We start from the raw sequence: 57,671 nt of genomic DNA, 5'->3' as shown, positions 1-57,671 counted from the left end.
GAAATAAATGCCTGTTTTGTTTTCTCTTCCTGCTTCCAATACCCTCGGGCCAATCCTAAACTTTCAATATATAATTCACCCATGCTCCCTACCGGACAATGTTGCATATATGAATTCAATATATGAACCTTTGTATTAGAAATTGGAATACCAATCGGTATGCTTTCTAAAAGATTATTTTCGCCTTCTAATACTGGTATGAAATAATACATTGCTGAGACAGTTGCTTCAGTAGGGCCATACTCATTTACCAACTGTACTTGGTTTTTAAAAGTACTTTGCCAACTTCTAATAGCATTTGTTGATGCAGCTTCCCCTCCCATTATTATAAATCTTAAAGAACGTATCTTTTCGCTATCCAGTTTAGTTAATGAAGTCGATAATTCATTGAAAAATACTGTTGGTAAGTCAGAAATAGTTGCTCGTGTTTCTTGAATGACTTGAGTATATGCGACAGTTGAATAGCGCTGTTCATCACTTAATACATATAGTTCTGCCCCATTTAGCAAGGTAGAAAAAATTTCCGATACAGAAGAATCAAAACTATGGGAATAAAACTGTGTTACTTTATCATTTGGAGAAATCCGAAATACTTCATTTCTCCATTCAACTAAATTTAATACTCCTTTATGCGTTAATAATGTACCTTTTGGTTTTCCTGTTGATCCTGAAGTATAAATTACATATGCCAAGTCATCTGGTTTATTTAAAATTTTCACATCATCATTTATAGTCGTACGATATATATCCTCTATTATTGAAACCTTATAATCACTTACATTCAAATGACTTTTGTATTTGTTACTCGTTATAATTCTACATGCCTCACTGTCACGAACTATATAATTTATTCTATCCTCAGGGTATTTTACATCGATTGGTATATAGGCAGCACCGGCTTTTAATATTCCAATCATAGAAACGATACTATTCATACTTCTATCTAAAAATATGGCTACCTTGTCACCTTTTTTAATACCTTTATCAAGCAAATGTTGAGCTACTTGATTAGAACTCCTATTTAATTGCCTATATGTTAAAGACTCTGTTTCAGTCGCTATAGCAATCCGATTTGATTGTCTTTCTACTTGCTTATAGAATTGCTCCTGTATATTTTGAAAATAAGGATACGGTCTCTCTGTATGATTTACCTTTCTATATAGAGATTCCTCTTCCAGTGATAGGAATGAAAGATTCTCATATGCCACTGTTCTTTGATGAATAAATGCGTCCAGTATAGTAAGTAAATTTTGAGTAAACCTATTAATTGACTCTTCCTTGAAAAGATTAATATTATACTCAAATGAAATCTCTACATAATCCGATCCTTCTTCAACAGCTAACGAAATGTCAAACTTACTAACATCTTGTTTATTAGGTAACAATTGAAGCTTGTACGCATCATGTTGTTGCAAAATATCTTTCTGGTAACTAAACATAGTAGAAAAGATCGGGTTATTTCCAAAGCTTCTATCAGGATTTATTTGCTCAATTACTTTATCAAATGGGTATGATTGGTTTTGGAAAGAATTCAAACATTTTTCTCTCACTACTTGTAATAGCTGTTTTAAATTTTTTACATCATTTAATTGTGTTCTAATAGCTAAAGTATTTACAAAAAATCCTTGTATTTGTTCAAATTCTTGATAATTCCTTCCAACAACCGGTGTACCTATAATAATATCTTTTTGATCCGTTAGATAATGTAACAATTGAATATACGCTGCCAAAAATAGCATATACATAGAAACATTCTCTTGTTCACATACTTGTTTCAAAGACTCTTTCATTTCATTATCTAACTTCATTTCAAATACTGTACCCTTATTTGTACTTTGACGATTCCCACTAAAATCTAAAGGAAGGTTTAATATAGGAAGAGGTGCTGCAAGTTCGGCCATCCAATAAGATTTTTCCGTATCCCACCGACCTAAATTTAACTGCTCCTGTTCCCACTCAGCATAATCTACATATCGATTAGAGATAGTTGGCAACTCAGGATTTCTACGTTTTGCAAAGGCACTATACACCTTCATTAATTCATCTAATAAATTCCTTACACTCCACCCATCTGTAATAATGTGATGTAAATTGATATATAAATAAGACTTTTTCTTATTCAGATTAAAAATTCTAATCCTAAAAAGAGGGCCCTTTTCTAAATCAAATGGTGTATGATCCGTTTGATTTATTGTTGTACGTATATATTCTTGTTGTTCTTTTTTAGACATGTGTTCAATCTCATCGTGAATCAGGTCAATCGCTATTGAGTTTAAAATGACTTGTCTAGGCTCCCCATTTCTTTCAATAAACACTGTTCGTAGCATCTCATGTCGTTCAACTAAAAATCTTATGGTGTCTTGTAAAATATCCTTTTTTAAACTCGGCTCAATATATATGTGTAGTGGTGTATCATATACTCTATTAATGGCGTTATACTTATTTAAAAACCAGATTCTTTTTTGAGCACTTGATAACTGATAACTTTCCTTATCTGCAACTTTTAATACTTGCATCTCCTGTTCTTCCCTATCATGATTTACTGCCATTAATTTATCGATGTAAGCAGATAGACTAGCAATAGTTGTATGCTCAAAAATATCTCTAATTTCAATTTTCAAATGAAACTCTTTTTGAATTTGATTTAACACTTGCACAGCAATTAATGAATGTCCCCCAAGTTTAAAAAAGTCATCCTCTCTGCTGATTCTATATTTCCCTAAATTTAAAATCTCTGCCCATGTTTTTGCCAACCTTTTTTCCGTTTCACTTATCGTTGGTGCATATTGCTTCTGCATGTTTTCAAGTAAAGATGGGATTTGTAATTCTAATTTTTTTCTATCAACCTTACCACTTGGTGATAAAGGAAAACTTTTAAGATGAAATATATAATTGGGCATCATAAAATCTGGTAAACTTTCACTTAAGAATGTTTTTAATTCCTCTTGTTTTAGTTCTCTATTGTCTTTTGATAAATAAAAACTAACGATTTTATCGTTTTGGTAAGTGAATACTACAGTATCTCTTACTTCTGAATGTTTAAATAATGTTCCTTCGATTTCATCAAGCTCAATTCGATACCCACGTAGTTTTACTTGATTATCTTTCCTTCCGATAAATTCTAAGTTTCCATTTGGTAAAAGACGTACTAAGTCCCCAGTACGATATATTTCTTTATTGCTATTATATGATTTTACGAAAGAAATAAATGCCTCTTCTGTTTTTTTCTTTTGATTTATATATCCTTTAGCAACCCCATCACCACCAATGAATAATTCACCTACTACTCCTGACGGACATAACGTGTTGAACGGACTGACCACGAAAACTTTACTATTAGCAATTGGTTTACCTATTGGGATATTAGAAGTTTCTTCTTTTATTTCATGATTTACTTCATAAATGGTTGTACATACAGTAGCTTCAGTAGGACCATATGCGTTAAGAATTGGAATCTTTAACCCTACTTTACTTTGCCATTTACGAACTGATTCAGCAGGTATGGTTTCCCCTCCTACAAATACACATTTTAAGGAATTTAATTTAAGCAACATTTCTTTTGGCATATCAGCTATTAATTTAAAAAATGCAGTTGGTAAAAGAACAAATGTAATACCATTCTTGTTAATTACATTTATAAATTCTTCTGCAGAACGTTTTTCCATTTCAGAAATTAAATGCATTCTTCCTCCGCATAACAAAATCGGAAACATTTCCATAATGGAGGCATCAAAAATCATTGTTGCAAATTGTAAAAATACATCATTTTTGTCTAAATTAAATTGATTCATTAATGAATATGATAAATTAATTACTCCTCTATGTGGTACAACTACTCCTTTTGGTAAACCGGTTGAACCTGACGTGTAGATAATATACGCAGCATCTTCTATGTTATGTGTAGACGCAATATTTTCTATAGAATTAGTGTAATGAAAATCCTCTAGAAAAATTGTATGAATCGCAAAACTTTCAATTAATCCCCTAAATTCTTTCTTTGTAATAATCATTTGACTTTCACTATCTTTTAATATAAATTCTATTCTTTTTTCAGGAAACTTTGGATCGATTGGTACATAAACTCCACCTGATTTTAGTATACCTAGAATGCATACAATTGTATCGATCTCTCTCACCATAGTAATACTTACACGCTGTCCCTTTTTTATATCATTTTCACGTAAATAATTCGCAATTTGATTTGACCTTTGCTGCAAGTCATAATAGGTAATCGATTTATCCCCCATTGAAATCGCTATTTGATTTGGCGATTTTAATGCTTGTAGATCAATTAATTGATCTAATGTTTTTGAATTAGGATATGCAAGAGTATTTGAGTTTATATCTTTGTATAAACGATGATCCTTTTTTAAAAGTAAATCCAATGAATGGATAGGTTCGTTCACATTCTTCATTAGTTTTTGTAACAAATATATATATCTTTCAACTAAATCATTCATACTATCTGGTTTATATAATGCTGAATTATAGTCAATCTCAATTTTATTCTCTGTTTCCCCTTCATATCTCATTATTCTCCAGGTCATGTTAAAAGGATTTACTCTTTTACAATCTGTTAAAACTGTGGACTCAATATCAGGAATTTTCAATTGAGGTATCCTTACCGTATTAAATGCTGTTGAATAAATCATATTATGATGTGTATTATTATTTAGATTTAAATCTCTTACTATATGTGAATATGGATTATGTTTATACTTAATAGCTAAATGAACAGATTTATTCACCTTGTTAAGTATTCCCTTAAATGTATCACCTTTTTCTATTGTTATACGTATAGGTAATGTATTAATAAAATAACCAAAAGCATTCCCTTCTTCCGTTTGTGGTCTAGTATTAATTGGAATACCTACAATAATTTCTTCAGCATTTGTCATTTGATGAAGTAAGGCACAATAAGTACTTAACATAACCCGATAGACACTTATGTTATTTCTTTTAGCAAAACATTGTATTTGATAAAATAGATCGGCATCAATATTCTTACTTATATTTTTGTTCGTATATATCGGTTCATTCATTTTATTAATAGTAGCAGGAAACTCTGTAGGAGGTAATTCACCTTGTAAATAATCTTTCCAATAGGATGATCCTTCTCTATATATTGCACTGTCAATAAAACCTTCCTCAAATTCTACAAGGCTCTTATAAGGAGATTCTAATACTAAACCCGTATTTTCTTGAAGTAATTCACAATACGTATGAGACAATTGTTGGATAAAAATCCCTAAACTACATCCATCATAAATAATGTGATGAAAAATCATATGTAAAATAAATTCATCTTCACACAATTTAATGATGTGGAATTTAAACAAAGGCCCTTCTTCTAAATTAAATTTCTCATTCACTATAGAGTCTAAGAATTTTTTTAAAATAAATTTTTGTTCTGTGTTTTTAAAAGCAGTTAAATCCTTAATTGGTATATCAAAATCTATACTCTTTTGAATGAATTGTTTAATTTTTTCGTCCCTCTTAATAAATAGTGTACGTAGCGCCGGGTGAGATTGCGCCATTAAAGTAAGCGCTTTCTTAAAGTTATCTATTTGAATATTTCCTTTTAGCTTTATTATGGTAGCTTCATTGTTCATTCCATTTTCTAATTCCATTTGATGAGCTATCCATAATGCTTCTTGCCCTACTGTTGCATCCAATTCTTCTACAATTTCATATTGCTTTTGTATTTCCTTCATATGAATTTCTCCTTTTATAAATATTTCAAAACGGATAATATTTACAATTACAACTATATGTACACATTCTGCGATTTGTAAACGTATATTTTCCGACTAAATTCAACATTTATTTCGCTTATTGCATAGTTATTAAAATGATGAATAAAATTCATATTTATACCGTGAAAGTTCATACTTTTATTCAATTTAAGCATAAAAAACCATTTTACTAATAATTCCAATTAATTTTTATAAAGTAATCTCATATATATTTATTAAAATATATACTCTAATTTACACCCCGAAACCAGATTCAAGAATATTCCAACTGGTCACTATGTATATTTCTAATAATATACACTGAAAAGGAGGAGTCCGTACAAAATGGAATATAGATTATTAGGTAAAACGGGATTAATAGTTTCAGAGATAGGATTCGGCTCTTGGGCGATTGGTGGAGATGAATGGGGAGCAGTAAAAGATAATGAATCCATTGAGGCAATCAATAAAGCAATTGACCTAGGGGTTAATTTTATTGACACAGCTGACGTTTATGGATTAGGTCATAGTGAAAAGTTAGTTGCAAAAGCAATAAATAAACGTAGGCAAGATATTATTCTTTCTACAAAAGGTGGATTAATTGGTCATCATTATGACCCGAATCAACCAGCTGTTTATGGAGATCCTCAAAAGATCATTGATGCGTTTGATGCTAGTTTACTGCGGCTTAAAACGGATTATATAGATGTTTACTTTTGTCATATTTGGTGGGATAAACCTGAAGAAACAGAAGCCTTTCTACAAGCTTTCCAAACCTTAAAAAAATCTGGAAAAGTGAGAGCAGTTGGCGTTTCTACTAATGATTTAGATTATATAAAACATTTTAATCAGAATGATGATTTAGATGTTGTACAATTCGATTATAGTATTCTGAATAAAGAACCTGAAAAAGACATCCTTCCTTATATTGAAAAACATAATTTAGGTGCTGTGATAAGAGGTCCACTTAAGATGGGGATTTTAACAGGGAAATTTAATCATGAAACCCAATTTCCAGACGATGATTTAAGAAAAGATTGGCCCAAAGAAAAATGGTTTAAAGATAGCTTAAACAAATTAGAGAAATTACGATTACTAGTACGATCAAATCGAAGTTTAGCGCAAATCGCCTTACGTTATATTTTAAGCCATCCAGCCGTTTCAGTTGCTATTCCTGGTGCAAAAAATTCTACTCAGGTTGAAGAAAATTCTTCACACTTAACTCGTCCATTATTATTAGATAATGAAATTGAATTCATTAAAAAGCTTTAACTATACTATTATTGTTCCATAAAAATTAAACTAAATTAACTACCAATTCATCCCCTATTCCCTATGTCTATCTACTCTTCATCAAAGAATCTAATATAAAATTTATAATAAAAGTAAATAACCGTTTCATATGAAGATTACTTAGGGAAAATGAGTGTAATTTACTATATTCTCCTTTCTTCTCATTATCTTTAAGGAATTTTTCAAGTCTATTTCTACTACTTTCCTATAAGATAGCATGCCACTAATAAATAACATGTTATATCATTATAGAAAAATTCTATAGAATCATTAAAGGAATCTCCTTTCCCCTATCGAATTATTGTAGAGGAAAGGAGAGGAATACATGGAAATTCTAGGATTAGACCCTCGCGCATTAGCGACTTTAGGTGCACTTGAATACACCAATCGTCGCAATAAATTAATTGAAGACTCGGAGAATAATATATACGAGTGTAAAGAAATAAAAGAAATACTTCAATCACTGCCTAAAGAGAAGCAGATTGAGGTTCTTGAGAATCAAGCTCACTTTGAAGCAGTGGCAAAGATGATTGAACAAAACAATTTAATTCTTTTAGAACAGATGAAAGCTCTACAGCTAATTCAGAAATAACAAACTTATGATTAATGAATTCTACATATGCTTCCATAAATATTGTATCTTTATTTATACCATCAGCCTCTGTTTTTAAAGGGGCTTTTGTTATGCTTTGATTCATATTTTGGATTTGGATGGTTTCTTTCACATGTATGAATAGAACTTCTAGTAAACTTGGTGTAGATTCTAATTCCTGCTTTTCAATTCCCTCTGTTACAGCACTGATAAAATTCCCATAGTACTTTTGCACCTAATAGTTCTGCTAATCGTTTTTCACGCATTTCAAATGTTTTTATATCCATATATAGTATTATTTTTCCACCTCTCCCGATTTATTTATTCTACAAAAATCATAATTAACCTCTTATATAAATAACACAAAAGCCATCACCGAAGTGCAGCTTTAAAATAAAGTTTATGTTTAGCTATCTTTCATTTCCGAATAATATTTTTAACCCTGTTGATACTATTTCTGTAACTTAAAGTTACAAATTATTTCTGTAAGCGTAGCGTTTCTTTTGTACAACGAGCAGTTAGTTTTATTAACTAGCTGCTTTGTTGTGCAAAATGAAGTTTTTGTCCAAGTTTTTCACCATTCGATAAAATAAACATAATAATAGTTAATGAACAGACATTTATAATCAATCTCCTAAGGAGCACTTTAATTAGGTGCTCCTTTCTACATATACAATTTAGATATCGTTGCGATAGGTAAAACTTTGAAGTTATCTCCATCTTTTCCCCGGCTTAACACTGTACGTGCGACTTTCATTGCATACAGCGTCCCATATTATCCTTTTCTACTAAAACAACTAGATTACAAACAATGTTGTACTCACCTATGTATTCATTCCCTTTTCTTACGAAAAGTCCAATTATCTTACTCGATCCTGTGAGTTACATATAGTTGATTTAGTTTTCAACGAACAAGACTAGGGACTATCCCTCCACATTTGTTACATGCTTCGTTGGTACTGTGAAGAATAAAGCAATTTCGGTTCGTTAGAACCTTATATACATCTGTCTGCTAGTAGGCGTTAGTGACAGTTTCTTGCTTAACACGTTCCGATTGACTTAGCTATACATATATCCTTAGGTGCTTACTTTAAGCCTGTTATCTTTACATCCTCATCGTTAGATGTTCCGAAATTCATATCATTTACTCTTACTTTTCGGTAGATAACGTCGTTATTGACGACATACACATTTCTAATGTATTAATAATTTAGACCCGTACGTTCGCAAGTTTGTCAGTCCGTTATTTTGGACATTCTCACCATAAATATTTTGTAGCATCCCGACCTATCCATTACCATACGATTTCTCACTTAGGTTGTGTTCAGCCGACTTCACCTAGATTCATACAATTTTTGACTACTATCACGCCTTGCATGTAGGAGAATCAGATAAGTAGTTTCAGCTCAACCTGACGGCTTTCATTCCTACTTTCAGTCAAACAGTTGTTGTTATCAAAGTGATAACGCTCCTCTTTCGTGTTTACACACTTATAAGGAAACGTGCCGCACAAATAGCGTTTTTGCAAACTTTTCCCGATTGTTCCTTCTTTATTTCTAACGCATGTAGTAATAATTCTATCCCTCTTTAACATCAGCTCATTTATGCAGAACGGATTTTACCATTGTGTACAAACTTTTCTTCTTTTCATTAAATAATATATAAAGACAACTTAAGTAACAGAGCGCTAGATACATGTGACCAATTATTTTTATGAAAAGGAGGTTTTTTTATTAATACAACACTAATTTCTCATTTCTTCAACGAAGAGTATCTGCTTCCATGGTGGTTAATGCACCACACAAAGCTATTTGATCATGGTATCCTTATTAATCGGGGGTCTACTGATCGTTCAGTTGAGATATGTAGATTATTTGCACCTCATTGGGAAATCCGCAATTCAAAAGTATTAGAGTTTGATGCCTTATTAGTTGATCAAGAGGTTATGGAAATCGAAAAAGAAATTACAGGATGGAAAATGGTATTGAATACCACTGAATTTCTTTGCTGTTTTGATAAGGAAGCATTTTTTTCATCTCTTACTTCTTTAAAACAAAACATGTATGCCATTAGAACTATTCTCATGGTCGATGATCCGACTCACGGTTATACTAATCCGAGATACGGAATTCCCCTTGTCAAACAGCGTTATCATGGAATAATAATCCCCCCTACTCCTCCTGCACCTTACTATGGAGGTAGATTGATCCACAATTATTCGCATGGTAACTATACAGCCGGAAGGCATTGGTCAAATCATCCATTTATGGTTTACATGTATCCTGCTTTCGTTTTAAAATTCTTTTACAGTCCATGGAATAAAGCTATGCAAAACCGAAAATTGCAAATTGGTCCTACACTTTCTACACATAGCATCCAGCATGGCTTAGGTACTCATCACCTAGCAACACTAGATACATTAGAAAAAAAATATATAGAATTTGCAACCTCTACTACTGACCTTCGGTTAGTCCCAGAATATCAAGTTATATTTCCAAATTTATGTTTTCCTAACTATTAATACATCTAAAAAAACATTTTGAAACTTTTCATACAGACAAAAGTCAATCCGCCTTTACAAATCATCGTATTACTAGAATTATTCAAATAACAATTTTGTTGTAAAACTGCACATACCTACACAGCATGCATAGACTATCGTGTGGTACTTTTTTCAAAGTTAGTTTTACTTAAGGAGCGCCTTGGAAAGCGCTCTTTAGTTTTCAAATAAAAATTCTGGTCAAATGATTCACATTCTTAGAAAAAGTCATATATATTATCATGTATTCTTTTACAATAAGAGTCTTGGTCTTAAGAACACTTTTAAAGGTGTTCTTTTAATTTATTTAGATTTACATACAGCAAACATCAAATAAACTGACAAGACATAGTTGCTTTATAATCGTGTACATTTTTTGTACACGATTTCTTTTTATTGTGTGTGATAAGTAATGCTTTGATATCATCTCCACCTTTTCCCCCACCTAACACTGTACGTGTCAGTTTTCCGACATACGGCGTCCCATCTTATCCTTTTATACTAAAGCAACTAGATTACAAACAATGTTATACTCACCGATGTATTTATTCCCTTTTCTTACGAAAAGTCCCATCATCTTACTCGATCCTGTGAGTTACATATAGTTGATTTAGTTTTCAACGATCAAGACTAGGGACTATCCCTCCACATTTGTTACATGCTTCATTGATACTGTGTCCCCACCTTCACAAGAATAAAGCAATTTCGGTTCGTTAGAACCGTATTTGCACCTGTCTGCTAGTAGGCTTTGGTGACAGTTTCTTGCTTACCACGTTCCAATTGACTTAGCTATACACATATCCTTAAGTGCTTGCTGTAAGCCTGTTATCTTTACATCCTCATTGTTAGATGTTCCGAATTTTATATCATTTACTCTTACTTTTCGGTAGATAACATCGTCATTAACGACATACACATTTCTAATGGATTAATCCTTTAGACCCGTAATAGCGATAGGTAGCTTACTAAGTGTAAAATCCTCTAGGATTCCATTCTCTTTTCAGATTTCCCCCGCTCCACACCGTGCGTGAGACTTTCACCTCACACGGCGCTCCATCAATAAATATGTTCCTCTTTTCATTCAATCATGAATTTCTTTTTTGTTTTTGCTATTATTTTTCTTTGTGAGAATTGTTCAGGAATTTATTGTACTAATTCATCGTTTCCTACTAGTTTTCTAAGTTTGTTAAGCTTAGTCAGACTTTTTTCGTCGAGTTTCAGATAATCGCACAATCTTGCAATTGTTGCGTGATTTGTTGCATGTATTAGTTTGTGGACTTCTGATTTGATTAGAATCAAGTTCTGATAACTGTCGTCTTTAGTAAGACTCCACAATTTCTTGTGGTGACAATGCATATCTAGTAGGTCTAACTTTTCGCCTGTGATCGCGCATTTCCCATTTTGGGCAACATATAGCGAAATTCGATTGTCATTGAATTCTACTGTCGCTCTTTCGTTTGTGACTGGATGATTTCTGAGCCATTGTAGTTCTGATTCAGAGACCTTCTCTAGCCTTTTATGGATTAGCGCTCGTCCCTCTACGGTGTACTTATTAACTGCGTTACGCTTCAACATTGGATTCCTATGTCTTACATCAGTTAGATGTAGGATTGGTCTTTCCATGAGATACCTCATGTATTTCTTATCCCGTTTGACATATTTGAGAATTCCTTTGTCTTTCCCTTTGTATTCACCATGCCTTGTAAATGCTTTCGACTCAGTTTGGTTGGGTTTAGCTTTTGGAAATCGGTTGTACATTTGTTTTAATAGCTCATATCCTGCTTTATTAAGGTCAAGATTGATATGCGTTGCTATTTCGTAGTAATTATGAATTCCTATGACCATGCTGTTGTACTTATTGATTTCCTTTACACAGTTAAGACTATTTGGCGATTTTTGAATTATTTTGATTTGTTGCGACAACTTAGCTTTAACCTGTTTTATAGCTTTTGCAGACATATGCGTTTCCGCCACGTATTTGGAGCTGCCTGTTCGTGTTTTACCTTTCTTGGTCGCTTTGAGCATGAATCCTAAGAATTCACTTTTAGACTTTTTAAGGTTCGTGACTTTTGATTTTTCTTCGGATATCGGAAGCCGAAGGCGTTCCTTTAACCACATTTGCGTTGCCTTGAATACTTTCTCTGCATTGCTACGTGTGTCCGTGAAAATCTTAAAATCATCAGCATACCGAACGATATACATTGGCTTTAGTTTTGTTTTCTTTAGGGCTCTATTGTCTCTTCCTATTCTTCCTTGCACCGTTTTATATTTAAAGCTATGTCGAGTTTTTGCCGTTTCCCATTGGTCACTTACCCACCAGTCAAACTCATTTAAATTGATGTTTGCTAGTAGAGGACTAAGGACTCCACCTTGCGGTGTTCCTTTGGTTGGGTGGATTATTTCGCCATTTTCTAATTTAATTGGTGCTTTTAGGATTTTTCTTATAATCACGAGTAGTTGTTTGTCACGAATGCCTAACGTCCATAATTGTCGCATTAGTTTTACGTGATTCACTTCATCAAAGAACCCTTGTATATCTACATCTATTAAATAGGTTAAGTTAGTTTGGTTTATCTTGAACACAGCGTCCGCTATCGCTTGTTCTGCACTTTTGTTCGGTCGGAAACCATAACTTCTAGTACAGAATCTTGCCTCACAAATTGGTTCAAGAACTTGCAAAATACTTTGTTGGACTAGCCTATCCCAAAATGATGGGATACCGAGTGGTCTCGTTTTCCCATTGGGCTTAGGAATCTTTTTCCTTCGCACGACATTTGGGCAGTAGTTGCTAAAGCGATTTCGCATTTTTGCAACAAATTGTTCCTGTGTTAATTTCTCAATGTTTTCAATAGTAACCTTATCGACTGACGGAGTGTTACTGCCTTTATTGCGTTTAATATTTCTATACGCGAGTAGGATATTCTCCTCTGAGATTATTATCTTCATAAGATTTTTGAAGTTTTTCATCTCTTTTGACTGTTGGTACAGTTCGTCAAACTCCTCTTGCATTCCGTAATACTCTGCATGTCTCAGTTTGTTGTCTTTAAGGTTTTTACCAATTAGAATTTCATTCATGGTTTATCACCAACCTTCGTGTGAATTTTGATGACCTTTTGAGTCTCACCAGAATCCATGCTAGGACTGAATGATAGAATTATTCCTTCCATATTTATTGACTTGTGGCTGTTCCTCCTCTTCTCATTACAAGAGTTATCAATGGTCATTCCACTAATTTCATCGCTTATTAAAGATAGTTCCCTCGCATTAGCGTTTCCTATCTAACTAAACATGCCTGTTCACGTCTATTACATCGTGGACGTTAACTGCTTCCGACTTTCCTCTTTGATTATCATTGATTAAACTTAGGTGTTCTCTTTGCTCCGTGTCCAGCTCCGTAGCCTGTAACTACGTTAGGATTTAGTCCCCGAATGATAGTTTCAATCCTTTAGACAGCAATTTTTTTCATGCCCGACTCATTTCTGAACCGTACTAGTTGCGGAGCTTACCTTCAAGAATTCGTCAGTTGTTGGTACAACATTCTCACCATATTTAATCGACAGAGAGTATTCACTACAATTCCATCCGATTTATTACTTCGAATGGCTTTCGGTTGTCTTTCCCATTGGAAGGCACTACGGTAGCTTCAACCTTCATTACCCAGCTATGGTTGCCAATGCCGACTGCAATCGACATTAGGTTAGGGTATCTTACTGGAGAAGTTTCAAGGCGTTACCCTATCATTCCTTTCTCTCATCAAAGAAGTTGTATCTTTTGTAATCTTATTTCAGACCACTTCAAGACCAATCTCTCCCCATTGAGTTATTAGCTCAACTTTTGAGATTAACGTCTCGCACCATTCGCAAGTTCGTCAGTCCTTTATCGGACATTCTCACCATAGATATTTTGTAGCATCCCGACCTATCCATTACCATATGAGTTCTCACTTAGGTTTTGTTCAGCCAACTTCACCTAGCTTCATATAGTTTATGACTACTATCATGCCTTGCACGTAGGAGTATTAGATAAGTAGTTTCAGCTCAACCTGACGGTTTTCATTCCTACTTTCAGTCGAACAGTTGTTGTCATCAAATTGATAACCCTCCTATTTCGTGTTTGCACACTTATAAATAAAAATAAATATGAAATCGTACCAATTACGTTAAATGAAAAAATGGATTTAATCGAAAAAGCGAAAGACATTGATTTTGCGCTCCTCGCATTACACGGAAAATACGGGGAAGACGGGACGGTTCAAGGCACGCTTGAAAGTTTAGGTATTCCTTATAGCGGGAGCAATATGTTATCTAGCGGTATATGTATGGACAAAAATATTTCGAAAAAGATTTTACGCTATGAAGGTATAGAAACACCCGATTGGATTGAACTTACAAAAATGGCGGATCTAAATCTTGATGAATTAGATAAGTTAGGATTTCCGTTAGTGGTAAAGCCAAACTCTGGTGGATCAAGTGTTGGGGTAAAGATTGTATATGATAAAGATGAATTAATTTCAATGCTGGAAACTGTGTTTGAATGGGATTCTGAAGTAGTAATAGAGAAGTATATAAAAGGTGATGAGATTACATGTTCAATTTTTGATGGAAAACAGTTACCTATTATTTCAATCCGACATGCAGCGGAGTTCTTTGATTACAATGCAAAATATGATGATGTTAGTACAATTGAAGAAGTTATCGAACTTCCAGCTGAATTGAAGGAACATGTAAACAAAGCGTCACTGGCTTGTTATAAAGCATTGAAATGCAGCGTTTATGCAAGGGTGGATATGATGGTAAAGGACGGAATTCCATATGTAATGGAGGTTAATACATTACCAGGGATGACACAAGCAAGTTTACTACCGAAAAGTGCAGATGCAGCTGGTATTCATTATAGTAAACTATTAGATATGATTATTGAAACTTCATTAAAAGTAAGAAAAGAAGAAGGGTTTTAAGTAGCAGTATCATGAATACTTTTGACAGTAACATGAAGTATGCTATGATGAATACAATACGAAAATTAAATATTTATCCACTAGGGGGGCCTATTATAGGCTGAGATCAAATGAGAATTTGAGACTCTTAGTACCTGATCTGGTTAATACTAGCGTAGGGAAGTGGGAAGACATTACTATTTTATGAATAAATACTGTCAATTTCACTTTCTTTACGTTTGTAAAGAAAGTTTTTTTATTTTACAGATTTAATAACTGTGGGTAAATACTTAAATTTTATACTTTATTGGAGGGATTTAAATGACATTTTCACAATCATTACGTCAAGAAGTAGATTCAATTTGGGAAGCTAGTTTTCATCACCCTTTTGTAAAACAACTTGGTGAAGGAACGTTAGATTTAGCTAGTTTTCGCTATTATGTGCTTCAAGATTCATATTATTTGAGTCATTTCGCTAGAGTACAAACGTTAGGAGCTGCAAAGGCTCTAGAATTAGAAACAACAGCACGTATGGCACACCATGCTCAAAATACATATGAAGCAGAATTATCTTTACATGAGAATTTTGCGAAGAAACTAGGGATAACTCAAGAAGAAAAAGAGAATTTTATCCCTGCTCCAACTGCATACGCTTATACTTCACATATGTATCGTGCTGCGTATGAAGGACATTTAGGTGATATCATTGCAGCAATATTACTTTGCTATTGGTTGTATTATGAAATTGGTGAACGTTTAAAAGAGTGTCAGCCAGAAGAGCCAATTTATAACGAATGGATTTCTGCTTATGGATCTGATTGGTTCCGTACGCTAGTTGAAGAGCAAATTACACGATTAGACACTATCGCTGAAAAAGTAACAGAGGCAGACCGAAATCGAATGAAACAGCACTTTATTATTAGCAGTCAATATGAATATTCATTTTGGGAAATGGCCTATACTTTAGAAAAGTGGCCAGTCAATACAGAAATAAAAGATGTAATTGGATAATGAGTAGAGGTATTGCTATTCACAGGTATGAATAATACTTATGTATATGATTTCACAAAAGAAGTATCGCAAAAAGACGCATCGATCTAAGAGGGCACTGAAAAAGTCCTTATAGTTTAAAAAGCGAAAGCTTCCTCGATGAAATCGAGGAAGCTTTCGCTTTTTTCATGTATAATAATTATACTAATTCTAGGTGGTGTCTCGGATGATTTCTAATCAACAATCTCTTAACCTCAGTCCATTTATGGCGATTTACGATATCGTTGTACCAAAGGATAATATGCTTCGTCAATTTAATGAACTGGTAGACTTTTCTTTTGTTTTAGAAGAACTACAAGATAAATATTGTCTCGATAACGGTCGCAATGCAGTACCGCCTGTTCGTATGTTTAAATATTTATTACTAAAATCTATTTTTGATTTATCAGATGTAGATGTTGTGGAACGCTCAAAATACGATATGTCCTTTAAATATTTCTTAGATATGGCACCAGAAGATATGGTCATTGACCCTAGTTCATTAACGAAGTTCCGCAAGCTTCGTCTGACAGATGTAGGGTTACTTGACATGCTCATTCAAAAAACAGTGGAAATTGCACTCGAAAAAAACTTGATTAAAAATAAATCTATTATTGTTGATGCCACACATACAAAAGCACGCTTCAATCAAAAATCGCCGAAAGAATTTGTAATGGAGAAATCCAAATTACTCCGCAAAGCTGTTTATCAAGTTGACGAAGGAATGAAGGGAAAGTTCCCACCAAAAACAATGACAGATGACTTAAGTGACGAACTTGAATATTGTCAAAAAGTAATTGAAACAGTAGAAAAAGAGGAAATCATTCGTGAATATCCAAATGTGAAAGAGAAACTGAATTATTTAAAAGAAATCGTAGAAGATCACCAAGAACACCTCCAATTTTCGCAAGATCCTGATGCGCGAATTGGACATAAAACAGCGGATTCTTCTTTCTTTGGTTATAAAACACATATTGCGATGAATGAAGAACGCATCATTACAGCTGCGGTGATTACAACGGGTGAAAAAAGCGATGGAAAATACCTTCAAACATTGATTGAAAAAAGTCGTGAAACAGGGATGGAAATTGATACAGTTATTGGAGATACTGCTTATTCTGAGAAAAATAATATTCAATATGCCAACCAAAATCAATTACAATTAGTATCGAAATTAAACCCTATTGTGACACAAGGGCCACGTAAAAAAGAAGATGAATTTGAGTTTAATAAAGATGCGGGTATGTATGTCTGTAAAGCTGGACATATGGCCGTTCGTAGAGCACGTACGGGTAAAAAGGGAACAAACAATAGTCAAAGTCATACCTACTATTTTGATATTGAAAAATGCAAAGTATGTCCATTCAAAAGTGGGTGTTACAAAGAAGGCGCTAAAAGTAAAACATATTCTGTGACAATTAAATCTACTGAACATAAGGAACAACAAGCATTTCAAGAAAGTGCATATTTTAAAGAAAAGGGGAAAGAACGTTATAAAATTGAAGCGAAAAATAGTGAACTTAAGCATAGACATGGGTATGATGTGGCATCTTCCTCGGGTCTGATTGGTATGCAAATGCAAGGTGCAATGGCTATATTCGCTGTCAATTTAAAACGAATCCTAACCTTGATAAAAGAAACAAAGTAAAAAAGAATAAAGGGAAAGGCGACTTTTCATTCAAAATTGAATGAAAAGTCGCCTTTCTTGTTTTGCATCCGGTTTATAAACCGAAAAACGTAAGTTTTTCAGTGCCCTCCGATCTAAGTGCGTCTTTTTTCAATTTATAAAAATGAGCCTATGGGAAAAATAACCTAAAAATAGGTATATGAACAAGGTGCATTATCTAGTGATAGGTCATACTTTGTAGGTGTACGTATTGAACTTAGTTGATAGCGCTATTTCTACTTAGATTTAACGAACAGAAATATAGGAAAGCATTGAAAAGGTTGAAGTTTATAAACGGAGGTCATGAAAATGAATAAGTTTCAACAAGAACTACAAGCGTTAAGCCTTAATGATTACCAGCCTGGAAATATCGTGTATTGGGACCAACAAAACCAATATCCATATTACTATATTGAAGATGCTGTTCGTCGCTGTGGAGGTTGTGGTGGTCGTTGTGGAGGTTGTGCAGGTCGCTGTGGTGGATTTCGTTGTGGTGGATTCCGTTGTATTGGTTGCTTCGGCTGTTTTGGTTGTGGCGGCTGCGGAGGTTGTGGTGGCTGTGGTAGTTGTTCAAATTGTTTTAGTGGTTTTAATGGTACTACTGATACAACTGGTACTATTGTAACATATGAATATTGATAAGAGAAAAAAGGAATCCATTTGTGAAGCATTATACAATTTTTATAAAAAAATTTAATCAAAACACCTTTAGCATCCTTTAATTTAAAGAAACAATTTATCTCACCTTTTTATAAACATTGTGACTTTATTTCAAATCAACAATCGAATATCTTTTTTATGTTCTATACCCTTTATGCGATCTTTGCCTTTCGTAAGTAAATTTATTGCACCAGAACCAAAAAGAAGGGCTTCTATCAGCCCTTCTTTCTTTTTTCATATTTCTCATATAATTAAACTTAATCATAAAAAAATCTTACCACCTTATAAATTTTTACAACCAAGACTAAGAATCCACTTCCAATAAGAACAAAACCAATCCAATGAAAATATTTACGTTTCTGGATTAAACATCTCGATCCAAAAAGAATTTTAAAAAATTCAATACATAATCTTCTCTCCTCGTTATCTTTTCTTTTTCACATTGTAATTCTTATACGCTGTATAATATCTGTCCATAAATGTAGCCATATCACCAAAGACTCCCCATTTACCTACATTTATCCCATCTTTAACAACTGCCGATTTTAATGCTTTTCTCCCCGTATTTTTTACGACCTTTTGTTGTCATATCCGAGTTTTTGCTCATGCTCTTACATTATATGAAGTATGTGAAAGTCAGTATAAATGGTGGAAGTAAGCACAACATTAACAACTATTTATTGGGGTTAGTAAATTTAATAATCTATTTTTATTACTATTGATTAATTTTAAAATGTAACAAAACTATGTAACTATTTTTATTAAATGCACCGCTCTAGTATACAAAATTAAGCACTTGAGATAAGGCGCTTTGTTTCTGTAAGATGTTTTTACTTTACTTTATATTACGATTTATAGACCTGAAACCATTTTATTGTGATATAATTTGTTTTTGTCTTTATGAATATATATATATGTTAGGAGTTTTTTTATGGAAATCGGTTCTGAATTAAAAAATGGTCGCCACTCATTTTTTGATGGTGGATTATTCAGCTTTATTGGTTGAAGTATCCTTGGTGTACTTATTACAGTTTTTACCCTTGGTATTTGTTACCCTTGGGCTTTATGTATGGTTTATGGTTGGAAAATAAATCATACAGTAGTTAACGGGCACCGTATGAAATTCAATGGTTCTGCTGTAGGCTTGTTTGGTAATTGGATAAAATGGTTGCTCTTATCAATTATCACTCTAGGAATCTATTCATTCTGGGTTTTCATTAAACTTGAAGACTGGAAAGTAAAAAATACTACATTTATCAATTAAAAAAACATTAGCTCTATAATACCAGTCTATAACGACTGGTATTTTTATTTATGGTATGAAAAATGAAAATATAGATAAATAGCCCATGCTCATTCAGTTAACAAATATGAATACCCCCAGAACAAAAATTCCATACATTTTGAAAGAAACCTTCTTATTTTTTGCTCTGAAGAATATCCGTTTCTTAAGTTAATGGTTTTGAAGTCATCCTTAAATGAAAATTTTCTGTCTCTACATTTAGTTATTTTGAGACTTTTCTTTTTCTTAAACTGTTGGATATGAGTACCTTCTAGTATAAATTTACCATTTAAAAAAGTGATTTTAACAACATTAGGATTGTATCATATAGCACAATGTAATTTGTGTTACATAGCAAGAAAAATAATCAAAATTTAAAGCTTGAAAAAGAAGCACCAAAGCAAATTACATTGGTGTTTCTTTTTTTGCGCTTTCGGGCACAGTGGTTCCTGCAGCACTATTATAAAAGCAATTTCGGATGTAAGGAATTTGTAAGTAATAGGTAAGGAAAAAGAGATTTTCATTGTATATGATAAAAATATAAAGTGGCGCGAAGAGGGAAAAGGGTACGACTTATATATGAAAAACAAACCAGTAACAAGAGTGTTTTAAAGAAAATAAGTAATTTCTAGAGTTAACATACATGTGGAAAAGAGAGCGAAGGCATTTTATATTGAAGTTTGTTTATAATAGTTTTTTAACCTGTTAGAGGGGATCGTAAAGTAGATTATTAATCGCCTTGAAAATAGCTATGACCTTATAGTACTAGGTTTGCAGTATACGAGAGGTTCACTAAAGCGGCAGATCAAGAAGAAATACAAAGGAAGATTACAGTAACAATGTTATTAAAAAAAGAGGAGCCTTTAATTGGGTTGCTCCTCTTAATACCAATATACAATAACTATTCTATTATAATGTATAAGTGTAAAATATTTAACAATTATCTTTATGGTAAAAATTTCATTTTGTAGAACAGGGGAATGGATATGTGTACTTATTAGGAAAACGCATTTAAAGAGTTCTTTAAGAAGCAAGAACTAGAACGAAATAAAAGAGCAGCTAGTAAAAGCTAACTGCTCCGTGAATAAGAAGAACACAATGGTCATTCGTATTCAACCTTGGTGTATCTATAGTATTAACATGTTTTAGAATTTTTAATAAAAAAGGGAAAAATGAGGGGAGTGTAAGGAAAAAAACCTTTATATAAAGGGTCCTTTTGGTAATTTAATCTATTAATTGCACTCGTGGTAATATTCATCACATGAATCGTTATTATCGTTACAGCAGATACAAAATGTTTTTTGAATAAATAAACTAACTACACTAGTAGGACCTTCCTGCTTTGTAAGAGTAAGACTTTGAAAATCTTCAACTTGAAATATTTTTGTTTGAACGGGCTGTAATGTAGTAGTAATTGGTATGCTAGATCTCCTTGTTAGAATAGTTACTTGAACGGGTGCACTCATACCGACAATGAATAACTGAATTAATGTTTTATTGTGATTGTTGGTGAAATCTTCAAATACTGTTTGTGGAGTGGTATTTAGGAGGTCAATAGATATAGGTATATTTCCATTTAAATTTTCTCCTGAACCACCGATTGTATGAGTCTCAACAAAACAGTTATTTTTTTGATGGTCCGAATGTGATTGGTTTTTATAATACTTTTTACCATCTTTATAAAAGTAATCAGCCATATGAATTTAAAGCTCCTTTCTTTTAGATGTCTATATAGTTTATTTAATAAAGCGAAGTAGTGCTTGTACAACATAATAAAATCCGCTCTCGTAATTGCTTAAAAATGGTATTTGAAAATTAAAGAGCGCCTTTGGAGGAAGGCGCTTTATGACCAAGACTTATTTAGAAAAAAGGTTTCACATCATATTGTATGTATCGTTTTTAGAGAGGTGCAGTTTTATACAAAAATCTGTATTTCATAACAAGAGAAAAAGAATACACATATAAGTATGCTTTTTGACAAGAAAGGTAGATTTTTATGAGCGTATGCCTCCATACAATAAGATATGCTTGTCCAGTTAAAAGGTGAAAAGTTTTAATAAAATAGTTATTTAAAAAAGGTTATTCAGCTATTTGAAATATAGTTTCATTAGGCTTAGAAAATCCATACAATTTCCTTGCGAATTTTAAAATACCTTCTTCGCTCTCTGTTAAAGTTTTAATATCGTTGTCAAAATAGCGTCCAAGCATTTCTAATTCAGATAGTTTTTTCTTTTCGTTGTTAAGTAAAATTTGTTTTTCCTTAATTATTTGCTCTTGCTTATATAGAGAGATTTGGACGGAAATAATCATAGGTAGCATAAAAGCTATTGCTAGTAAAAGACGACGTCTCAGTTTTTTATCCTTTTGTGGATAGTTTTTAGGGTTCAATTGTTGTTTAAGGTTTAATTGTTGTTGTGATAATTTTGCAATACTACCCATTTAAATGCCTCCATTACTGATTGTAGAATTCGATTGTTTAACGGTATTATACATGAGAAATGGGAAATTTTGAATCTATCTTGGTAAAGCTAGGTTCTTAGATGGTTAATAAACCCCTTATTATATTGAAAAAACATGCATGAAAATTGTGCATGTATAATAAAAAGCTATGTCTTGTCTATATAAATATATGCTTAGTTTATATAAATCGTGAGTATGTTTGAACAAAAGGGTTATTTATTACAAATATAAAGAGCGCTTTTTAAGGCGCTCCATAACCAAAACTAATATTGAAAAAGAATACCGCATTATATTTTATGTATGTTCTTACTAAGTGTGCAGTTAAAAATTTTTTTCTTTAGCACAACGAAGCAGCTAGTTAATAAAACTAACTGCTCGTTGTACAAAAGAAACGCTGCGCTTACAGCAATAGTTTGTAACTTTAAGTTACAAAAATAGTATGGACATGGTTAAAAATGTTATTCAGTAATGAAAGGAAACAAAATAAAAAAGAGCACCATATATAAGTGCTCTTTAAGATAGGAGGTAACACTTTGAGCTGGATGTTTAGGTTAAAATTATATGGTGTAGAAGTGAAATGAGACCTAAAATTTATAACTAACCCAATGCAAAAGAGCAGTTAACAATTGTTAACTGCTCGGCCCTCAGAGAAAGGGGAAAAGAACATTACAGAGGTCACTGTGAATTCAAGCTGTATCAGCCCGTTTATAGTATTGGACATAATTTAGAATTTTATTCGAACAAATTCAAAAAAGGCAGCTAGTAAAAGCTAACTGCTTGGTGGAAAAAGGAATCCACTCCAGATTGTTTACTGCCAGAGTTTCGAGAAACAAATGATTAAATTAATCTAACTTTTCAATTATAATTGAAGCATTTACATTTGTTTGTGTTCCACCTGCCAAAGTCTGCAAAGTAATCGCAGCAGCGGAAGTATGATTATTAAGGGTAAGAATATCACCTGCTGCTAAAGTGAGAATTGTTTGCCCATTGTTTTGTTGAGTACCTGCACCTGATCCATAAATGGAGTTGGTAACGGGAGCCCCATACCAAAAAGAGCACCATATATAAGTGCTCTTCTGACCAAGACTTATTGTAAACCTATGACTTGTGAGTGTTCTCGAAATCAAGATATGATTCAAAATTTTTTTAGTGCAGGGGATACTAAAAAAAAGCGCTTCGGAAAGCGACCTTCTGTAACGACTATCCACTCTAAAAAGAAATGATGCAATATATCATATGAAATTATGTGAGTTTAGTTGTGTGTATTTTGTATAAAAATTTCATTTTGTAGAAATAAGGAAACTAAAAAGAGCATCATGCATCAGTGCTCTTTAAGATAGGAGGTAACACTTTGAGCTGGATGGTTAGGTTAAAAATATATGATGTAGAAAAGGAATAAGACCTAAATTTTATTATTAACTCAATATAAAAGAGCAGCTAGCAAAAGCTAACTGCTCGGCTCTCAACCAAGAAAGCTAGAGTGGGAGAAATCGACTTTTTAAAGCCTTATCTGCAGTGTTAGAGCATGTTTAAAATTTTATTCACTTAAAACATAAAAAGAGCAGCCAGCAAAAGCTAACTGCTCACCCAAGAAAAATAGAGGAAAGATAACCATGTGTCTATAGTATTTACGGAATATTGAGTTTTATTCAGGGGGAGAGGGAAATGAGAGCTGAACATGAAAGGTCACAATCCATATACAGGTATCCTGATGGTGGAGTAATAAGGCTGGAATACAAAAAAGAGGTAAAGGTCTAGGTTATGCAAAGCATCCGAGATACAGATTGTATTTTAAAGGGAAAAGAAAAATGATTGGAAGTTCTAGCTTACTTACTATTCAAGATGCAATACGGATTGGTAAAACAAAGAAACATGAAATTAAAAATTCAATTGAAAGTGAGGTTAGGAGAATGGAGGATAACGTAAAGCTTTTAGGTGATAATGGGATGTTAGGGATGGAGTTTAATCAAAGAACGATTCGTGTTTATAACACAGAAGGCAATGTGATGGAATTACTTTCAACAAAAGAACAGGTTCAAGAGGCTATCGATTATTTAAAAGAATGTCAAAAAGAAATGAAGTAACGTCCTAAAGAGTAATCAGATCGAACGGAGGGGAACCGTATCGTATGAATCAATTGACATTTTTTAAAGACATCGATGAAAAGGAGATGCATAGACTTGTGGTGAAGGAGTTGAAAAACTACAAAGCATTGTGCGTCCGGATGAAAAATCAAGAAGAACAGGCTCGAGCGGGGGGGCATCGTTCTTTTTCCTAAAATGAAAGGTGACGAAAAGAATCATGAGATACGTGTTAAACAAATTGAACGGACGTTGTAACATCTCTTGATGAAGGGGAACGTAGGATAATTGAAATGAAGTACTTAGGGAATCGAAAGGTTAAAGATTCGTTTGTGTACAACGAATTAATGATAAAGCGTGATCCGTTTTATCAGAAGGAAAAAAGTGATATTCAGTTGATAGCTACAGCTGTGGGGATTATATAAACTTAGTTTTGAGGTATCGGAAATGGGATTCTAATATTTTGTAATGTTGTATAGATTGGTTAAGATGAGGTTGTTCCGCTTTACATGTTATATTATTTCCCTGCCCTGCCAATTGGTAGGGTTTTTTAATTCTATTAAAAATAATAATAGCTCGTCCAAACCTTTTAAATCTATCTTACATAGTATGTAGTAATAAATTTAAAAGGGGGAAACTAGTATGTCTTATTCCTACTATGATCATTGTAAGGATAACAAAAAGAAATATCATGATTGTCATAAAAGTAGTAAGAGTTATGACAAATGTGATAAAAAACATGATGAAAAGCCTTGGGTTAATGTAAAAGTGAATTGTTGTTCTGATGATAACCAATACAATCTTGTAAGAGCATCTGCTTTTAGAGCTGTGAGCACAGTTAATCAGATTGTGCCAGCAAATACTTTTGTAAAAGTCTTATTCCAAAATGAACAATTTGATTTAGCAAATGAATATAACCCTGCAACATCCATTTTTATACCAAAGACAAGAGGTGTTTATTCTGTTATTGGAACAATTGCGTTCATTCCCAATAATCTAAACGTAAACTATAGAGCGCGGGTAGAAATTCGAGTTAATGGAAATCCAGCAATTGCAATAGATAATGATTTTTTTGGTCCAATAAACTTTGCTAATGTTGTTGCCGTTTCATCAATAATTCAATTGAATGCTGGGGATGTAGTCGAGGTTTTTGCACAAAGTAGCGTAGCTGGAGTTATCTCTACTGTAGAAAATAGTACGCATTTTGAAGCTGCAAGATTTCCGTCTCCAACAGAATAAGTGATATGAAATCCATCAGTAATCTTATCTAAGTAAAGTCACTAATTTATATGTGCCCTGCATAAATGCAGGGCTTTTTTTCGATAAAAAGGGGACGTTTCCGGGGATTTCTCAAAACAGAATCAATATTACTCTATATCTATACAGTTCTTTGAAAGAAGAATAGTATGGGGATAGCGTAGCCCCTTTATCAAAACGTTACCGGAGAACGGGCAAGGGCGGTAAGAATCCGCAAGAAGGACGAAAAGACCAATTGAATTTATATAGTCAGCCACGATGTGTGAGTGTCGTGGCTTTTGTGTTTCTTATTGAGCCTGGTATATTTGCTGGGGTGATTGGTGACATAAACGTTTGATATACAGGAGCTCTCTTTTTATTGAACAAAATGGGGGAGGGTTGTTATAAATGATAGGGCTTAATCCACTCCATGAATGGTGGAAGATGAGTAGTTACACAAAATGGTGTCACTACTTCTGGTTGATGCCATTAATTGTAGTGTTTCTCGGAATAGCTTGGGTAGTTTTAACAATCGTTGATTCTGTTTTATTTAAGAAATAGGAATGATGCCGAATGATAAGACCAATATCAATTATCATAGACGCTGCCATGATCTGGTTGGCGTCTTGTTTGTTGTTAAGGAAAGATAAGGGGTGAGGTAGACTTGCAAATTGGAATATTATTAGTGTAAAACAAAAAAACATAGGCTAGTAAACAAGCTGTTTTCACCTTTTATTCATAGAATATGATGAATTCTATTTTTAGAGGAGGGAATCATATCTATGGGATGTAACAATAATTTTGAACATTCTCGAGATTGTAATAGATTTTGGGATGGTTTAGTATTTTGCGGATGCGGTCGTAGACGCAGAAGAAACGATTTTAACGACTGTCATTGTAGACGTGACTGCGATTGTGATGAGTGTCGTCGCAGACGTAATCATGACCGTGATCGTGATGATCGTCGAGATTGGTAAAGCCCTTTAAAAGAGTGCATATCTTTATAGCACTCTTTTTTATTACGATTTTTAATACTTAATAATTTGAAAGGCGCAGTTGAAATTGATCAGTTAATTAAATATAACCTCATCGATTACGCGCTAGACACAAGAAACGAAGAACTGTTCAGTAAGTTGATTGCGAATTAAGGGGGAGAAGAAGCCATGAAAAACACTGGTATCGTAAGAAAAATAGATGAACTTGGTCGTGTAGTGATTCCAAAAGAATTACGTAGAACATTAGGGCTGCATGAAGGTACGGAATTAGAAATCCATGTAGACGGTAAAAACGTTGTTCTTGCAAAGCATGAGAAGGTTTGTGTAGTAACCGGTGAAGCATCCGATGCAAACATTGAGCTGTTCGATGGACAAGTCGTTGTCAGTCAGAAAGGGGCTAAGTTACTGATTGATTCCATTTTTCGTGAAGGTGAGAAATGGGGGTGGTTGGGTTGAGCTATCTCCTTTACAAATTCAAACTCACCACCATTTTCGCACATTGGCCAAACGAAGAATTTGTAGTAGCGGAAATGGAAAGTAAAGCAAGGTTCCTTTACTGGCAGAAGTTTAGAACAAAGTTTCTAACGATGCCGATGGTTGAATTCATGAAGTTTGTAAAGTGCGAGAACGAAGGTGTTTTTGATATCAAGCGCATGTACAGTGCGGAAAAAGCTTTCAAGAAAATGCAGAATTACCGCAATCTTCATTTTGCTTACATGGGTATGCGAGTAACGTAGCTGGCATGTGGGGTATGATCGTTGGGAACTGGAAAACTCATTTCTTCGTTTTGTTCGATGGAGAAATTGAAAAGCACAACTGTCATCCTTTTCGGGAAATTGCTTACTACGATGATGAGGGTAACGTCGTTCGAAATTATCAAAAAGGAGAGTATGTAGTACAAGAAAAAAAGACTAGCAGTCGTACCTGCTGTCCTTTATAGGAGAAAAATTATTCTGGATTAGAACTACGAATAACCAGAAAACGCGCTTTAAAACAGTGTTGTCAAAGATGTAATAATCTATGCAACAAAAAAGCTTAGTCGGAATTCAAAACACCAAATGGCTTGCATTGGTAACAGGCTCAAAAGTAGTATATGTAAAATGAAAAATTCTATACAAAAAGCAGACAACATTTTCGGTTGTCTGCCAGTTAGTCGAATGAGTTAGCTAATTGTGATAAATTGCATTCCCATTACGAGAAGAGTGAAGCTGCTAGTTCAAACAGCTTGTTGGTATTATTTTCGATATTAAAAAAAATATACAGGAAAAGCAGATAAGTTAAGAACCTACCTGCTTCTGCTGTAATAAAAGAAAGAAGTATTAGCCGTGGATACGGCGGCTTGAAAATAGTATGTATTTTTATTGAAAAAATATTCAAGGGGTGAAGATACTTGGAATGTTTGATAAACGGTGTCTATGAAATTACTGAGTTAATCAGTAAAGCAAAAGAGAAAAACAATGAGTAAATATAACAATAAAAAGGTAAGACTAGACGGCCATGTATTTGATAGTAAAGCAGAAGCGGATTATTACTCCGGGTTAAAAATACGTCAAGCTGCAGGTGAAATTACAAGCTTTGAATTGCAATGAAAAATTAAGTAACTTTAAAAAATGAGATATGTATCGGAGTCTTTTCATGTACAAAAGAATAAGAGATTTCTTCTGAACATTTAAAAGGAATCTCTTATTCGTAATCGGTAAATTAGGTTTTAGAAAAACGAAAAGATTTTGTATGAAAAATAAATAAAAGAATCCGTTCGTTACAAACGGATTCTTCCCACAAGGTCTGCAAGAAATTCAAGGTAACTGGACCAGAGCAACCTGTGAAATTCCTTTTGATAATACTGTATGCAAATGAATCAAAATGGTTAATGGAAACTAAACAAAATCTTATTTTAAAGCTAAAGAATGCCTTGTAGAGCGCTTCTTATAGCTAATTATGAATTTTTATGTTCAATCTTAGATTTCTTGCTTGGAGGAATAAAATGCTCTTAAACAAAGTTTAGATAGACAATCGAGCCCATAATTACAATATAAAATACCGCACAAAAGAAGATTAAAATGTATTTTAATTTCTTGTTCATATTAGTACCGTCCTAAAAGAGGGTTATTTGGATTTTAATATCGTATGTAAAAAAAGGTGCATTTATACAAGGGAAGGGTAGCTAGCAAAAGTAAAACAAAATCTTTATTTAAAAACTAAAGTGCGCTTTTTAAAGCGTTCCTTAAGAAAAATAAAAAAGAATACCTCATGATACTGTATGTATTTTTTTTAGGAATGTGAGGATTTAAAACAAAATCGTTATTTGAGAGAAAGGAGAATGGAAATGTCCTTAGTGGGGAATTTGAAAGAACTCCAAGAAAAAGTCATTGATGAAAAGGTATTGGAATTTGCAGAGGAAATGGAATACGTAATAATCGAAAGTGCTGCAATTGGATATTCAGGTTATAGATATCAAATTCATAAAGAAAATCCAGACAAGCATATTCTGCACTCAAAACCATTCACGGAAAAGTTACAAGAATTAATGGATGGTGTGAAAGTTGAATTTAAGGTAGAAGAAAAGAAAAACATTTTAGGTGGATCTTATTACGAACATTACATCCGTTTTAGTTGGAATGACTAATTTCTTAATAAAAACGCTATTTTAAATAAAAGAACAGCTAGTGAAATCTAACTGCTCAGTTCTTTGAAAAATAAGAATTAGAATTTGTGTTTAAAATGGTTTACATCAATTAACGAAATTGCTGTAGAGAGATTAATAAATCTTTATGAATACGCAATAATGTTTGAACATCATCTTCTTGAAGTTGTTGTAGTGCTAATTCCATTGCCTTGTAGGAAGTAGAGTTTTCAATGGATTTTTTCGATGCTTCTTGTCCTTGGTTTGTTACCTTTAATTTTATTTCTCTACGATCTTCATCTGATTGTTTTCGCTCGATGAGCTGTAGATTAACTAATTCATCTACATTCACACTCACTGTACTTTTAGGAACTGAAAGACGTTCTGAAATCTCTTTAAGAGTAACATTAGGGAGTGCATAAATTGTATTTAAGATACCCATTTGTTGTACTGTTAATCCTAAACTGGAGGCGTTTTGATGTGTGAACTTTATAATTTCTTTGTTTATTGTTACAAATGATTGGACAACTTCTCCTGCTTGTTTGAAACTTTGATTTTTTAAACTCATAATAATCGTCCCTTTTCTTTTTTAATTTAGTTTAACATAGAATAGTTCACCAATGAACTATTTATCTCTAAAGTAATTTAGAAAAGAAATCAATACACGTTATTAATAGAAAACTTAATAAAAATTTCATTTTGTCACAAATAAAAGAGCAGTTAGCCCAGTCTAACTGCTCGATACAAAGGTAATAATCTAGATGCATAGATATTATATGCTGAATTATTGATTTTATTCAAGGAGGAATAAAGTAAAGATTTTTTAGGAAATAGGAGTAGGAACAAAATAGAAGAGCAGCTAGCAAAAGCTAACTGCTTGTTGAAAAAAGAATCCATCCCAGGTTATTTACTGGCAGAGTTTCAAGAAATAAATGATTAAATTAATTTAATTTTTCAATTACAATCGAAGCATTTATATTTGTTTGTGTTCCACCCGCCAAAGTCTGCAAAGTAACCGCAGCAGCGGAAGTATGATTATTAAGGGTAATAATATCACCTGCTGCTAAAGTGAGAATTGTTTGCCCATTGTTTTGTTGAGTACCTGCACCTGATCCATAAATGGAGTTGGTAACGGGAGCCCCATTTAAAAAGAGGGCAAATTGATTAGGTTCAACTCCTGATACAGAAAAAGAAATTTTATAATCTCCAGCATTAATAACTGTCATTTGAGAAGTTCCGAGCGTATGAGTAAAACCGGATGTGATTCTACCGTGTGAATTAAAAAGAATAGGTGCTTCTAAGGCAACAACTTGAGCTGCTGTATTGAAAACATAAGCATACTGGGATAAGCCAGATACTGTAAGACCGGCAGGCCCAGTAGGTCCGGTAGCTCCAGCGGTTCCTGGTAATCCAGTAGGCCCAGGAATGCCTTGGATACCTTGAAGCCCAGTTGGGCCAGTCGGGCCGATAGGTCCAATAAGTCCTGGATTACCTTGAATACCTTGGATACCCTGAATTCCAGTTGCCCCAGTTATTCCAGTGGGTCCAATAGGACCAATAGGCCCTGGATCACCTTGAATCCCCTGAATCCCTTGACTTCCTTGAGGTCCAGTGGGGCCAGGAATGCCTTGGATACCTTGGATACCTTGAAGTCCGGTTGGTCCTGGTGACCCAGTTGGTCCAGTGGGGCCAGTCACTCCGGTTGGTCCTGGTGGTCCCCCGGAAGGTCCAGTCGGGCCCGTTGGTCCTGGCGGTCCCCCGGAAGGGCCGGTAGGTCCAACAGCTCCAGAAGGTCCAGTTGGACCTACAGAACCAGGAATGCCAGGAATCCCTTGAGGTCCGGTCGGGCCAGGAATCCCTTGAATGCCTTGAATGCCAGGAATCCCTTGAATACCAGGGATCCCTTGAATTCCAGTGACCCCCGTTATTCCAGTGGGTCCAATAGGGCCTTGAATGCCAGGAATGCCTTGGATGCCTTGGATACCTTGAATTCCAGAAGGTCCAGTTGGACCAATAGATCCAGAAATCCCAGGAATCCCTTGAGGTCCAGAAATACCTTGAGGTCCAGTAGGTCCCAGGTTACCTTGAATTCCAGTAGGTCCGGTAGGTCCCCGAGGTCCACTTGAAGGTCCGGTAGCTCCAGTAGGTCCCGAAGGTCCAGTAGCACCGGTTAATCCAGTAGGCCCTATTTGAGGTAAAGGAAAGGGTATGTGACAACAATGCTTTTTAAATTTACTCATTTTTACACCTCCCTTATAAATTAACTATCAATTTATATTTATACTTTAACAACTTATGAGTAAACAGACACAGGGGTGTAAGGAAAAAACCTATGAAAAGTACATAATAGGTTTTAAGAGCAAGCCTCTATTTTAAATTCCATACCAAAAAGAGCACCATATATAAGTGCTCTTCTGACCAAGACTTATTGTAAACCTATGACTTGTGAGTATTCTCGAAATTAAGATATAATTCAAAAATTATTTAGTGCAGGGGATATTAAAAAAGAGCGCTTCGGAAAGCGCCCTTCTGTAACGACTATCCATTCTAAAAAGAAATGATGCAATATATCATATGAAATTATGTGAATTTAGTTGTGTGTATTTTGTATAAAAATTTCATTTTGTAGAAATAAGGAAACTAAAAAGAGCACCATGCATCAGTGCTCTTTAAGATAGGAGGTAACACTTTGAGCTGGATGGTTAGGTTAAAAATATATGATGTAGAAAAGGAATAAGACCTAAATTTTATTATTAACTCAATATAAAAGAGCAATTAGCTTTTGCTAATTGCTCGGCCCAAGGTAATAGACATAGAGTAGGTATTAGTAAAATTGGCTATTCACGAGCCTGTTTACAGTGTAACCAAGATTATTAAATGTATTCCCTCTTTAAAAATCTATTCAAACAGTGTTATTTAAAGAGGGAGTGGAGTAATGAAAAAGAATACTTTTCCTTTAAACATGAAATGATTTTTTAATTCTCAGTATTATATGAGTGCTAAGACAAAAATGTGTAATTAAAAGAGCAGCTAGCAAAAGCTAACCGCTCGGCTCTCGACCAAGAAAGCTAGAGTGGGAAGAACTTAAAGCTAACTTTATAAAGTCTTATATAGTATCGGGAAAATTTAGATTTTTATTCGTGTAAAACATAAAAAGAGCCGCTAACAAAAGTTAGCCGCTAAGCCCTCGGGTATGAAGGGAATTTAGAAACTGTATTTTTATTATTAACGGAATGTTGAATTTTATTCGGTTGAGTCTAAAAAAAAGAACTATATATTAGTGTCCTACAGACCTAGTCTCTTATAGTAACAGTTACTGGCGTTATGTGTAAGAACTACACGTTTATCTTGAAAATAATGATTATTATTCACATATAAATTCACAATTAAAGCACAATCGCATCAATACGCTCACAGTTAACTACAGTGATATCTCCGCTTTCATCTATAAATGTAGCAAGGCCGAATCTATTATGGAATCCTACAAATATAGAAGCTTTTAATATTGTGCCGTTAACTAACAGCTGTTTTATTTTTTTTCCTAAGTAAAATGTTTCTAAAAGATAACAAATATTTTTAGAACTCTCTTTTGGGGTTGGGATAAAAGAAATTCGGTTATTTGGAAGAGATGTTAGATTAGGACTGAATACTTTGGGAGTAATAGCATAGTTGATGAAAACTGACATTTTTCCGGCTCCTCTATTTTATAATTTATATTGAAATATGCTGTATGAAATAGGGCTTTTTTCAAAGCCCCATCTTTACTCTACTCAGCTTCAATTCTAAGCGCTTGAATATCACGACAGTCCAAAACAATTATAGAGCCAGGTTCTGTTGTGTTGTCTACAAATGTTACACAAAAATTATCTGGATTAAAGTTAGTAAAAATAAGATCCTCTAGTGTTGTTCCTGTAAGGAAAACATCTACTTCTGTACCTAACTGTAATCTTTCTAATTGTTCACATACACATTTTGTATGCTCAGCCATATAAAAACCTCCTTTCCTCGATTTACTATTAAAATATGTATAAATTAAATAGAATGATTGGAGTAATAGCTTAATAATACTAATTATTTTGCTAGTTAATATGTTTATAAAATAATACTTTGAATAGAAAGCGAGGTTTTGAAAAAGGAAGATAACGTAAAGCTTTTAGGTGATGATGGGATGTTAGGGACGGAGTACAAGGAAAGACAAATTCATGTATTTAACACAGAGGGCAATGTGATGGAATTACTTTCAACAAAGGAACAGGTTCAAGAGGCTATCGATTTTCTTGAAGAATGTAAAAAGGAAATGAAGTAAAAGTTCAATAGAGTAGATCGAACGGAGAGAAACCGTATCGTATAAATCAAGAGGGGATTCCAGATAAGGAAATCAGCATTATGTATGAGTGTAGCTTTACCTATGTTGGAAAACTCAAGAAGAAGTGGGAACGTGAAGGGAAATGGACGGGGTCAACTGATATGAGAAAAAATCAAAAAAGTCTAGTGTTTCTCAAGCACTCAAGCATAAGCCGTATGGAAAGCAAGTATTGCGCAAATCGGGTATTTGCAAGTGCATTATATAACGTTTATCTGGTGGGTAGTTTGGATCGCAGTAATCTTTACGCAGGTTTTACATGATATTGAAGTTTTTGATAAAGACCAAATTTGAATTTTGTATAAAAATTAAAGAAGCCTATACTTAAATATAGTATAGGCTGAGTGATTAAAATTAATCGGTTATTAATTTCGAATAAATATTTAAATCAATAAGCTTTCCAGCTGATTTTTCGCTTTTTCTTAGAGTCCCTTCAAAAGTGAATTGTAATTTTTGTAATACTTTTATAGAGTTCACATTTTTAGGTTCAACTTTTGCTTCGACACGATTTAGTTTCAGATGTGTAAAAGCGTAATCTAATAGAGCAGAAATCGCTTCAGGAGCATAACCTTTGCCCAAAAATGTTTTCGAAATATCATAACCAATCTCTGTTTTTGAGTTTTCGAAATCTAAGAAATTATAGCCACATGAACCGATAATTTGATTAGATTCTTTTTCAATAATAGTAAAACGGAGAGCTTTGTTATTTTGAGCAAGTTCATTGAGAAAATGAATCATATCTTTTGCTTGGTTTTTATCAGTGAAATTGCTTATATTCATGAATTTTGTAACGTCACGATTAGACCATATTTTAAGCATGCTTAATGAATCAGATTCCTTCATTTGTCTTAAATGTAATCTTTGTGCTTGTAATTCTGTAATCAATACTTTTACCTCCATTATGTTGTTGTGATGGGTAGATTAAAAATATTGATATCTGCGCATAATTCAGTCCCTTCTGGATAAATTAACTTCCATTATATAAGAAATTACTAAATTGAACAAAAGTGTTATTTTATAGTAATGCAAAAAGAGTACATATCGAATATGTACTCTTGAAAAAAGGAAGTGTATATAAGTGATGAAACACTATACTATAACATATGCTTGTCTCATTTAAAAGTGCAAGGAATATAATAAAATAGTTATTTGAAATAGAAAGGGGCATGAAAAGAAATGAAAGAGAAATTTGTTGAAGAAATGACACTTGCAGAAATATGGGAATAAATTGAAAAAGATGGTCTAAAAACACAAGTCTTTTGACTTGTGTTTTTTTTATTTCCCATGAAATAGGCTCGGTTCTGTTAGTAAAAAAGACGAAATATAGTAAGGGATTTTTTGAGCAGAAATAGTAAGAAATTGATAAATAAATGGATAATCTTCAGAGCCATAGCTCCCAAGTAAATCATACCACCAATCTGTTTCGTATCTAGAAATCATACTTAAATTGTAGAGCAATAAATAATGAACAAGAAGTTCAGGTAATACTGGTTTAGGATTTCTCGGGTCAATTGGAATTGGTAAGTAATAAGTATCAGCAAGATATTCGTAGTATAAAGGCGTACTATATATAGGGTTCCACGACTGGATAGGAGCTGTAAAAAGCAGATTCGATCCGCTCGTTTTCCCGGAGACATGTTGTATGGATAAATGCTTACAAGTTGATTCAATGTAACGTGAAAATCTTTCTGTAGTCATATGAAGTCGATCTAGTATGTTGGCCGAAAAGGAAAGTTCATTTGTATTTGTTGAATCGATTTTATATAAAGTGGCCCCTCTTTGACTATAGCGAAATAAATTTTGTAATTCAGGAATATTTCCCATTAGATCTAGCATGTTAAACTTCTCTGCTTCTAAGTGTTTCATGTGAAACAGCTGTTCTGCAACATGAGTAAATAATCCGTTTTTTTGTACCTTCACCTCATCTTCTAAAAATTGATACCCCTGTTTTTTTCGTTTGCGAGTTGTAACACCATGAGCTAAAACAGTAGTGGATTCTGGATAGTTAGGATCAATAGTTAGTAAGCAAGCTTTAAAAAGTTGGCTCATTCCATAAAACAATAACATTGGCTGAATCGAAAAGGGGGCTACCTTATATAGTTCATAATAATTTTTCCCGTGTTCTAAGTAATAAATAAAGGGATAACAATTTTCGAAACTTTTTTTTTCAGCATCTTGTATGGAGGATTTTTCATAGCAACGGGCAAGATAACGTTGTACATTTTGAGATGAAAAGAAGAAACTTAATTGCTGCCAAGTACAATTTGTTTGATGCATATATTACGCTCCTTTTATTGTCTAAAAATTCTAACATATATATACGTCCTTGACAGTATTTTAACCAATTGATAAGCTACTAATAATAATTTCTGGTATCATGGGGGGAACAATTATGTGGGAATCTAAATTTGTTAAAGAAGGTTTGACTTTTGATGACGTATTACTTGTACCAGCAAAGTCAGATGTACTACCAAGAGAAGTAAGTGTTAAAACAGTTTTATCTGAAAGCTTACAGTTAAATATCCCGTTAATTAGTGCAGGAATGGATACAGTAACAGAAGCTGATATGGCTATTGCAATGGCTCGTCAAGGCGGTTTAGGAATTATTCATAAAAACATGTCTATTGAACAACAAGCGGAGCAAGTTGATAAAGTAAAACGTTCTGAAAGTGGCGTTATTTCAGATCCTTTCTTTTTAACTCCAGAACATCAAGTGTATGATGCAGAGCATCTTATGGGAAAATACCGTATCTCAGGTGTACCGGTTGTAAATAATTTAGACGAGCGAAAATTAGTTGGTATTATTACAAACCGTGATATGCGTTTTATCCAAGACTACTCAATCAAAATTTCCGACGTAATGACAAAAGAAAAGCTAATTACAGCTCCAGTTGGTACAACGCTGGAAGAAGCTGAAAAGATCCTACAAAAGTACAAAATTGAAAAACTCCCTCTCGTTGATAACAACGGTGTACTACAAGGGCTTATTACAATAAAAGATATTGAAAAAGTAATTGAATTCCCAAATTCTGCGAAGGATAAGCAAGGACGCTTATTAGTCGGAGCAGCGGTTGGTGTAACGGCTGATGCTATGCTTCGTATCGACGCATTAGTAAAAGCTAGCGTAGATGCAATCGTACTTGATACAGCTCATGGACATTCTCAAGGTGTTATTGATAAAGTAAAAGAAGTTCGTGCGAAATATCCATCACTAAATATTATCGCTGGAAATGTTGCTACTGCTGAAGCAACGAAAGCATTAATTGAAGCAGGAGCAAACGTAGTTAAAGTTGGTATTGGACCAGGCTCTATTTGTACGACACGCGTTGTAGCTGGCGTGGGTGTACCACAATTAACAGCAGTTTATGATTGTGCAACAGAAGCTCGTAAACACGGTATTCCAGTTATTGCTGATGGTGGGGTTAAGTACTCTGGTGACATGGTAAAAGCTTTAGCAGCAGGAGCACACGTTGTTATGCTAGGTAGTATGTTTGCTGGTGTTGCTGAAAGCCCTGGAGAAACTGAAATTTATCAAGGTCGTCAATTTAAAGTATATCGTGGTATGGGTTCTGTCGGAGCGATGGAAAAAGGAAGTAAAGACCGTTACTTCCAAGAAGGAAATAAAAAACTTGTTCCAGAAGGTATTGAAGGTCGAGTACCATATAAAGGACCTTTAGCAGATACAGTTCATCAATTAGTTGGTGGATTACGTGCCGGTATGGGATATTGCGGAGCGCAGAATTTAGAATTCTTACGTGAGAATGCACAATTCATTCGTATGTCAGGTGCTGGTTTACGTGAAAGCCACCCTCATCACGTACAAATTACAAAAGAGGCTCCAAACTACTCATTATAATGTCTTATATACAAATAGACGGAGATTTGATATCTCTGTCTATTTTTTTTTGATTATGTTAGAATAACGGTTATGTGAGTACATAGATATTGGGGGTAGCAAAAGTGAAAGGTATGTTTTGCAAAAGATTCATTGCTTTAGTAACAATGCTTACACTAGCTTGTAGTATGTTGTTACCATATAGCAATGCATCAGCAGAAACAGGAGCTGCTTTAAACATTGAAGCAGGTGCAGCAATTTTAGTTGAAGCGAATTCTGGGAAAATTTTATATCAAAAGAATGCAGATGAATTATTATCAATTGCTAGTATGACAAAGATGATGAGTGAATATTTAGTTCATGAAGCAGTGGATAAAGGAAAACTTAAGTGGGATCAAAAAATTAAGGTTTCTGAATATGCGTATAAAGTTTCACAAGATGCTTCTTTATCAAATGTTGCATTAGAAAATGGTGGCATTTATACAGTAAAAGAGTTATATGAAGCAATGGCAATCTTTTCTGCAAATGGTGCAACAATTGCATTGGCAGAAGCAATTGCAGGTAAAGAAGTAGACTTCGTAAAAATGATGAATGATAAATCGAAAGAACTAGGGTTGAAAAATTATAAATTTGTCAATTCTACAGGTTTAACGAATAAAGATTTAAAGGGAATGCATCCTGAAGGAACAACAGCGGATGAAGAAAATAAAATGTCTGCAAAGGATGTTGCAACTTTAGCACAACATTTAATTAAAGATTATCCAAAAGTGTTAGATACAGCAAAAATCCCGAAAAAAGAATTCCGTCCAGAAAAAGAGAAGTTTGCAATGTCGAACTGGAACTGGATGTTAAAGGGCTTAGTGAAAGAATATGATGGCGTAGATGGCCTGAAAACAGGCTCGACTCCAGAAGCAGGGGATTGCTTCACTGGTACGGTTGAAAGAAACGGAATGCGTTTTATTTCTGTAGTTATTAAAACAAGTTCTCATACAGCACGTTTTGATGAAACAAAGAAGCTATATGATTATGGATTTGCTAACTTTGAAATGAAGCAAATGTATAAAAAAGATTCTTCAGTAAAAGGACAAGAAACAGTACGAGTAGAAAATGCTAAAGATAAAGATGTAGCAGTTCAAACAAAACAAGCTGTTTCACTTCCAGTGCCAAAAGGAAGTAAAGATGTTTATAAAACAGAATTAAAAGAAGCAAATAAGGGACAAGAAGCACCTATTAAAAAGGGAGCTGCACTTGGCCAAATGGTAATCACACCAAAAGATGCGAATGATCCTGGATTTTTATCTGGTAAGTCATTACAAATAGATCTTGTAACAACGTCTGCAGTAGAGGAAGCGAATTGGTTTACTCGCTCTATGCGCGGAATTGGTTCTTTCTTTAGTGGTATATGGAATAGTGCTGTTGATACAGTAAAAGGTTGGTTTTAAAAGCTCCTCATTGTAGGGGCTTTTTCTTATTCCTATTTTTCATACCGACTTTATGAAAAAGTAGTAGACAAGCATCTGATAGTTAGTGGTAGAATGTAAGAGTATTCTTAATTTTCGCCTTTAACGGGGAAAAGCAATTCACCTAGGGGGGTTTTTGTAACATGACAAATGTAACAGGGACAGAACGTGTAAAACGTGGAATGGCAGAAATGCAAAAAGGCGGCGTTATTATGGACGTAATTAACGCTGAACAAGCAAAAATTGCAGAAGAGGCAGGCGCAGTTGCTGTTATGGCATTAGAGCGTGTACCAGCAGATATTCGTGCAGCAGGTGGCGTTTCTCGTATGGCAGACCCAACAATCGTTGAAGAAGTTATGGGCGCTGTTTCAATTCCGGTTATGGCAAAATGCCGTATCGGTCATCTTGTAGAAGCACGTGTATTAGAATCATTAGGGGTAGACTATATCGATGAGAGTGAAGTATTAACTCCTGCTGATGAAGTATACCATTTAAATAAACGTGATTACACAGTTCCGTTTGTATGTGGTTGCCGTGATATCGGAGAAGCTGCGCGTCGTATTGCAGAAGGTGCGTCTATGCTTCGTACAAAAGGTGAACCAGGAACAGGAAACATTGTAGAGGCAGTGCGTCATATGCGCCAAGTCAATGCAGAAATCCGTCAAGTTGCAAGTCTACGTGAAGATGAGTTAATGACATATGCAAAAAACACTGGTGCTCCTTATGAAGTACTACTTGAAATTAAACGCCTTGGTCGTTTGCCGGTTGTAAACTTCGCAGCAGGTGGTGTAGCAACACCAGCAGATGCAGCGTTAATGATGCAACTTGGTGCGGATGGTGTATTCGTAGGATCTGGTATCTTCAAATCAGAAAATCCAGAGAAATTTGCACGCGCAATCGTTGAAGCGACGACTCATTATGAGGATTACGAACTAATTGCGAGCCTTTCTAAAGGATTAGGTAATGCAATGAAAGGTATCGAAATTTCAACGTTATTACCAGAACAACGCATGCAAGAGCGTGGATGGTAATTGAAGGAGAACTTTAAAATGGTGAAAATCGGTGTACTAGGTCTTCAAGGTGCAGTTCGTGAGCATATAAAATCAGTTGAAGCAAGTGGTGCAGAAGCTGTTGTTGTAAAGCGTGTAGAGCAACTTGAAGAGATTGATGGTCTTATTTTACCAGGCGGTGAAAGTACAACAATGCGCCGTCTTATTGATAAGTATGCTTTCATGGAACCACTTCGTACATTCGCGAAGTCTGGTAAACCAATGTTTGGTACATGTGCAGGTATGATTCTTCTTGCAAAAACACTTATTGGCTATGAAGAAGCACATATTGGTGCTATGGATATTACAGTAGAACGCAATGCGTTCGGACGCCAAAAAGATAGCTTTGAAGTCGCACTTTCAATTAAAGGTGTAGGAGAAGAATTTATTGGTGTATTTATCCGTGCTCCGTATGTTGTAAATGTAGCTGATGATGTTGAAGTACTTTCTACACATGGTGACCGAATGGTAGCAGTAAAACAAAATCAGTTTTTAGCTGCTTCATTCCATCCGGAATTAACGGATGATCATCGTGTCACAGCATACTTTGTAGAAATGGTAAAAGAAGCGAAAATGAAAAAAGTTGTATAAGTAACTTGCAACTTGTATAAGATTATAGTAAATTGATGGTAACAATTTTATAAAATAAGCGTGTTGATAGGAAGTAGTAACAAATGCCGTTTCTTATAGAGAGTCGATGGTTGGTGGAAATCGATAGAAACAGTTTGTGAATCCATCCTGGAATGGAATGTGGAATATCTTTATGATTAGTAAACATTCCCGGTGAAGAGCCGTTATTTCTACTTGAGAGGAAGGCGGTAATGCTTTCAACTAGGGTGGCAACGCGGGTTAACTCCCGTCCCTTTATATAGGGACGGGAGTTTTTTGTGTTTTATAAAATAAAAGGAGGAGTATATAATGCTTGATATTAAATTTTTACGCACAAATTTTGAAGAAGTAAAAGCGAAGTTACAGCATAGAGGCGAAGATTTAACTGATTTTGGTCGCTTTGAAGAGCTGGATACGAGAAGAAGAGAATTACTTGTTCAAACAGAGGAACTAAAAAGTAAACGTAACGAAGTATCTCAACAAATTTCTGTATTGAAGCGCGAAAAGAAAGATGCAGAAGCTCTAATTCTAGAAATGCGTGAAGTTGGAGAAAAAGTAAAAGATCTTGATAATGAACTTCGTACAGTTGAAGAAGATTTAGAAAGGTTAATGTTATCTATTCCGAATATTCCTCATGAATCTGCTCCAGTTGGTGAAACAGAAGATGATAATGTAGTAGCACGTACTTGGGGAGAAGTGAAAGAATTTGCTTATGAACCAAAACCACATTGGGATCTTGCTACAGATTTAGGAATTTTAGATTTTGAGCGTGCTGGGAAGGTAACAGGAAGCCGCTTCGTATTCTATAAAGGTGCTGGCGCGAGATTAGAGCGTGCTTTAATTAGTTTTATGCTTGATCTTCATACTGACGAGCATGGATACGAAGAAGTATTACCTCCGTATATGGTAAACCGTGCAAGTATGACAGGAACAGGACAACTTCCGAAATTTGAAGAAGATGCATTCCGTATTGAAAGTGAAGATTACTTCTTAATTCCAACAGCTGAAGTACCTGTAACGAACATGCACCGTGATGAAATCTTAAATAAAGAGCAACTGCCTATACGATATGCTGCATTTAGCTCTTGTTTCCGTTCTGAAGCAGGTTCAGCTGGCCGTGATACACGTGGCTTAATTCGTCAGCATCAGTTCAATAAAGTAGAGCTTGTAAAGTTCGTAAAACCAGAAGATTCTTATGAAGAGTTAGAAAAACTAACAAATGATGCAGAACGCGTGTTACAATTATTAGAGTTGCCATATCGCGTTATGAGCATGTGCACAGGCGATTTAGGATTTACAGCAGCGAAGAAATACGATATCGAAGTATGGATTCCAAGCTATGGCACATATCGTGAGATTTCTTCTTGTAGTAATTTTGAGGCTTTCCAAGCGAGACGTGCAAATATCCGTTTCCGTCGTGAGCCAAACGGAAAACCAGAACATGTTCATACATTAAATGGATCTGGTCTTGCAATTGGACGTACGGTGGCAGCTATTTTAGAGAACTACCAACAAGAAGATGGTACAATTATAATTCCAGAAGTTCTTCGCCCTTATATGGGAGGAAAAACAGTTATTAAGTAAATTTATAAACATTCATCGGTATGAGTGATTGGTAATTATGAGCGTTGTCAGTACTATAATGTAGGAGAGGAAAAGTAAAATTTTCCTTTCCTCATAATTTATTTTAGTAGGGTTGACTAACTGTTTTTCTTTTGATATTATATTTGATGTCAATATGGAGGTATACCCAAGTCTGGCTGAAGGGATCGGTCTTGAAAACCGACAGGCGGCGAGAGTCGCGCGGGGGTTCGAATCCCTCTACCTCCTCCAGATATAATTGACAACAGCGCATATAAGTGGAGATTGGAGAACTCGTTACCAACACGTAACGAGTTTTTATTTTAAAACCAATCATAAAGTATGGTGTAAGGCGATTTTGTCCTTATTACACACTCATATTCCGATGATTATCTTCATAGATATGAAAGGAGTCAACATGGATCTTATTATACAAACGTTTCCTTTAGATGGAAAAACTTTATATTATGTACAATGTCCTGTCTGTAAGAACAATAGAATTTTAAACAGTGGTGCAAATGTGTCACGCATTATAAGCGATGATACATTCCGTAAACTTTGTGGTTGCACTTGTGATGTAAAGCAAACTGCGACAAAAGTAGAGGCGCCAAAAAAAGTTGAAAAAGCAGCTGTAAAGAAAGAAGCAGCTCCAAAACGTACAGGTAAAGTATTAACAGCAGTGATTAACGGGAAAGAAATGACTGTTAAAGAGATTGCTGAAACATACGATATTAGTACAAGTACTGTTCGTCAGCGTATTAACGCTGGAAAACCTGAGAGTGAAATTATTGCTCCGACAAAAAAGAAGTAATTTAATAGAAAAACCCGTGCGTATGCACGGGTTTTTTATTTTACAAGTTTACGTGTTTGTTTTAAAAAATGGCCAATTTTTTTAATGATTGGTTCAATTGAATCACCATCTTTTAAAATATCGTATTCATTAATGTTTAATCGTAAAACAGGGCATGCATTAAAGTTATTAATCCAGTTTTCGTAACGGCCATGCATCTCTTTCCAATACTCAATTGGTGTTTGTTGTTCCATCGGACGTCCACGTTCTTGGATACGATCAACAATATCATCGAAAGAACCTTCTAAGTAAATTAATAAATCAGGATGAGGGAAGTAAGGAGTCATGACCATAGCGTCAAATAAACCTTTGTATGTTTCATAATCAGTTTCCGTCATTGTACCTTTTTCATGATGCATCTTTGCAAAAATTCCAGTGTCTTCATAGATAGAGCGATCTTGAACAAAACCGCCACCGTATTCAAAAATTCTTTTTTGTTCTTTAAATCGTTCTGCTAAAAAGTACACTTGCAAGTGGAAGCTCCAGCGTGTGAAATCAGCATAGAACTTGTCCAAATACGGGTTTGAATCTACCTTTTCAAATGATGTGCGATAACCTAGAGCGTTAGCTAATGCAGTTGTCATAGTTGATTTTCCGACACCTACTGTTCCAGCAATAGTGATTACTGCGTCATTTGGTATATCATATTTTTGCCTTAAATTCATTGTTATTCCGACTCCTTTAAGAGAGTATTTTGAAGGGCGGATAGGATGACGTTTAAATCATCAGGATTTTTTACAAAATCCATATCGTCTCCGTTAAATTTTAATACTGGGATATCTGGATGATCCTTTTTAAAAGTATCCATTGCTGTTTCGTAATCTTTTGTGAGCTGTAGTAAGTAATTTGGATCCATGTTTTTTTCGAATTCTCTTCCGCGCATCGCAATTCGTGTTTGTAATGTTTCCAAGCTAGCTGTTAAATAAACGATAACGTTTGGTACAGGCATATCTTGTGTAAGGATACGATAGATTTGCATGTACTTGTCATATTGAGAATTCTTTAATGTACGGGATGCGAAAATTAAATTTTTAAATATATGATAATCCGCTACTACTGGTTTCCTTTGATTCAAATACTTTATGTTAATATCTTCTAATTGTTTGTATCTATTACAAAGAAAGAACATCTCTGTTTGAAAACTCCATTCGTCGATGTCTTCATAGAATTTTCCTAAAAAAGGATTCTCATCAACAATTTCTTTTAGTAAGTGGAGTTGCATGTGAGTTGAAATTGCCTTCGCAAGTGAGGTTTTTCCAACACCAATTGGTCCTTCAACCGTGATAAATGGTACTCCGGTCACGCTGTTTCCTCCTTTCAATCAGTGATTTACCGTGACTACTAAAAACACAAAACAGAATTATTGTAGCACAGGAGGGAAGCGAGCGGGTTAATTTGATATAAAAAGTTAGAAAATAAATATATGTATTAATTAATTTTTATTTGAGATGACGGTACTATATTTGCTTTTAATGTGGCTTCCATTATTTTTAAAGCATGCAGATTATCCTGATCATGATTAGAGGCAATACAGTCCTGTGGTACATACAGTGTATAATTTCTCATATGAGCATCGTTAGCTGTAAAGAGGATGCATATATTCCCGGCGACTCCTGTCAATATTAGATTTTCTATTTTTAAATAGCCTAATAAAGAATTTAAAGGTGTTTCATAAAAAGCAGAGTAATGTGGTTTAATAAAAATGTAATCATCAGTATTTGGAGCAATCTTATGAATGATATTTTCACTATACTCATTTGTACAATGAGTAATTAGTTGGTCAATATCAGACCTCCAAAGTTGATAATGGTCATTAACATAAATTATGGGGTAGCCAAAGGATTTCATTGTTTTCTTTAATTGTAAAATAGGGTTTGTTATAATTTCGCATTTTTTGGCTAGGGTGGGTCCGTGTGAAAATTGAAAATCATTAATCATATCGATAATGAGTAAGGCAGTATTCTTCATATGTAATCCCCTCTCTTTTTTATTAGGGTGGATTGAATTTGTAAAAGTTATCCCATGTGCAGTAAATGGGAATAAGTGTATTTTATTTGAGGGAAAGGACTATGGTATGGAACACGATCAAGATATTTATTTTATGCAGTTAGCAATAGAAGAGGCTAAAAAAGCAGAGGCAATACAAGAAGTACCGATTGGTGCAGTTATAGTGTTAGATGGTGAAGTAATTAGTGTTGCTCATAATTTAAGAGAAACTGAACAAAGATCAATAGCTCACGCTGAGTTATTAGCTATTGATGAGGCGTGCAAAAAATTAGGGACATGGCGTTTAGAAGATGCGACGTTATATGTAACATTAGAGCCTTGTCCGATGTGTGCGGGTGGAATTGTTTTATCACGAGTGAAGCGAGTTGTATATGGTGCAAGTGATCCGAAAGGTGGATGTGCAGGGACTTTGATGAATCTTTTAACGGATGAACGCTTTAATCATCAATGCGAGGTAGTTGCTGGTGTATTAGAAGAAGAATGCGGTACTTTGTTAACAAACTTTTTTAGAGAGCTTCGTAAAAAAAGAAAAGCGATAAAAAAATTAGAGAAAAGTAACGAAAATTAACGTATTTGCATTTTGTAAAAAAACAAGTTATACTGATAATGCCTTTTAATGAAGGCAACCGAATATTGGTTTTAACTTTGCCGTGCTAAGCGGGGAGGTAGCGGTGCCCTATACTCGCAATCCGCTCTAGCGAGGCCGAATCCCTTCTCGAGGTTATGCTGCTGTAAGGTCTGCCTTAAGTAAGTGGTGTTGACGTTTGGGTCCTGCGCAACGGGACCCCGTGAACCTTGTCAGGTCCGGAAGGAAGCAGCAATAAGCGGGTCTTCTCGTGTGCCGCAGGAGTGCCTGAACCGAGCTAACTGCTTGAGTAACGCTTATGGTACGTAATCGACAGAAGGTGCACGGCAGTTATATATGTATACAAAACTCACCTTAATACTAAGGTGGGTTTTTTGTATAGAAAATAACTTTTGGAATCTATAAACAGAATGGGTTATAATAAATAAGATAATAACCTTTGAGGGAGGCCGTATTTTCGTGTCATACCAAGCGTTATACCGAACATGGAGACCGCAAAAATTTGAAGATGTAGTTGGTCAAAAGCACGTGACAAAAACGTTGCAAAATGCCCTTCTTCAAGAGAAAGTTTCACATGCTTATTTATTTTCTGGGCCGAGGGGAACAGGAAAAACGACAATTGCAAAAGTATTTGCAAAAGCAATCAACTGTGAACATGCTCCGGTAGCTGAACCTTGTAATGAATGTCCTTCTTGTTTGGGGATTACACAAGGATCTATTTCAGATGTATTAGAAATTGATGCGGCTTCAAATAACGGTGTAGATGAAATTCGAGATATTAGAGATAAAGTAAAATATGCTCCAAGTGCTGTAGAATATAAAGTATACATTATTGATGAAGTCCACATGCTTTCTATGGGTGCCTTCAATGCGCTTTTAAAAACGTTAGAAGAGCCGCCGGGACACGTCATCTTTATTTTGGCGACAACAGAACCACATAAGATTCCGCCTACAATCATTTCACGTTGCCAGCGTTTTGAATTTCGAAAAATATCAGTAAATGATATTGTTGAGAGATTATCGACGGTTGTGACGAATGAAGGTACGCAAGTAGAAGATGAGGCGTTACAAATTGTTGCGCGTGCCGCTGAAGGTGGTATGCGTGATGCGCTTAGTCTTATTGATCAGGCAATATCTTATAGTGATGAGACAGTTACGACAGAAGATGTATTAGCTGTGACAGGTTCTGTTTCCCAGCAATACTTAGGTAACTTAGTAGAATGTATACGTGAAAATGATGTATCAAGAGCATTACGTATCATAGATGAGATGATGGGTAAAGGGAAAGATCCAGTTCGTTTTATGGAGGATTTCATTTACTATTATCGCGATATGCTTTTATATCAAACCTCACCACAACTGGAACATATGTTGGAACGAGTAATGGTAGATGAGCAATTCCGGATGTTAAGTGAAGAAATGCAACCGGAAGTAATCTATGAAATCATTCATACTCTTAGTAAGGGACAACAGGAAATGAAGTGGACAAATCATCCGCGAATTTTCTTAGAAGTTGTTATGGTACAACTGTGTCAACAGTTTATGATGCAAGCGAACGGTGCAGATCGTTTACAAGCAATTATGAACAGGATGCAGCAATTGGAGAAAGAGTTAGAACAAGTCAAAAAGAATGGTGTGCCGGCTGGTGTGCAGCAAGAAGTCAGAGAGACACGTGCAACACCAAAGCCAGTGCGTACAGGGAGTATGAAAATTCCTGTTGGACGCGTAAATGAAGTGTTGAAGCAAGCAAAGCGTCAGGATTTAGAACAATTAAAAGCTGTGTGGGGTGAGTTGTTAGGAAGACTCAAATCATACAACAAAGTAGCGTTTGCTGTTTTATTAGAAAATAGCGAACCGGTAGCGGCTTCGGATGATACTTACGTTTTAGCGTTTCAATATGAGATTCACTGTAAAATGGCAAGCGAAAACCGAGAAGCTATGGATACAGTGGAACAAGCCTTATTTGAACTGTTAAGTAAAAGATTAAATATGATTGCCATTCCAAAAAGTGAATGGGGTAAAATCCGTGAAGATTTTTTACAGCGTGAAGGCGAGAATTCTGAAGAAAGCCCAGAGAAAAAAGAAGATCCTCTTATAGAAGAGGCAGTAAAATTAGTAGGACAAGAACTTATTGAAATAAAAGAGTAATAATAATTAGGAGGAATTAATTATGATGCGTGGCGGAATGGGAAATATGAATAATATGATGAAGCAAATGCAAAAGATGCAAAAAGATATGGCAAAAGCGCAAGAAGAGCTTGGCGAAAAAACAGTTGAAGGTACAGCTGGCGGCGGTATGGTCACAGTTATTGCAAATGGTCATAAGCAAATTCTTGAAGTGAAAGTTAAAGAAGAAGTTGTAGATCCAGAAGATATCGAAATGTTACAAGACTTAGTGTTAGCTGCAACGAATGATGCACTTAAAAAAGCTGATGAACTTTCAAACTCTACAATGGGTAAATTTACAAAAGGCTTAAACTTACCAGGTGGAATGTTCTAGGAGGATACTGATATATGCATTATCCAGAACCGATATCGAAATTAATTGATAGTTTTATGAAGTTGCCAGGAATCGGGCCGAAAACAGCGGTTCGCTTGGCATTTTTCGTATTAGATATGAAAGAAGATGATGTGTTAGGTTTTGCAAAAGCACTTGTGAATGCGAAGCGAGATTTAGCGTATTGTTCTGTATGCGGACATATTACTGACCGCGATCCTTGTTATATTTGTAATGATTCGCATCGAGATCAGTCGATTGTTTGTGTTGTGCAGGAACCGAAAGATGTAATCGCAATGGAAAAGATGAAAGAGTATCAAGGTGTATATCATGTGTTACGTGGTGCGATTTCTCCAATGGAGGGAATTGGACCGGAAGACATTAATATCCCGCAACTTTTAAAGCGACTGCATGATGAAACGGTACAAGAAGTGATACTAGCAACAAACCCTAATATTGAAGGGGAAGCTACAGCGATGTATATATCCCGCCTCTTAAAGCCGACAGGTATTAAAGTAACTCGTATTGCACATGGTCTGCCAGTTGGTGGAGATTTAGAATATGCAGATGAAGTGACACTGTCGAAAGCGTTAGAAGGTCGTAGAGAAGTATAAGAGGAGAAACAAAAATGTTCTTTCAAAAAAAGGGTAAATTGCGTAAAGAGTATGATGATAAGCTAATTGTACTATTAGAAAAAGTGAAGAATGAATGGTTACGTCAGAAGAGAATGGTTGAACAAAGTGTGGAACCATCTCAAGATGTACTTTGTTCTTTGAAAATAGCAGAGGCGAAATATTTCTTCTTGTTAAAAGAAGCAAAACGTCGCCCTGTAAAAATGGAACAATGGTAAAAGGTTCTGCTGAAAAAGCAGAACCTTTTATTTTATTTATTAAATATTTAGTGGTTACTTCGTTTGGAAAGAAAGATTAATGGTTTTTATGAAGAAAGTGTTTTCGAATGAAGATTAACAAGATAAAACAACTGGAGTTGTAGGGTAAATGTTCTTTTTTATCGCCTTGTCCCATACAAATAAATATGTATAGATCACTTTCATAAGGAGGAAAAAATGAATTCTACAGTTGTTATTGTCGGTATTCTTACTTTAGTTTTTATCTTTCTTGTTTTTGGTGTTTCTTCTAAGCCGTTACGTTTTATAGGAAAAGTGCTCTTTCATGTTACTTTAGGGATAGCGTTACTCTTTATCGTAAATGTTGTAGGAACATATTTTGATTTTCATATTCCAATTAACTTGGGAACCGCAACAATCACAAGTATATTAGGCCTACCTGGTGTTGCTGCATTAGTGGTTATTAAGCTTTATATCATGCCAAGATAAAATTATTTTGGCATTTTTTTAAAAAGTGTTGACGAACAAATGATTAATATGGTAAATTAATAAGCGTCGTCAGGAACGAAAGAAAAAAGTTGTTGACAGATTTAACGCAAAATGTTAAATTATAAAAGTCGCTGAAACGCGATGTTGAACTTTGAAAACTAAATGACATATGCAAAAAACACTGGTGCTCCTTATGAAGTACTACTTGAAATTAAACGCCTTGGTCGTTTGCCGGTTGTAAACTTCGCAGCAGGTGGTGTAGCAACACCAGCAGATGCAGCGTTAATGATGCAACTTGGTGCGGATGGTGTATTCGTAGGATCTGGTATCTTCAAATCAGAAAATCCAGAGAAATTTGCACGCGCAATCGTTGAAGCGACGACTCATTATGAGGATTACGAACTAATTGCGAGCCTTTCTAAAGGATTAGGTAATGCAATGAAAGGTATCGAAATTTCAACGTTATTACCAGAACAACGCATGCAAGAGCGTGGATGGTAATTGAAGGAGAACTTTAAAATGGTGAAAATCGGTGTACTAGGTCTTCAAGGTGCAGTTCGTGAGCATATAAAATCAGTTGAAGCAAGTGGTGCAGAAGCTGTTGTTGTAAAGCGTGTAGAGCAACTTGAAGAGATTGATGGTCTTATTTTACCAGGCGGTGAAAGTACAACAATGCGCCGTCTTATTGATAAGTATGCTTTCATGGAACCACTTCGTACATTCGCGAAGTCTGGTAAACCAATGTTTGGTACATGTGCAGGTATGATTCTTCTTGCAAAAACACTTATTGGCTATGAAGAAGCACATATTGGTGCTATGGATATTACAGTAGAACGCAATGCGTTCGGACGCCAAAAAGATAGCTTTGAAGTCGCACTTTCAATTAAAGGTGTAGGAGAAGAATTTATTGGTGTATTTATCCGTGCTCCGTATGTTGTAAATGTAGCTGATGATGTTGAAGTACTTTCTACACATGGTGACCGAATGGTAGCAGTAAAACAAAATCAGTTTTTAGCTGCTTCATTCCATCCGGAATTAACGGATGATCATCGTGTCACAGCATACTTTGTAGAAATGGTAAAAGAAGCGAAAATGAAAAAAGTTGTATAAGTAACTTGCAACTTGTATAAGATTATAGTAAATTGATGGTAACAATTTTATAAAATAAGCGTGTTGATAGGAAGTAGTAACAAATGCCGTTTCTTATAGAGAGTCGATGGTTGGTGGAAATCGATAGAAACAGTTTGTGAATCCATCCTGGAATGGAATGTGGAATATCTTTATGATTAGTAAACATTCCCGGTGAAGAGCCGTTATTTCTACTTGAGAGGAAGGCGGTAATGCTTTCAACTAGGGTGGCAACGCGGGTTAACTCCCGTCCCTTTATATAGGGACGGGAGTTTTTTGTGTTTTATAAAATAAAAGGAGGAGTATATAATGCTTGATATTAAATTTTTACGCACAAATTTTGAAGAAGTAAAAGCGAAGTTACAGCATAGAGGCGAAGATTTAACTGATTTTGGTCGCTTTGAAGAGCTGGATACGAGAAGAAGAGAATTACTTGTTCAAACAGAGGAACTAAAAAGTAAACGTAACGAAGTATCTCAACAAATTTCTGTATTGAAGCGCGAAAAGAAAGATGCAGAAGCTCTAATTCTAGAAATGCGTGAAGTTGGAGAAAAAGTAAAAGATCTTGATAATGAACTTCGTACAGTTGAAGAAGATTTAGAAAGGTTAATGTTATCTATTCCGAATATTCCTCATGAATCTGCTCCAGTTGGTGAAACAGAAGATGATAATGTAGTAGCACGTACTTGGGGAGAAGTGAAAGAATTTGCTTATGAACCAAAACCACATTGGGATCTTGCTACAGATTTAGGAATTTTAGATTTTGAGCGTGCTGGGAAGGTAACAGGAAGCCGCTTCGTATTCTATAAAGGTGCTGGCGCGAGATTAGAGCGTGCTTTAATTAGTTTTATGCTTGATCTTCATACTGACGAGCATGGATACGAAGAAGTATTACCTCCGTATATGGTAAACCGTGCAAGTATGACAGGAACAGGACAACTTCCGAAATTTGAAGAAGATGCATTCCGTATTGAAAGTGAAGATTACTTCTTAATTCCAACAGCTGAAGTACCTGTAACGAACATGCACCGTGATGAAATCTTAAATAAAGAGCAACTGCCTATACGATATGCTGCATTTAGCTCTTGTTTCCGTTCTGAAGCAGGTTCAGCTGGCCGTGATACACGTGGCTTAATTCGTCAGCATCAGTTCAATAAAGTAGAGCTTGTAAAGTTCGTAAAACCAGAAGATTCTTATGAAGAGTTAGAAAAACTAACAAATGATGCAGAACGCGTGTTACAATTATTAGAGTTGCCATATCGCGTTATGAGCATGTGCACAGGCGATTTAGGATTTACAGCAGCGAAGAAATACGATATCGAAGTATGGATTCCAAGCTATGGCACATATCGTGAGATTTCTTCTTGTAGTAATTTTGAGGCTTTCCAAGCGAGACGTGCAAATATCCGTTTCCGTCGTGAGCCAAACGGAAAACCAGAACATGTTCATACATTAAATGGATCTGGTCTTGCAATTGGACGTACGGTGGCAGCTATTTTAGAGAACTACCAACAAGAAGATGGTACAATTATAATTCCAGAAGTTCTTCGCCCTTATATGGGAGGAAAAACAGTTATTAAGTAAATTTATAAACATTCATCGGTATGAGTGATTGGTAATTATGAGCGTTGTCAGTACTATAATGTAGGAGAGGAAAAGTAAAATTTTCCTTTCCTCATAATTTATTTTAGTAGGGTTGACTAACTGTTTTTCTTTTGATATTATATTTGATGTCAATATGGAGGTATACCCAAGTCTGGCTGAAGGGATCGGTCTTGAAAACCGACAGGCGGCGAGAGTCGCGCGGGGGTTCGAATCCCTCTACCTCCTCCAGATATAATTGACAACAGCGCATATAAGTGGAGATTGGAGAACTCGTTACCAACACGTAACGAGTTTTTATTTTAAAACCAATCATAAAGTATGGTGTAAGGCGATTTTGTCCTTATTACACACTCATATTCCGATGATTATCTTCATAGATATGAAAGGAGTCAACATGGATCTTATTATACAAACGTTTCCTTTAGATGGAAAAACTTTATATTATGTACAATGTCCTGTCTGTAAGAACAATAGAATTTTAAACAGTGGTGCAAATGTGTCACGCATTATAAGCGATGATACATTCCGTAAACTTTGTGGTTGCACTTGTGATGTAAAGCAAACTGCGACAAAAGTAGAGGCGCCAAAAAAAGTTGAAAAAGCAGCTGTAAAGAAAGAAGCAGCTCCAAAACGTACAGGTAAAGTATTAACAGCAGTGATTAACGGGAAAGAAATGACTGTTAAAGAGATTGCTGAAACATACGATATTAGTACAAGTACTGTTCGTCAGCGTATTAACGCTGGAAAACCTGAGAGTGAAATTATTGCTCCGACAAAAAAGAAGTAATTTAATAGAAAAACCCGTGCGTATGCACGGGTTTTTTATTTTACAAGTTTACGTGTTTGTTTTAAAAAATGGCCAATTTTTTTAATGATTGGTTCAATTGAATCACCATCTTTTAAAATATCGTATTCATTAATGTTTAATCGTAAAACAGGGCATGCATTAAAGTTATTAATCCAGTTTTCGTAACGGCCATGCATCTCTTTCCAATACTCAATTGGTGTTTGTTGTTCCATCGGACGTCCACGTTCTTGGATACGATCAACAATATCATCGAAAGAACCTTCTAAGTAAATTAATAAATCAGGATGAGGGAAGTAAGGAGTCATGACCATAGCGTCAAATAAACCTTTGTATGTTTCATAATCAGTTTCCGTCATTGTACCTTTTTCATGATGCATCTTTGCAAAAATTCCAGTGTCTTCATAGATAGAGCGATCTTGAACAAAACCGCCACCGTATTCAAAAATTCTTTTTTGTTCTTTAAATCGTTCTGCTAAAAAGTACACTTGCAAGTGGAAGCTCCAGCGTGTGAAATCAGCATAGAACTTGTCCAAATACGGGTTTGAATCTACCTTTTCAAATGATGTGCGATAACCTAGAGCGTTAGCTAATGCAGTTGTCATAGTTGATTTTCCGACACCTACTGTTCCAGCAATAGTGATTACTGCGTCATTTGGTATATCATATTTTTGCCTTAAATTCATTGTTATTCCGACTCCTTTAAGAGAGTATTTTGAAGGGCGGATAGGATGACGTTTAAATCATCAGGATTTTTTACAAAATCCATATCGTCTCCGTTAAATTTTAATACTGGGATATCTGGATGATCCTTTTTAAAAGTATCCATTGCTGTTTCGTAATCTTTTGTGAGCTGTAGTAAGTAATTTGGATCCATGTTTTTTTCGAATTCTCTTCCGCGCATCGCAATTCGTGTTTGTAATGTTTCCAAGCTAGCTGTTAAATAAACGATAACGTTTGGTACAGGCATATCTTGTGTAAGGATACGATAGATTTGCATGTACTTGTCATATTGAGAATTCTTTAATGTACGGGATGCGAAAATTAAATTTTTAAATATATGATAATCCGCTACTACTGGTTTCCTTTGATTCAAATACTTTATGTTAATATCTTCTAATTGTTTGTATCTATTACAAAGAAAGAACATCTCTGTTTGAAAACTCCATTCGTCGATGTCTTCATAGAATTTTCCTAAAAAAGGATTCTCATCAACAATTTCTTTTAGTAAGTGGAGTTGCATGTGAGTTGAAATTGCCTTCGCAAGTGAGGTTTTTCCAACACCAATTGGTCCTTCAACCGTGATAAATGGTACTCCGGTCACGCTGTTTCCTCCTTTCAATCAGTGATTTACCGTGACTACTAAAAACACAAAACAGAATTATTGTAGCACAGGAGGGAAGCGAGCGGGTTAATTTGATATAAAAAGTTAGAAAATAAATATATGTATTAATTAATTTTTATTTGAGATGACGGTACTATATTTGCTTTTAATGTGGCTTCCATTATTTTTAAAGCATGCAGATTATCCTGATCATGATTAGAGGCAATACAGTCCTGTGGTACATACAGTGTATAATTTCTCATATGAGCATCGTTAGCTGTAAAGAGGATGCATATATTCCCGGCGACTCCTGTCAATATTAGATTTTCTATTTTTAAATAGCCTAATAAAGAATTTAAAGGTGTTTCATAAAAAGCAGAGTAATGTGGTTTAATAAAAATGTAATCATCAGTATTTGGAGCAATCTTATGAATGATATTTTCACTATACTCATTTGTACAATGAGTAATTAGTTGGTCAATATCAGACCTCCAAAGTTGATAATGGTCATTAACATAAATTATGGGGTAGCCAAAGGATTTCATTGTTTTCTTTAATTGTAAAATAGGGTTTGTTATAATTTCGCATTTTTTGGCTAGGGTGGGTCCGTGTGAAAATTGAAAATCATTAATCATATCGATAATGAGTAAGGCAGTATTCTTCATATGTAATCCCCTCTCTTTTTTATTAGGGTGGATTGAATTTGTAAAAGTTATCCCATGTGCAGTAAATGGGAATAAGTGTATTTTATTTGAGGGAAAGGACTATGGTATGGAACACGATCAAGATATTTATTTTATGCAGTTAGCAATAGAAGAGGCTAAAAAAGCAGAGGCAATACAAGAAGTACCGATTGGTGCAGTTATAGTGTTAGATGGTGAAGTAATTAGTGTTGCTCATAATTTAAGAGAAACTGAACAAAGATCAATAGCTCACGCTGAGTTATTAGCTATTGATGAGGCGTGCAAAAAATTAGGGACATGGCGTTTAGAAGATGCGACGTTATATGTAACATTAGAGCCTTGTCCGATGTGTGCGGGTGGAATTGTTTTATCACGAGTGAAGCGAGTTGTATATGGTGCAAGTGATCCGAAAGGTGGATGTGCAGGGACTTTGATGAATCTTTTAACGGATGAACGCTTTAATCATCAATGCGAGGTAGTTGCTGGTGTATTAGAAGAAGAATGCGGTACTTTGTTAACAAACTTTTTTAGAGAGCTTCGTAAAAAAAGAAAAGCGATAAAAAAATTAGAGAAAAGTAACGAAAATTAACGTATTTGCATTTTGTAAAAAAACAAGTTATACTGATAATGCCTTTTAATGAAGGCAACCGAATATTGGTTTTAACTTTGCCGTGCTAAGCGGGGAGGTAGCGGTGCCCTATACTCGCAATCCGCTCTAGCGAGGCCGAATCCCTTCTCGAGGTTATGCTGCTGTAAGGTCTGCCTTAAGTAAGTGGTGTTGACGTTTGGGTCCTGCGCAACGGGACCCCGTGAACCTTGTCAGGTCCGGAAGGAAGCAGCAATAAGCGGGTCTTCTCGTGTGCCGCAGGAGTGCCTGAACCGAGCTAACTGCTTGAGTAACGCTTATGGTACGTAATCGACAGAAGGTGCACGGCAGTTATATATGTATACAAAACTCACCTTAATACTAAGGTGGGTTTTTTGTATAGAAAATAACTTTTGGAATCTATAAACAGAATGGGTTATAATAAATAAGATAATAACCTTTGAGGGAGGCCGTATTTTCGTGTCATACCAAGCGTTATACCGAACATGGAGACCGCAAAAATTTGAAGATGTAGTTGGTCAAAAGCACGTGACAAAAACGTTGCAAAATGCCCTTCTTCAAGAGAAAGTTTCACATGCTTATTTATTTTCTGGGCCGAGGGGAACAGGAAAAACGACAATTGCAAAAGTATTTGCAAAAGCAATCAACTGTGAACATGCTCCGGTAGCTGAACCTTGTAATGAATGTCCTTCTTGTTTGGGGATTACACAAGGATCTATTTCAGATGTATTAGAAATTGATGCGGCTTCAAATAACGGTGTAGATGAAATTCGAGATATTAGAGATAAAGTAAAATATGCTCCAAGTGCTGTAGAATATAAAGTATACATTATTGATGAAGTCCACATGCTTTCTATGGGTGCCTTCAATGCGCTTTTAAAAACGTTAGAAGAGCCGCCGGGACACGTCATCTTTATTTTGGCGACAACAGAACCACATAAGATTCCGCCTACAATCATTTCACGTTGCCAGCGTTTTGAATTTCGAAAAATATCAGTAAATGATATTGTTGAGAGATTATCGACGGTTGTGACGAATGAAGGTACGCAAGTAGAAGATGAGGCGTTACAAATTGTTGCGCGTGCCGCTGAAGGTGGTATGCGTGATGCGCTTAGTCTTATTGATCAGGCAATATCTTATAGTGATGAGACAGTTACGACAGAAGATGTATTAGCTGTGACAGGTTCTGTTTCCCAGCAATACTTAGGTAACTTAGTAGAATGTATACGTGAAAATGATGTATCAAGAGCATTACGTATCATAGATGAGATGATGGGTAAAGGGAAAGATCCAGTTCGTTTTATGGAGGATTTCATTTACTATTATCGCGATATGCTTTTATATCAAACCTCACCACAACTGGAACATATGTTGGAACGAGTAATGGTAGATGAGCAATTCCGGATGTTAAGTGAAGAAATGCAACCGGAAGTAATCTATGAAATCATTCATACTCTTAGTAAGGGACAACAGGAAATGAAGTGGACAAATCATCCGCGAATTTTCTTAGAAGTTGTTATGGTACAACTGTGTCAACAGTTTATGATGCAAGCGAACGGTGCAGATCGTTTACAAGCAATTATGAACAGGATGCAGCAATTGGAGAAAGAGTTAGAACAAGTCAAAAAGAATGGTGTGCCGGCTGGTGTGCAGCAAGAAGTCAGAGAGACACGTGCAACACCAAAGCCAGTGCGTACAGGGAGTATGAAAATTCCTGTTGGACGCGTAAATGAAGTGTTGAAGCAAGCAAAGCGTCAGGATTTAGAACAATTAAAAGCTGTGTGGGGTGAGTTGTTAGGAAGACTCAAATCATACAACAAAGTAGCGTTTGCTGTTTTATTAGAAAATAGCGAACCGGTAGCGGCTTCGGATGATACTTACGTTTTAGCGTTTCAATATGAGATTCACTGTAAAATGGCAAGCGAAAACCGAGAAGCTATGGATACAGTGGAACAAGCCTTATTTGAACTGTTAAGTAAAAGATTAAATATGATTGCCATTCCAAAAAGTGAATGGGGTAAAATCCGTGAAGATTTTTTACAGCGTGAAGGCGAGAATTCTGAAGAAAGCCCAGAGAAAAAAGAAGATCCTCTTATAGAAGAGGCAGTAAAATTAGTAGGACAAGAACTTATTGAAATAAAAGAGTAATAATAATTAGGAGGAATTAATTATGATGCGTGGCGGAATGGGAAATATGAATAATATGATGAAGCAAATGC

51 protein-coding genes, 2 tRNA genes, 2 other RNA genes, 5 pseudogenes, 1 riboswitch and 2 other annotated features (2 of these 63 cut by a window edge) are annotated in these 57,671 nt (G+C 35.0%); of the genes and pseudogenes, 43 read left to right on the top strand and 17 right to left on the bottom strand.

Going from position 1 to position 57,671, the window contains the following annotated elements:
- Positions 1 to 5,714 carry the 5' portion of a non-ribosomal peptide synthetase gene (locus ACUN0F_RS03420; RefSeq protein ID WP_327988298.1) on the bottom strand. 1,885 nt of this gene lie to the left of the window's left edge, so 5,714 of the gene's 7,599 nt are visible here — the first part of the coding sequence; it begins with the start codon at positions 5,712 to 5,714; the stop codon falls past the left edge of the window.
- 366 nt (positions 5,715 to 6,080) lie between these two features.
- Here ACUN0F_RS03420 and ACUN0F_RS03415 point away from each other — a divergent pair, with 366 nt between their 5' ends.
- The 3 genes from ACUN0F_RS03415 to ACUN0F_RS03405 all read left to right on the top strand — a co-directional run bounded on the left by ACUN0F_RS03415 (position 6,081) and on the right by ACUN0F_RS03405 (position 10,141).
- On the top strand, positions 6,081 to 7,007 hold the full coding sequence (locus tag ACUN0F_RS03415) for an aldo/keto reductase (RefSeq protein WP_327988299.1): 927 nt from the start codon (positions 6,081 to 6,083) through the stop codon (positions 7,005 to 7,007).
- A 346-nt stretch (positions 7,008 to 7,353) separates the two neighbouring features.
- Positions 7,354 to 7,620, top strand: coding sequence for a hypothetical protein (locus ACUN0F_RS03410; protein WP_000404243.1), 267 nt, complete (start codon positions 7,354 to 7,356; stop codon positions 7,618 to 7,620).
- Between the two features lie 1,792 nt (positions 7,621 to 9,412).
- Positions 9,413 to 10,141 carry a glycosyltransferase family 2 protein gene (locus ACUN0F_RS03405; protein ID WP_234932001.1) on the top strand — a complete coding sequence of 243 codons (729 nt, stop codon included), beginning with the start codon at positions 9,413 to 9,415 and terminating at the stop codon, positions 10,139 to 10,141.
- 1,161 nt (positions 10,142 to 11,302) lie between these two features.
- Here ACUN0F_RS03405 and ltrA read toward each other — a convergent pair.
- A complete protein-coding gene (gene ltrA, locus ACUN0F_RS03400) occupies positions 11,303 to 13,234 on the bottom strand; it encodes a group II intron reverse transcriptase/maturase (RefSeq protein ID WP_445539112.1) in 1,932 nt (643 codons plus the stop codon).
- Between the two features lie 1,048 nt (positions 13,235 to 14,282).
- On the opposite strand from ltrA, the pseudogene ddlB reads away from it, so the two are divergent.
- From ddlB to ACUN0F_RS03375, 5 genes and pseudogenes are all read left to right on the top strand, one after another.
- A pseudogene (ddlB, locus tag ACUN0F_RS03395) lies at positions 14,283 to 15,116 on the top strand (D-alanine--D-alanine ligase); the annotation flags it as partial.
- A gap of 72 nt (positions 15,117 to 15,188) precedes the next feature.
- A riboswitch (TPP riboswitch) is annotated at positions 15,189 to 15,294 on the top strand.
- Positions 15,295 to 15,416: 122 nt separating this feature from the next.
- Positions 15,417 to 16,106: a thiaminase II gene (gene tenA / locus ACUN0F_RS03390; protein WP_445539111.1), complete on the top strand. Its 690-nt coding sequence runs from the start codon at positions 15,417 to 15,419 to the stop codon at positions 16,104 to 16,106.
- Between the two features lie 205 nt (positions 16,107 to 16,311).
- Complete coding sequence (locus tag ACUN0F_RS03385) at positions 16,312 to 17,772, top strand: IS1182-like element ISBcy1 family transposase (RefSeq protein WP_445539017.1); 1,461 nt, start codon at positions 16,312 to 16,314, stop codon at positions 17,770 to 17,772.
- A 327-nt stretch (positions 17,773 to 18,099) separates the two neighbouring features.
- The gene (locus ACUN0F_RS03380; protein ID WP_098201564.1) at positions 18,100 to 18,429 is read left to right on the top strand and encodes a heterocycloanthracin/sonorensin family bacteriocin; all 330 of its coding nucleotides are present in this window, start codon (positions 18,100 to 18,102) and stop codon (positions 18,427 to 18,429) included.
- 952 nt (positions 18,430 to 19,381) lie between these two features.
- A pseudogene (locus tag ACUN0F_RS03375) lies at positions 19,382 to 19,714 on the top strand (DUF898 family protein).
- A gap of 1,250 nt (positions 19,715 to 20,964) precedes the next feature.
- Here the strand turns inward: ACUN0F_RS03375 and ACUN0F_RS03370 are convergent.
- From ACUN0F_RS03370 to ACUN0F_RS03360, 3 genes and pseudogenes are all read right to left on the bottom strand, one after another.
- Positions 20,965 to 21,429, bottom strand: coding sequence for an exosporium protein D (locus ACUN0F_RS03370; protein ID WP_097856939.1), 465 nt, complete (start codon positions 21,427 to 21,429; stop codon positions 20,965 to 20,967).
- A gap of 382 nt (positions 21,430 to 21,811) precedes the next feature.
- Entirely contained in the window at positions 21,812 to 22,171 is a 360-nt protein-coding gene (locus ACUN0F_RS03365) for a septum formation initiator family protein (RefSeq protein ID WP_137053810.1), read from the bottom strand.
- 863 nt (positions 22,172 to 23,034) lie between these two features.
- Positions 23,035 to 23,244 (bottom strand): annotated as a pseudogene (locus ACUN0F_RS03360) (BclA C-terminal domain-containing protein); the annotation flags it as partial.
- 756 nt (positions 23,245 to 24,000) lie between these two features.
- Between ACUN0F_RS03360 and ACUN0F_RS03355 the strand changes: the two are divergent.
- From ACUN0F_RS03355 to ACUN0F_RS03305, 11 genes and pseudogenes are all read left to right on the top strand, one after another.
- Positions 24,001 to 24,276 (top strand): hypothetical protein, encoded by a 276-nt coding sequence (locus ACUN0F_RS03355; RefSeq protein ID WP_264461616.1) that lies wholly within the window; start codon positions 24,001 to 24,003, stop codon positions 24,274 to 24,276.
- 44 nt (positions 24,277 to 24,320) lie between these two features.
- The gene (locus tag ACUN0F_RS03350; RefSeq protein ID WP_264461573.1) at positions 24,321 to 24,470 is read left to right on the top strand and encodes a hypothetical protein; all 150 of its coding nucleotides are present in this window, start codon (positions 24,321 to 24,323) and stop codon (positions 24,468 to 24,470) included.
- A gap of 96 nt (positions 24,471 to 24,566) precedes the next feature.
- Positions 24,567 to 24,698, top strand: a complete 132-nt coding sequence (locus ACUN0F_RS03345) for a hypothetical protein (RefSeq protein ID WP_255258669.1) — start codon at positions 24,567 to 24,569, stop codon at positions 24,696 to 24,698.
- A 217-nt stretch (positions 24,699 to 24,915) separates the two neighbouring features.
- Positions 24,916 to 25,512 (top strand): hypothetical protein, encoded by a 597-nt coding sequence (locus tag ACUN0F_RS03340; RefSeq protein ID WP_000122592.1) that lies wholly within the window; start codon positions 24,916 to 24,918, stop codon positions 25,510 to 25,512.
- Between the two features lie 405 nt (positions 25,513 to 25,917).
- Positions 25,918 to 26,070 (top strand): hypothetical protein, encoded by a 153-nt coding sequence (locus ACUN0F_RS03335; RefSeq protein WP_189337235.1) that lies wholly within the window; start codon positions 25,918 to 25,920, stop codon positions 26,068 to 26,070.
- 221 nt (positions 26,071 to 26,291) lie between these two features.
- Complete coding sequence (locus tag ACUN0F_RS03330; protein WP_445539110.1) at positions 26,292 to 26,486, top strand: hypothetical protein; 195 nt, start codon at positions 26,292 to 26,294, stop codon at positions 26,484 to 26,486.
- A gap of 66 nt (positions 26,487 to 26,552) precedes the next feature.
- Positions 26,553 to 26,657, top strand: coding sequence for an IDEAL domain-containing protein (locus ACUN0F_RS03325; RefSeq protein ID WP_316250723.1), 105 nt, complete (start codon positions 26,553 to 26,555; stop codon positions 26,655 to 26,657).
- A gap of 15 nt (positions 26,658 to 26,672) precedes the next feature.
- Complete coding sequence (locus tag ACUN0F_RS03320) at positions 26,673 to 26,960, top strand: AbrB/MazE/SpoVT family DNA-binding domain-containing protein (protein ID WP_215563353.1); 288 nt, start codon at positions 26,673 to 26,675, stop codon at positions 26,958 to 26,960.
- A complete protein-coding gene (locus ACUN0F_RS03315; protein WP_435710907.1) occupies positions 26,942 to 27,241 on the top strand; it encodes a hypothetical protein in 300 nt (99 codons plus the stop codon). The genes ACUN0F_RS03320 and ACUN0F_RS03315 overlap by 19 nt, the downstream gene beginning before the upstream one ends.
- 720 nt (positions 27,242 to 27,961) lie before the next feature.
- Positions 27,962 to 28,090 (top strand): annotated as a pseudogene (locus ACUN0F_RS03310) (DUF1064 domain-containing protein); the annotation flags it as partial.
- Between the two features lie 740 nt (positions 28,091 to 28,830).
- Positions 28,831 to 29,130, top strand: coding sequence for a hypothetical protein (locus ACUN0F_RS03305; protein WP_000060546.1), 300 nt, complete (start codon positions 28,831 to 28,833; stop codon positions 29,128 to 29,130).
- Between the two features lie 109 nt (positions 29,131 to 29,239).
- Here the strand turns inward: ACUN0F_RS03305 and ACUN0F_RS03300 are convergent, their stop codons facing one another.
- From ACUN0F_RS03300 to ACUN0F_RS03285, 4 genes are all read right to left on the bottom strand, one after another.
- Entirely contained in the window at positions 29,240 to 29,695 is a 456-nt protein-coding gene (locus tag ACUN0F_RS03300; RefSeq protein WP_000053894.1) for a MarR family winged helix-turn-helix transcriptional regulator, read from the bottom strand.
- 373 nt (positions 29,696 to 30,068) lie between these two features.
- Positions 30,069 to 31,367 (bottom strand): BclA C-terminal domain-containing protein, encoded by a 1,299-nt coding sequence (locus ACUN0F_RS03295; RefSeq protein ID WP_445539109.1) that lies wholly within the window; start codon positions 31,365 to 31,367, stop codon positions 30,069 to 30,071.
- 1,146 nt (positions 31,368 to 32,513) lie between these two features.
- Entirely contained in the window at positions 32,514 to 32,813 is a 300-nt protein-coding gene (locus ACUN0F_RS03290) for a hypothetical protein (RefSeq protein WP_445539108.1), read from the bottom strand.
- An 80-nt stretch (positions 32,814 to 32,893) separates the two neighbouring features.
- Entirely contained in the window at positions 32,894 to 33,115 is a 222-nt protein-coding gene (locus ACUN0F_RS03285) for a hypothetical protein (protein ID WP_000807684.1), read from the bottom strand.
- 138 nt (positions 33,116 to 33,253) lie between these two features.
- On the opposite strand from ACUN0F_RS03285, the gene ACUN0F_RS03280 reads away from it, so the two are divergent.
- Positions 33,254 to 33,433, top strand: a complete 180-nt coding sequence (locus tag ACUN0F_RS03280; protein WP_445540862.1) for a hypothetical protein — start codon at positions 33,254 to 33,256, stop codon at positions 33,431 to 33,433.
- Positions 33,434 to 33,844: 411 nt separating this feature from the next.
- On the opposite strand, the gene ACUN0F_RS03275 is transcribed toward ACUN0F_RS03280, so the two are convergent.
- Entirely contained in the window at positions 33,845 to 34,375 is a 531-nt protein-coding gene (locus ACUN0F_RS03275; protein WP_097917074.1) for a GNAT family N-acetyltransferase, read from the bottom strand.
- 390 nt (positions 34,376 to 34,765) lie between these two features.
- Positions 34,766 to 35,767: a YaaC family protein gene (locus tag ACUN0F_RS03270; protein WP_445539107.1), complete on the bottom strand. Its 1,002-nt coding sequence runs from the start codon at positions 35,765 to 35,767 to the stop codon at positions 34,766 to 34,768.
- Between the two features lie 115 nt (positions 35,768 to 35,882).
- On the opposite strand from ACUN0F_RS03270, the gene guaB reads away from it, so the two are divergent.
- The 7 genes from guaB (at position 35,883) to ACUN0F_RS03235 (ending at position 42,835) form a co-directional block, all read left to right on the top strand.
- Positions 35,883 to 37,346, top strand: a complete 1,464-nt coding sequence (gene guaB, locus ACUN0F_RS03265) for an IMP dehydrogenase (protein WP_000264076.1) — start codon at positions 35,883 to 35,885, stop codon at positions 37,344 to 37,346.
- A 113-nt stretch (positions 37,347 to 37,459) separates the two neighbouring features.
- The gene (gene dacA / locus ACUN0F_RS03260) at positions 37,460 to 38,767 is read left to right on the top strand and encodes a D-alanyl-D-alanine carboxypeptidase DacA (RefSeq protein ID WP_152665133.1); all 1,308 of its coding nucleotides are present in this window, start codon (positions 37,460 to 37,462) and stop codon (positions 38,765 to 38,767) included.
- Between the two features lie 161 nt (positions 38,768 to 38,928).
- Positions 38,929 to 39,816 carry a pyridoxal 5'-phosphate synthase lyase subunit PdxS gene (gene pdxS / locus ACUN0F_RS03255; RefSeq protein ID WP_000186157.1) on the top strand — a complete coding sequence of 296 codons (888 nt, stop codon included), beginning with the start codon at positions 38,929 to 38,931 and terminating at the stop codon, positions 39,814 to 39,816.
- Between the two features lie 18 nt (positions 39,817 to 39,834).
- The gene (pdxT, locus tag ACUN0F_RS03250; RefSeq protein ID WP_000238774.1) at positions 39,835 to 40,425 is read left to right on the top strand and encodes a pyridoxal 5'-phosphate synthase glutaminase subunit PdxT; all 591 of its coding nucleotides are present in this window, start codon (positions 39,835 to 39,837) and stop codon (positions 40,423 to 40,425) included.
- A gap of 54 nt (positions 40,426 to 40,479) precedes the next feature.
- Positions 40,480 to 40,701 (top strand) — a binding site (T-box leader).
- A 51-nt stretch (positions 40,702 to 40,752) separates the two neighbouring features.
- Positions 40,753 to 42,027, top strand: a complete 1,275-nt coding sequence (serS, locus tag ACUN0F_RS03245; RefSeq protein ID WP_000884184.1) for a serine--tRNA ligase — start codon at positions 40,753 to 40,755, stop codon at positions 42,025 to 42,027.
- A gap of 156 nt (positions 42,028 to 42,183) precedes the next feature.
- A tRNA-Ser gene (locus ACUN0F_RS03240) sits at positions 42,184 to 42,276 on the top strand.
- 166 nt (positions 42,277 to 42,442) lie between these two features.
- A complete protein-coding gene (locus tag ACUN0F_RS03235) occupies positions 42,443 to 42,835 on the top strand; it encodes a DUF3797 domain-containing protein (RefSeq protein ID WP_000364198.1) in 393 nt (130 codons plus the stop codon).
- Positions 42,836 to 42,870: 35 nt separating this feature from the next.
- Here ACUN0F_RS03235 and ACUN0F_RS03230 read toward each other — a convergent pair whose 3' ends face one another.
- The 3 genes from ACUN0F_RS03230 to ACUN0F_RS03220 all read right to left on the bottom strand — a co-directional run bounded on the left by ACUN0F_RS03230 (position 42,871) and on the right by ACUN0F_RS03220 (position 44,842).
- Positions 42,871 to 43,539, bottom strand: coding sequence for a deoxynucleoside kinase (locus ACUN0F_RS03230; RefSeq protein WP_001053583.1), 669 nt, complete (start codon positions 43,537 to 43,539; stop codon positions 42,871 to 42,873).
- 2 nt (positions 43,540 to 43,541) lie between these two features.
- A complete protein-coding gene (locus tag ACUN0F_RS03225; protein ID WP_000148207.1) occupies positions 43,542 to 44,177 on the bottom strand; it encodes a deoxynucleoside kinase in 636 nt (211 codons plus the stop codon).
- A gap of 125 nt (positions 44,178 to 44,302) precedes the next feature.
- Positions 44,303 to 44,842, bottom strand: a complete 540-nt coding sequence (locus ACUN0F_RS03220) for an isochorismatase family cysteine hydrolase (protein WP_000798743.1) — start codon at positions 44,840 to 44,842, stop codon at positions 44,303 to 44,305.
- Positions 44,843 to 44,948: 106 nt separating this feature from the next.
- Between ACUN0F_RS03220 and tadA (ACUN0F_RS03215) the strand changes: the two genes are divergently transcribed.
- From tadA (ACUN0F_RS03215) to ACUN0F_RS03160, 12 genes and pseudogenes are all read left to right on the top strand, one after another.
- Positions 44,949 to 45,449, top strand: a complete 501-nt coding sequence (gene tadA / locus ACUN0F_RS03215; RefSeq protein ID WP_002108901.1) for a tRNA adenosine(34) deaminase TadA — start codon at positions 44,949 to 44,951, stop codon at positions 45,447 to 45,449.
- 80 nt (positions 45,450 to 45,529) lie between these two features.
- Positions 45,530 to 45,794: signal recognition particle sRNA large type (gene ffs, locus ACUN0F_RS03210), an RNA gene on the top strand.
- Positions 45,795 to 45,926: 132 nt separating this feature from the next.
- Positions 45,927 to 47,615, top strand: a complete 1,689-nt coding sequence (dnaX, locus tag ACUN0F_RS03205) for a DNA polymerase III subunit gamma/tau (RefSeq protein ID WP_000121581.1) — start codon at positions 45,927 to 45,929, stop codon at positions 47,613 to 47,615.
- A gap of 25 nt (positions 47,616 to 47,640) precedes the next feature.
- Positions 47,641 to 47,967, top strand: a complete 327-nt coding sequence (locus tag ACUN0F_RS03200) for a YbaB/EbfC family nucleoid-associated protein (protein ID WP_170771173.1) — start codon at positions 47,641 to 47,643, stop codon at positions 47,965 to 47,967.
- 14 nt (positions 47,968 to 47,981) lie between these two features.
- A complete protein-coding gene (gene recR, locus ACUN0F_RS03195) occupies positions 47,982 to 48,578 on the top strand; it encodes a recombination protein RecR (RefSeq protein WP_000559168.1) in 597 nt (198 codons plus the stop codon).
- A 14-nt stretch (positions 48,579 to 48,592) separates the two neighbouring features.
- Positions 48,593 to 48,814: a YaaL family protein gene (locus tag ACUN0F_RS03190; RefSeq protein ID WP_000466020.1), complete on the top strand. Its 222-nt coding sequence runs from the start codon at positions 48,593 to 48,595 to the stop codon at positions 48,812 to 48,814.
- 216 nt (positions 48,815 to 49,030) lie between these two features.
- Positions 49,031 to 49,300, top strand: coding sequence for a pro-sigmaK processing inhibitor BofA family protein (locus ACUN0F_RS03185; protein WP_001089487.1), 270 nt, complete (start codon positions 49,031 to 49,033; stop codon positions 49,298 to 49,300).
- A gap of 162 nt (positions 49,301 to 49,462) precedes the next feature.
- Positions 49,463 to 49,801 (top strand): annotated as a pseudogene (locus ACUN0F_RS03180) (pyridoxal 5'-phosphate synthase lyase subunit PdxS); the annotation flags it as partial.
- An 18-nt stretch (positions 49,802 to 49,819) separates the two neighbouring features.
- Positions 49,820 to 50,410, top strand: a complete 591-nt coding sequence (gene pdxT, locus ACUN0F_RS03175) for a pyridoxal 5'-phosphate synthase glutaminase subunit PdxT (protein ID WP_000238774.1) — start codon at positions 49,820 to 49,822, stop codon at positions 50,408 to 50,410.
- A 54-nt stretch (positions 50,411 to 50,464) separates the two neighbouring features.
- Positions 50,465 to 50,686 (top strand) — a binding site (T-box leader).
- A gap of 51 nt (positions 50,687 to 50,737) precedes the next feature.
- On the top strand, positions 50,738 to 52,012 hold the full coding sequence (gene serS, locus ACUN0F_RS03170; protein ID WP_000884184.1) for a serine--tRNA ligase: 1,275 nt from the start codon (positions 50,738 to 50,740) through the stop codon (positions 52,010 to 52,012).
- A gap of 156 nt (positions 52,013 to 52,168) precedes the next feature.
- Positions 52,169 to 52,261: transfer RNA gene (locus tag ACUN0F_RS03165), tRNA-Ser, on the top strand.
- A 166-nt stretch (positions 52,262 to 52,427) separates the two neighbouring features.
- Entirely contained in the window at positions 52,428 to 52,820 is a 393-nt protein-coding gene (locus ACUN0F_RS03160) for a DUF3797 domain-containing protein (protein ID WP_000364198.1), read from the top strand.
- 35 nt (positions 52,821 to 52,855) lie between these two features.
- Here the strand turns inward: ACUN0F_RS03160 and ACUN0F_RS03155 are convergent, their stop codons facing one another.
- The 3 genes from ACUN0F_RS03155 to ACUN0F_RS03145 all read right to left on the bottom strand — a co-directional run bounded on the left by ACUN0F_RS03155 (position 52,856) and on the right by ACUN0F_RS03145 (position 54,827).
- Positions 52,856 to 53,524: a deoxynucleoside kinase gene (locus ACUN0F_RS03155; protein ID WP_001053583.1), complete on the bottom strand. Its 669-nt coding sequence runs from the start codon at positions 53,522 to 53,524 to the stop codon at positions 52,856 to 52,858.
- Positions 53,525 to 53,526: 2 nt separating this feature from the next.
- Positions 53,527 to 54,162, bottom strand: a complete 636-nt coding sequence (locus ACUN0F_RS03150) for a deoxynucleoside kinase (RefSeq protein ID WP_000148207.1) — start codon at positions 54,160 to 54,162, stop codon at positions 53,527 to 53,529.
- A 125-nt stretch (positions 54,163 to 54,287) separates the two neighbouring features.
- Complete coding sequence (locus ACUN0F_RS03145) at positions 54,288 to 54,827, bottom strand: isochorismatase family cysteine hydrolase (RefSeq protein ID WP_000798743.1); 540 nt, start codon at positions 54,825 to 54,827, stop codon at positions 54,288 to 54,290.
- 106 nt (positions 54,828 to 54,933) lie between these two features.
- Here ACUN0F_RS03145 and tadA (ACUN0F_RS03140) point away from each other — a divergent pair, with 106 nt between their 5' ends.
- The 4 genes from tadA (ACUN0F_RS03140) to ACUN0F_RS03125 form a co-directional block, all read left to right on the top strand.
- Positions 54,934 to 55,434, top strand: coding sequence for a tRNA adenosine(34) deaminase TadA (tadA, locus tag ACUN0F_RS03140; protein WP_002108901.1), 501 nt, complete (start codon positions 54,934 to 54,936; stop codon positions 55,432 to 55,434).
- An 80-nt stretch (positions 55,435 to 55,514) separates the two neighbouring features.
- An RNA gene (ffs, locus tag ACUN0F_RS03135) (signal recognition particle sRNA large type) lies at positions 55,515 to 55,779 on the top strand.
- Positions 55,780 to 55,911: 132 nt separating this feature from the next.
- The gene (dnaX, locus tag ACUN0F_RS03130) at positions 55,912 to 57,600 is read left to right on the top strand and encodes a DNA polymerase III subunit gamma/tau (protein ID WP_000121581.1); all 1,689 of its coding nucleotides are present in this window, start codon (positions 55,912 to 55,914) and stop codon (positions 57,598 to 57,600) included.
- Between the two features lie 25 nt (positions 57,601 to 57,625).
- Positions 57,626 to 57,671, top strand: partial view of a YbaB/EbfC family nucleoid-associated protein gene (locus ACUN0F_RS03125; protein WP_170771173.1) — the start only. It continues 281 nt past the right edge of the window; 46 of the gene's 327 nt are visible here — the first part of the coding sequence; its start codon is at positions 57,626 to 57,628; its stop codon lies beyond the right edge, outside the window.

The sequence above is a fragment of the Bacillus sp. 1A genome, from assembly GCF_052682215.1.
Note: the sequence above shows the minus strand (reverse complement) of the source record. Positions and strands in the feature narration are given on the sequence as shown.

Bases quoted from the DNA above. Each gene is read 5' to 3' on its own strand.
- ACUN0F_RS03415 (WP_327988299.1), top strand. From the start codon at position 6,081: ATGGAATATAGATTATTAGGTAAAACGGGATTAATAGTTTCAGAGATA.
- ACUN0F_RS03410 (WP_000404243.1), top strand. From the start codon at position 7,354: ATGGAAATTCTAGGATTAGACCCTCGCGCATTAGCGACTTTAGGTGCA.
- ACUN0F_RS03405 (WP_234932001.1), top strand. From the start codon at position 9,413: ATGCACCACACAAAGCTATTTGATCATGGTATCCTTATTAATCGGGGG.
- ltrA (WP_445539112.1), bottom strand. From the start codon at position 13,234: ATGAATGAAATTCTAATTGGTAAAAACCTTAAAGACAACAAACTGAGA.
- tenA (WP_445539111.1), top strand. From the start codon at position 15,417: ATGACATTTTCACAATCATTACGTCAAGAAGTAGATTCAATTTGGGAA.
- ACUN0F_RS03385 (WP_445539017.1), top strand. From the start codon at position 16,312: ATGATTTCTAATCAACAATCTCTTAACCTCAGTCCATTTATGGCGATT.
- ACUN0F_RS03380 (WP_098201564.1), top strand. From the start codon at position 18,100: ATGAATAAGTTTCAACAAGAACTACAAGCGTTAAGCCTTAATGATTAC.
- ACUN0F_RS03370 (WP_097856939.1), bottom strand. From the start codon at position 21,429: ATGGCTGATTACTTTTATAAAGATGGTAAAAAGTATTATAAAAACCAA.
- ACUN0F_RS03365 (WP_137053810.1), bottom strand. From the start codon at position 22,171: ATGGGTAGTATTGCAAAATTATCACAACAACAATTAAACCTTAAACAA.
- ACUN0F_RS03355 (WP_264461616.1), top strand. From the start codon at position 24,001: ATGATTGGAAGTTCTAGCTTACTTACTATTCAAGATGCAATACGGATT.
- ACUN0F_RS03350 (WP_264461573.1), top strand. From the start codon at position 24,321: ATGAATCAATTGACATTTTTTAAAGACATCGATGAAAAGGAGATGCAT.
- ACUN0F_RS03345 (WP_255258669.1), top strand. From the start codon at position 24,567: ATGAAGTACTTAGGGAATCGAAAGGTTAAAGATTCGTTTGTGTACAAC.
- ACUN0F_RS03340 (WP_000122592.1), top strand. From the start codon at position 24,916: ATGTCTTATTCCTACTATGATCATTGTAAGGATAACAAAAAGAAATAT.
- ACUN0F_RS03335 (WP_189337235.1), top strand. From the start codon at position 25,918: ATGATAGGGCTTAATCCACTCCATGAATGGTGGAAGATGAGTAGTTAC.
- ACUN0F_RS03330 (WP_445539110.1), top strand. From the start codon at position 26,292: ATGGGATGTAACAATAATTTTGAACATTCTCGAGATTGTAATAGATTT.
- ACUN0F_RS03320 (WP_215563353.1), top strand. From the start codon at position 26,673: ATGAAAAACACTGGTATCGTAAGAAAAATAGATGAACTTGGTCGTGTA.
- ACUN0F_RS03315 (WP_435710907.1), top strand. From the start codon at position 26,942: ATGGGGGTGGTTGGGTTGAGCTATCTCCTTTACAAATTCAAACTCACC.
- ACUN0F_RS03305 (WP_000060546.1), top strand. From the start codon at position 28,831: ATGTCCTTAGTGGGGAATTTGAAAGAACTCCAAGAAAAAGTCATTGAT.
- ACUN0F_RS03300 (WP_000053894.1), bottom strand. From the start codon at position 29,695: ATGAGTTTAAAAAATCAAAGTTTCAAACAAGCAGGAGAAGTTGTCCAA.
- ACUN0F_RS03295 (WP_445539109.1), bottom strand. From the start codon at position 31,367: ATGAGTAAATTTAAAAAGCATTGTTGTCACATACCCTTTCCTTTACCT.
- ACUN0F_RS03290 (WP_445539108.1), bottom strand. From the start codon at position 32,813: ATGTCAGTTTTCATCAACTATGCTATTACTCCCAAAGTATTCAGTCCT.
- ACUN0F_RS03285 (WP_000807684.1), bottom strand. From the start codon at position 33,115: ATGGCTGAGCATACAAAATGTGTATGTGAACAATTAGAAAGATTACAG.
- ACUN0F_RS03270 (WP_445539107.1), bottom strand. From the start codon at position 35,767: ATGCATCAAACAAATTGTACTTGGCAGCAATTAAGTTTCTTCTTTTCA.
- guaB (WP_000264076.1), top strand. From the start codon at position 35,883: ATGTGGGAATCTAAATTTGTTAAAGAAGGTTTGACTTTTGATGACGTA.
- dacA (WP_152665133.1), top strand. From the start codon at position 37,460: ATGTTTTGCAAAAGATTCATTGCTTTAGTAACAATGCTTACACTAGCT.
- pdxS (WP_000186157.1), top strand. From the start codon at position 38,929: ATGACAAATGTAACAGGGACAGAACGTGTAAAACGTGGAATGGCAGAA.
- pdxT (WP_000238774.1), top strand. From the start codon at position 39,835: ATGGTGAAAATCGGTGTACTAGGTCTTCAAGGTGCAGTTCGTGAGCAT.
- serS (WP_000884184.1), top strand. From the start codon at position 40,753: ATGCTTGATATTAAATTTTTACGCACAAATTTTGAAGAAGTAAAAGCG.
- ACUN0F_RS03235 (WP_000364198.1), top strand. From the start codon at position 42,443: ATGGATCTTATTATACAAACGTTTCCTTTAGATGGAAAAACTTTATAT.
- ACUN0F_RS03230 (WP_001053583.1), bottom strand. From the start codon at position 43,539: ATGAATTTAAGGCAAAAATATGATATACCAAATGACGCAGTAATCACT.
- ACUN0F_RS03220 (WP_000798743.1), bottom strand. From the start codon at position 44,842: ATGAAGAATACTGCCTTACTCATTATCGATATGATTAATGATTTTCAA.
- tadA (WP_002108901.1), top strand. From the start codon at position 44,949: ATGGAACACGATCAAGATATTTATTTTATGCAGTTAGCAATAGAAGAG.
- ACUN0F_RS03200 (WP_170771173.1), top strand. From the start codon at position 47,641: ATGCGTGGCGGAATGGGAAATATGAATAATATGATGAAGCAAATGCAA.
- recR (WP_000559168.1), top strand. From the start codon at position 47,982: ATGCATTATCCAGAACCGATATCGAAATTAATTGATAGTTTTATGAAG.
- ACUN0F_RS03190 (WP_000466020.1), top strand. From the start codon at position 48,593: ATGTTCTTTCAAAAAAAGGGTAAATTGCGTAAAGAGTATGATGATAAG.
- ACUN0F_RS03185 (WP_001089487.1), top strand. From the start codon at position 49,031: ATGAATTCTACAGTTGTTATTGTCGGTATTCTTACTTTAGTTTTTATC.
- pdxT (WP_000238774.1), top strand. From the start codon at position 49,820: ATGGTGAAAATCGGTGTACTAGGTCTTCAAGGTGCAGTTCGTGAGCAT.
- serS (WP_000884184.1), top strand. From the start codon at position 50,738: ATGCTTGATATTAAATTTTTACGCACAAATTTTGAAGAAGTAAAAGCG.
- ACUN0F_RS03160 (WP_000364198.1), top strand. From the start codon at position 52,428: ATGGATCTTATTATACAAACGTTTCCTTTAGATGGAAAAACTTTATAT.
- ACUN0F_RS03155 (WP_001053583.1), bottom strand. From the start codon at position 53,524: ATGAATTTAAGGCAAAAATATGATATACCAAATGACGCAGTAATCACT.
- ACUN0F_RS03145 (WP_000798743.1), bottom strand. From the start codon at position 54,827: ATGAAGAATACTGCCTTACTCATTATCGATATGATTAATGATTTTCAA.
- tadA (WP_002108901.1), top strand. From the start codon at position 54,934: ATGGAACACGATCAAGATATTTATTTTATGCAGTTAGCAATAGAAGAG.